Source organism: Bradyrhizobium sp. I1.14.4 (assembly GCF_050435825.1).
GTDB lineage: Bacteria > Pseudomonadota > Alphaproteobacteria > Rhizobiales > Xanthobacteraceae > Bradyrhizobium.
In genome coordinates, this window is sequence record NZ_JBNDLA010000006.1 from 54,971 (window position 1) to 110,396 (window position 55,426).

The 55,426-nt window shown below is 64.7% G+C and carries 51 protein-coding genes (2 of these 51 cut by a window edge); 22 read left to right on the forward strand and 29 right to left on the reverse strand.

Annotation, left to right across the window (positions count from 1 at the left end):
- A protein-coding gene (locus tag ABIB78_RS14555) for a LysR family transcriptional regulator (protein ID WP_429025482.1) crosses the window boundary here: on the reverse strand, positions 1-334 show its 5' portion. Its footprint begins 617 nt before the window's first position; the window shows 334 of its 951 coding nt (coding positions 1-334); the start codon lies at positions 332-334; its stop codon lies beyond the left edge, outside the window.
- 157 nt (positions 335-491) lie between these two features.
- On the opposite strand from ABIB78_RS14555, the gene ABIB78_RS14560 reads away from it, so the two are divergent.
- A complete protein-coding gene (locus ABIB78_RS14560) occupies positions 492-1,556 on the forward strand; it encodes a carbon-nitrogen hydrolase family protein (RefSeq protein ID WP_429026144.1) in 1,065 nt (354 codons plus the stop codon).
- Between the two features lie 172 nt (positions 1,557-1,728).
- Positions 1,729-2,523, forward strand: coding sequence for an adenylate/guanylate cyclase domain-containing protein (locus tag ABIB78_RS14565; RefSeq protein ID WP_429025485.1), 795 nt, complete (start codon positions 1,729-1,731; stop codon positions 2,521-2,523).
- Positions 2,524-2,550: 27 nt separating this feature from the next.
- Here the strand turns inward: ABIB78_RS14565 and ABIB78_RS14570 are convergent, their stop codons facing one another.
- A complete protein-coding gene (locus tag ABIB78_RS14570; RefSeq protein ID WP_429025487.1) occupies positions 2,551-2,805 on the reverse strand; it encodes a hypothetical protein in 255 nt (84 codons plus the stop codon).
- Between the two features lie 171 nt (positions 2,806-2,976).
- On the opposite strand from ABIB78_RS14570, the gene ABIB78_RS14575 reads away from it, so the two are divergent.
- The 3 genes from ABIB78_RS14575 (at position 2,977) to ABIB78_RS14585 (ending at position 7,267) form a co-directional block, all read left to right on the forward strand.
- A complete protein-coding gene (locus ABIB78_RS14575) occupies positions 2,977-4,038 on the forward strand; it encodes an MBL fold metallo-hydrolase (RefSeq protein ID WP_429025490.1) in 1,062 nt (353 codons plus the stop codon).
- 512 nt (positions 4,039-4,550) lie between these two features.
- The gene (glmS, locus tag ABIB78_RS14580; RefSeq protein WP_429025492.1) at positions 4,551-6,377 is read left to right on the forward strand and encodes a glutamine--fructose-6-phosphate transaminase (isomerizing); all 1,827 of its coding nucleotides are present in this window, start codon (positions 4,551-4,553) and stop codon (positions 6,375-6,377) included.
- Positions 6,378-6,484: 107 nt separating this feature from the next.
- The gene (locus tag ABIB78_RS14585) at positions 6,485-7,267 is read left to right on the forward strand and encodes a DUF502 domain-containing protein (RefSeq protein ID WP_429025494.1); all 783 of its coding nucleotides are present in this window, start codon (positions 6,485-6,487) and stop codon (positions 7,265-7,267) included.
- 6 nt (positions 7,268-7,273) lie between these two features.
- Here ABIB78_RS14585 and recG read toward each other — a convergent pair whose 3' ends face one another.
- Together recG and ABIB78_RS14595 are read right to left on the reverse strand one after the other, a co-directional pair.
- Positions 7,274-9,382 carry an ATP-dependent DNA helicase RecG gene (recG, locus tag ABIB78_RS14590; RefSeq protein WP_429025497.1) on the reverse strand — a complete coding sequence of 703 codons (2,109 nt, stop codon included), beginning with the start codon at positions 9,380-9,382 and terminating at the stop codon, positions 7,274-7,276.
- 21 nt (positions 9,383-9,403) lie between these two features.
- On the reverse strand, positions 9,404-9,550 hold the full coding sequence (locus ABIB78_RS14595) for a hypothetical protein (protein ID WP_429025500.1): 147 nt from the start codon (positions 9,548-9,550) through the stop codon (positions 9,404-9,406).
- A 72-nt stretch (positions 9,551-9,622) separates the two neighbouring features.
- Here ABIB78_RS14595 and ABIB78_RS14600 point away from each other — a divergent pair, with 72 nt between their 5' ends.
- A complete protein-coding gene (locus tag ABIB78_RS14600; protein WP_429025503.1) occupies positions 9,623-9,913 on the forward strand; it encodes a succinate dehydrogenase assembly factor 2 in 291 nt (96 codons plus the stop codon).
- On the forward strand, positions 9,910-13,428 hold the full coding sequence (mfd, locus tag ABIB78_RS14605; RefSeq protein WP_429025505.1) for a transcription-repair coupling factor: 3,519 nt from the start codon (positions 9,910-9,912) through the stop codon (positions 13,426-13,428). The genes ABIB78_RS14600 and mfd overlap by 4 nt, the downstream gene beginning before the upstream one ends.
- Before the next feature lie 117 nt (positions 13,429-13,545).
- Here the strand turns inward: mfd and ABIB78_RS14610 are convergent, their stop codons facing one another.
- The 3 genes from ABIB78_RS14610 to ABIB78_RS14620 form a co-directional block, all read right to left on the reverse strand.
- On the reverse strand, positions 13,546-14,772 hold the full coding sequence (locus ABIB78_RS14610; protein WP_429025508.1) for a GGDEF domain-containing protein: 1,227 nt from the start codon (positions 14,770-14,772) through the stop codon (positions 13,546-13,548).
- A 105-nt stretch (positions 14,773-14,877) separates the two neighbouring features.
- Positions 14,878-16,389 (reverse strand): AMP-binding protein, encoded by a 1,512-nt coding sequence (locus ABIB78_RS14615; RefSeq protein WP_429025510.1) that lies wholly within the window; start codon positions 16,387-16,389, stop codon positions 14,878-14,880.
- 94 nt (positions 16,390-16,483) lie between these two features.
- Entirely contained in the window at positions 16,484-18,220 is a 1,737-nt protein-coding gene (locus tag ABIB78_RS14620; RefSeq protein WP_429026146.1) for an extracellular solute-binding protein, read from the reverse strand.
- 373 nt (positions 18,221-18,593) lie between these two features.
- On the opposite strand from ABIB78_RS14620, the gene ABIB78_RS14625 reads away from it, so the two are divergent.
- Together ABIB78_RS14625 and ABIB78_RS14630 are read left to right on the forward strand one after the other, a co-directional pair.
- On the forward strand, positions 18,594-19,427 hold the full coding sequence (locus tag ABIB78_RS14625) for an invasion associated locus B family protein (RefSeq protein WP_429025513.1): 834 nt from the start codon (positions 18,594-18,596) through the stop codon (positions 19,425-19,427).
- 373 nt (positions 19,428-19,800) lie between these two features.
- A complete protein-coding gene (locus ABIB78_RS14630) occupies positions 19,801-21,075 on the forward strand; it encodes an MFS transporter (RefSeq protein WP_429025515.1) in 1,275 nt (424 codons plus the stop codon).
- Positions 21,076-21,146: 71 nt separating this feature from the next.
- On the opposite strand, the gene hspQ is transcribed toward ABIB78_RS14630, so the two are convergent.
- Positions 21,147-21,479 carry a heat shock protein HspQ gene (gene hspQ / locus ABIB78_RS14635; protein WP_429025517.1) on the reverse strand — a complete coding sequence of 111 codons (333 nt, stop codon included), beginning with the start codon at positions 21,477-21,479 and terminating at the stop codon, positions 21,147-21,149.
- 119 nt (positions 21,480-21,598) lie between these two features.
- Here hspQ and ABIB78_RS14640 point away from each other — a divergent pair, with 119 nt between their 5' ends.
- Positions 21,599-22,552 (forward strand): AEC family transporter, encoded by a 954-nt coding sequence (locus ABIB78_RS14640; protein WP_429025519.1) that lies wholly within the window; start codon positions 21,599-21,601, stop codon positions 22,550-22,552.
- A 12-nt stretch (positions 22,553-22,564) separates the two neighbouring features.
- On the opposite strand, the gene ABIB78_RS14645 is transcribed toward ABIB78_RS14640, so the two are convergent.
- Positions 22,565-23,749: a UbiH/UbiF family hydroxylase gene (locus ABIB78_RS14645; protein ID WP_429025522.1), complete on the reverse strand. Its 1,185-nt coding sequence runs from the start codon at positions 23,747-23,749 to the stop codon at positions 22,565-22,567.
- Positions 23,750-23,882: 133 nt separating this feature from the next.
- Between ABIB78_RS14645 and pcsA the strand changes: the two genes are divergently transcribed.
- From pcsA to ABIB78_RS14660, 3 genes are all read left to right on the forward strand, one after another.
- Positions 23,883-24,611: a phosphatidylcholine synthase gene (pcsA, locus tag ABIB78_RS14650; protein ID WP_429025524.1), complete on the forward strand. Its 729-nt coding sequence runs from the start codon at positions 23,883-23,885 to the stop codon at positions 24,609-24,611.
- Positions 24,608-25,333 carry a TerC family protein gene (locus ABIB78_RS14655; RefSeq protein ID WP_429025527.1) on the forward strand — a complete coding sequence of 242 codons (726 nt, stop codon included), beginning with the start codon at positions 24,608-24,610 and terminating at the stop codon, positions 25,331-25,333. The genes pcsA and ABIB78_RS14655 overlap by 4 nt, the downstream gene beginning before the upstream one ends.
- 83 nt (positions 25,334-25,416) lie before the next feature.
- Positions 25,417-26,391, forward strand: coding sequence for a quinone oxidoreductase family protein (locus tag ABIB78_RS14660; RefSeq protein ID WP_429025529.1), 975 nt, complete (start codon positions 25,417-25,419; stop codon positions 26,389-26,391).
- A 140-nt stretch (positions 26,392-26,531) separates the two neighbouring features.
- On the opposite strand, the gene ABIB78_RS14665 is transcribed toward ABIB78_RS14660, so the two are convergent.
- From ABIB78_RS14665 to rimO, 3 genes are all read right to left on the reverse strand, one after another.
- Entirely contained in the window at positions 26,532-27,728 is a 1,197-nt protein-coding gene (locus ABIB78_RS14665; RefSeq protein ID WP_429025531.1) for an acetylornithine transaminase, read from the reverse strand.
- A gap of 248 nt (positions 27,729-27,976) precedes the next feature.
- Positions 27,977-29,167, reverse strand: a complete 1,191-nt coding sequence (locus tag ABIB78_RS14670) for a tetratricopeptide repeat protein (protein WP_429025533.1) — start codon at positions 29,165-29,167, stop codon at positions 27,977-27,979.
- A gap of 201 nt (positions 29,168-29,368) precedes the next feature.
- On the reverse strand, positions 29,369-30,694 hold the full coding sequence (rimO, locus tag ABIB78_RS14675; protein WP_429025535.1) for a 30S ribosomal protein S12 methylthiotransferase RimO: 1,326 nt from the start codon (positions 30,692-30,694) through the stop codon (positions 29,369-29,371).
- Between the two features lie 120 nt (positions 30,695-30,814).
- Here rimO and ABIB78_RS14680 point away from each other — a divergent pair, with 120 nt between their 5' ends.
- The 3 genes from ABIB78_RS14680 (at position 30,815) to ABIB78_RS14690 (ending at position 33,053) form a co-directional block, all read left to right on the forward strand.
- Positions 30,815-31,405 carry an ANTAR domain-containing response regulator gene (locus tag ABIB78_RS14680; protein WP_029081869.1) on the forward strand — a complete coding sequence of 197 codons (591 nt, stop codon included), beginning with the start codon at positions 30,815-30,817 and terminating at the stop codon, positions 31,403-31,405.
- Positions 31,402-32,559, forward strand: a complete 1,158-nt coding sequence (locus ABIB78_RS14685) for a CmpA/NrtA family ABC transporter substrate-binding protein (RefSeq protein WP_429025537.1) — start codon at positions 31,402-31,404, stop codon at positions 32,557-32,559. The genes ABIB78_RS14680 and ABIB78_RS14685 overlap by 4 nt, the downstream gene beginning before the upstream one ends.
- A 341-nt stretch (positions 32,560-32,900) precedes the next feature.
- Positions 32,901-33,053, forward strand: a complete 153-nt coding sequence (locus tag ABIB78_RS14690) for a hypothetical protein (RefSeq protein ID WP_429025540.1) — start codon at positions 32,901-32,903, stop codon at positions 33,051-33,053.
- Positions 33,054-33,127: 74 nt separating this feature from the next.
- Here the strand turns inward: ABIB78_RS14690 and ABIB78_RS14695 are convergent, their stop codons facing one another.
- From ABIB78_RS14695 to pxpB, 4 genes are all read right to left on the reverse strand, one after another.
- The gene (locus ABIB78_RS14695; protein WP_429025542.1) at positions 33,128-33,550 is read right to left on the reverse strand and encodes a hypothetical protein; all 423 of its coding nucleotides are present in this window, start codon (positions 33,548-33,550) and stop codon (positions 33,128-33,130) included.
- Between the two features lie 150 nt (positions 33,551-33,700).
- Positions 33,701-34,474, reverse strand: a complete 774-nt coding sequence (locus tag ABIB78_RS14700; RefSeq protein ID WP_429025543.1) for a LamB/YcsF family protein — start codon at positions 34,472-34,474, stop codon at positions 33,701-33,703.
- A gap of 30 nt (positions 34,475-34,504) precedes the next feature.
- Positions 34,505-35,548: a biotin-dependent carboxyltransferase family protein gene (locus ABIB78_RS14705; RefSeq protein WP_429025545.1), complete on the reverse strand. Its 1,044-nt coding sequence runs from the start codon at positions 35,546-35,548 to the stop codon at positions 34,505-34,507.
- Complete coding sequence (gene pxpB / locus ABIB78_RS14710) at positions 35,545-36,276, reverse strand: 5-oxoprolinase subunit PxpB (RefSeq protein ID WP_429025546.1); 732 nt, start codon at positions 36,274-36,276, stop codon at positions 35,545-35,547. Before pxpB ends, ABIB78_RS14705 begins: the two co-directional genes overlap by 4 nt.
- 212 nt (positions 36,277-36,488) lie before the next feature.
- Here pxpB and ABIB78_RS14715 point away from each other — a divergent pair, with 212 nt between their 5' ends.
- Together ABIB78_RS14715 and ABIB78_RS14720 are read left to right on the forward strand one after the other, a co-directional pair.
- A complete protein-coding gene (locus ABIB78_RS14715; RefSeq protein WP_429025548.1) occupies positions 36,489-37,187 on the forward strand; it encodes a ribonuclease activity regulator RraA in 699 nt (232 codons plus the stop codon).
- A 23-nt stretch (positions 37,188-37,210) separates the two neighbouring features.
- Positions 37,211-37,615 carry a (R)-mandelonitrile lyase gene (locus tag ABIB78_RS14720; protein WP_429025550.1) on the forward strand — a complete coding sequence of 135 codons (405 nt, stop codon included), beginning with the start codon at positions 37,211-37,213 and terminating at the stop codon, positions 37,613-37,615.
- A 70-nt stretch (positions 37,616-37,685) separates the two neighbouring features.
- On the opposite strand, the gene ABIB78_RS14725 is transcribed toward ABIB78_RS14720, so the two are convergent.
- Together ABIB78_RS14725 and ABIB78_RS14730 are read right to left on the reverse strand one after the other, a co-directional pair.
- A complete protein-coding gene (locus ABIB78_RS14725) occupies positions 37,686-38,489 on the reverse strand; it encodes a DUF2147 domain-containing protein (protein WP_429025551.1) in 804 nt (267 codons plus the stop codon).
- A 179-nt stretch (positions 38,490-38,668) separates the two neighbouring features.
- Positions 38,669-39,442 (reverse strand): transporter substrate-binding domain-containing protein, encoded by a 774-nt coding sequence (locus tag ABIB78_RS14730; protein ID WP_429025553.1) that lies wholly within the window; start codon positions 39,440-39,442, stop codon positions 38,669-38,671.
- Positions 39,443-39,528: 86 nt separating this feature from the next.
- Here ABIB78_RS14730 and ABIB78_RS14735 point away from each other — a divergent pair, with 86 nt between their 5' ends.
- Positions 39,529-40,053 carry a DUF1993 domain-containing protein gene (locus tag ABIB78_RS14735; protein ID WP_429025554.1) on the forward strand — a complete coding sequence of 175 codons (525 nt, stop codon included), beginning with the start codon at positions 39,529-39,531 and terminating at the stop codon, positions 40,051-40,053.
- On the opposite strand, the gene ABIB78_RS14740 is transcribed toward ABIB78_RS14735, so the two are convergent.
- The 7 genes from ABIB78_RS14740 to ABIB78_RS14770 form a co-directional block, all read right to left on the reverse strand.
- Positions 40,050-40,667, reverse strand: a complete 618-nt coding sequence (locus ABIB78_RS14740; RefSeq protein ID WP_429025556.1) for a hypothetical protein — start codon at positions 40,665-40,667, stop codon at positions 40,050-40,052. The genes ABIB78_RS14735 and ABIB78_RS14740 overlap by 4 nt on opposite strands.
- 177 nt (positions 40,668-40,844) lie before the next feature.
- Positions 40,845-42,269 carry an amidase gene (locus tag ABIB78_RS14745; RefSeq protein WP_429025559.1) on the reverse strand — a complete coding sequence of 475 codons (1,425 nt, stop codon included), beginning with the start codon at positions 42,267-42,269 and terminating at the stop codon, positions 40,845-40,847.
- Between the two features lie 69 nt (positions 42,270-42,338).
- Positions 42,339-43,328, reverse strand: coding sequence for a hydroxyacid dehydrogenase (locus ABIB78_RS14750; protein WP_429025561.1), 990 nt, complete (start codon positions 43,326-43,328; stop codon positions 42,339-42,341).
- A 29-nt stretch (positions 43,329-43,357) separates the two neighbouring features.
- Positions 43,358-44,458 (reverse strand): ABC transporter ATP-binding protein, encoded by a 1,101-nt coding sequence (locus tag ABIB78_RS14755; protein WP_429025562.1) that lies wholly within the window; start codon positions 44,456-44,458, stop codon positions 43,358-43,360.
- Between the two features lie 20 nt (positions 44,459-44,478).
- Positions 44,479-45,390, reverse strand: a complete 912-nt coding sequence (locus ABIB78_RS14760; protein ID WP_429025564.1) for a carbohydrate ABC transporter permease — start codon at positions 45,388-45,390, stop codon at positions 44,479-44,481.
- Positions 45,390-46,328: a carbohydrate ABC transporter permease gene (locus ABIB78_RS14765; protein ID WP_429025565.1), complete on the reverse strand. Its 939-nt coding sequence runs from the start codon at positions 46,326-46,328 to the stop codon at positions 45,390-45,392. The genes ABIB78_RS14760 and ABIB78_RS14765 overlap by 1 nt, the downstream gene beginning before the upstream one ends.
- Positions 46,329-46,472: 144 nt before the next feature.
- Complete coding sequence (locus ABIB78_RS14770; RefSeq protein WP_429025568.1) at positions 46,473-47,813, reverse strand: ABC transporter substrate-binding protein; 1,341 nt, start codon at positions 47,811-47,813, stop codon at positions 46,473-46,475.
- Positions 47,814-48,263: 450 nt separating this feature from the next.
- Here ABIB78_RS14770 and ABIB78_RS14775 point away from each other — a divergent pair, with 450 nt between their 5' ends.
- On the forward strand, positions 48,264-49,022 hold the full coding sequence (locus tag ABIB78_RS14775; protein WP_429025570.1) for a Spy/CpxP family protein refolding chaperone: 759 nt from the start codon (positions 48,264-48,266) through the stop codon (positions 49,020-49,022).
- Between the two features lie 224 nt (positions 49,023-49,246).
- On the opposite strand, the gene ABIB78_RS14780 is transcribed toward ABIB78_RS14775, so the two are convergent.
- From ABIB78_RS14780 to ABIB78_RS14790, 3 genes are read right to left on the reverse strand one after another with little or no spacing between them, the layout of a single operon-like run.
- Positions 49,247-49,648: a VOC family protein gene (locus tag ABIB78_RS14780; protein ID WP_429025572.1), complete on the reverse strand. Its 402-nt coding sequence runs from the start codon at positions 49,646-49,648 to the stop codon at positions 49,247-49,249.
- A gap of 24 nt (positions 49,649-49,672) precedes the next feature.
- A complete protein-coding gene (locus ABIB78_RS14785) occupies positions 49,673-50,860 on the reverse strand; it encodes an acyl-CoA dehydrogenase family protein (protein WP_429025573.1) in 1,188 nt (395 codons plus the stop codon).
- A gap of 10 nt (positions 50,861-50,870) precedes the next feature.
- Positions 50,871-52,277 (reverse strand): MFS transporter, encoded by a 1,407-nt coding sequence (locus tag ABIB78_RS14790; protein WP_429025576.1) that lies wholly within the window; start codon positions 52,275-52,277, stop codon positions 50,871-50,873.
- A gap of 268 nt (positions 52,278-52,545) precedes the next feature.
- Here ABIB78_RS14790 and ABIB78_RS14795 point away from each other — a divergent pair, with 268 nt between their 5' ends.
- Positions 52,546-52,797 carry a PilZ domain-containing protein gene (locus ABIB78_RS14795; RefSeq protein WP_429025577.1) on the forward strand — a complete coding sequence of 84 codons (252 nt, stop codon included), beginning with the start codon at positions 52,546-52,548 and terminating at the stop codon, positions 52,795-52,797.
- Positions 52,798-53,063: 266 nt separating this feature from the next.
- Here ABIB78_RS14795 and ABIB78_RS14800 read toward each other — a convergent pair whose 3' ends face one another.
- Entirely contained in the window at positions 53,064-55,133 is a 2,070-nt protein-coding gene (locus ABIB78_RS14800) for an ATP-dependent helicase (protein WP_429025579.1), read from the reverse strand.
- A 111-nt stretch (positions 55,134-55,244) separates the two neighbouring features.
- On the opposite strand from ABIB78_RS14800, the gene ABIB78_RS14805 reads away from it, so the two are divergent.
- Positions 55,245-55,426: the 5' portion of a hypothetical protein gene (locus ABIB78_RS14805; RefSeq protein ID WP_429025581.1), read on the forward strand. 76 nt of this gene lie beyond the right edge of the window; only the first 182 of its 258 coding nucleotides appear in the window; the start codon lies at positions 55,245-55,247; its stop codon lies beyond the right edge, outside the window.

Consider the following 55,426-nt stretch of genomic DNA (forward strand, 5'->3'; position numbering starts at 1 on the left):
CCAAATAGAGCGAGGCGATCCCCTCCATGGTGGCGAGCCGTACGGTCCCGACGAGCTCCTGGGTGTCGCTGGCGCTGGCCTCCTCACGGATCGCGATCACCGCGCTCTCGACCCGCTCGGCATGACGCAACAAGCGCTCGCCGACCTCGTTGAGCTTGAGCCCAGTGCGGTGGCGTTCGAACACCGCAATCCCGAGGGAAGCCTCCATCTGGGCGATACGCCGGCTCACGGTGGAATGGTCCAGCCGCAGCCGTTTTGCTGTCTGGCTCAAATTTCCGGCGCGAGCGGCGCAGAGAAAGACCCGCAAATCGTCCCAGTTGATCGTATCGAACATGACCTGCCTCCGGATTGCGACCCTTGTCGGCAAAGCAATTCCCGTTCCAACGCGGCGGCTCCGATCCTCCGCAACCGACCTTGCGACAATTCCCATGCATGCCGGGAAAGTTGGGATGATACCGCTTCGTTCCCCCATCTTAGCCGGGATTTTCGTCATGCTCCCTCGTTTCAAGGCTGCTGCCGTCCACGCCGCGCCCGTCTTCCTCGACAGTCGGGCGACCACCGAAAAGGCGATCGCCATCATGCGCGAGGCGGCCAGGGCCGGCGCCGAGCTGATCGCGTTTCCTGAAACCTATATTCCCGCCTTTCCGGTCTGGGCCGCGCTGTGGCCTCCGATCGACAATCACGACTTGTTCGTACGCATGGCGGAGCAGTCCGTGCTGGTGGACGGACCAGAAGTGGCGCGGCTTTGCGCCGAGGCGCGCGGCCTCGGCGTCACCGTCTCGATCGGCATCAGCGAGCGCTCAGCCGTCAGCGTTGGGGGGCTGTGGAACTCGAACCTGTTGATCGGCGAGACCGGCGAAATTCTGGCTCATCACCGCAAGCTGGTTCCGACCTTCTACGAGAAGCTGGTGTGGTCGTCGGGGGACGGCGCGGGCCTTAAGGTCGCGGAGACACGGCAGGGCCGGATCGGTGCGTTGATTTGTGGCGAGAATACCAATCCATTGGCCCGCTTCGCGCTGATGGCGCAGGGCGAGCAGGTGCACATCTCGAGCTGGCCGCCGATGTGGCCAACGCGCCGCCCGGCAGGCGGCGGCAATTTCGACAACGTCGCCGCCAACCGCATCCGGGCCAGCGCCCATTGCTTCGAAGCCAAGGTGTTCGGAATTGTCACCGCCGGCTACATGGACCAGCCGATGCGGACCTTCCTCATTGAACGCGACAGGACCATCGCCGACGTGATCGACCAGACGCCACGTGCGGCGAGCTTCTTCGTCGATCCGACGGGTAGCGTCTTCGGCGATGAGTTGCAGGACCACGAAGGGATCGCCTACGCGGAGATCGATCTCAATCGCTGCGTCGAGCCGAAACAGTTTCACGACGTGGTCGGCTACTACAACCGCTTCGACATCTTTGGCATGACGGTCGACCGCAGCCGGCTGACCCCGGCACGATTTCGCGATGAAGAACAGCCAATAGCGAAAGCGCAGGACGAGGCCATTCTGTCCATCGATGCTGGCGCTGTATCGAATGGGCAAAGGCGCGACTGCCGGAGCTGACCAGAAGCCGGGTCTTGTTCGATCAGTCCTTCGCCTGCGGCGCTGATGCCGACATCGCTGGGCCCGGCGGTTTCGATCGGTGCGGAAACGAGCACCGTTGCCAATGCGGAAATGTATGGCTACGCTTTGGCCCAGGTAAGCCCCAACCGCTCGTTCGATCGGCCGGACGCTCATGCCCAAATTCCTTCGCATCGGAGTGCATCAATCGAACGTGTCCGGATACACGTCGAAGGCATGGTGCATTCGACGGGCCGGCTCGACGGTTTTCCTGAAGTGGGGCGCCGTGGAGGTTCAGGGCGCTGGCGACCGGCGAAAGGTATATTGGACGTTTCCACCGCAGGAAAAAACCATCCGATGCCGCACCGTGCAGCGTGCCCAGGACTACACCAAGGCCGCGGTCGCGCGGCGGCGCAGCCATCGCTATGAACCGCTGACCGGAAATATTGCGAACCGGCGTCGAACTGCCGATCGAGGCTCGGAGCTCAAACAGGCGCTCGCCACGATCCTCTATGTCGATATCGTCCGATCCACCGAAAAGGCCGCCCGGCTCGGCGACGCGCGTTGGGCAACGGTGATGAATCATTATTACGCCGCCGTCCGCAGAGAGTTGAAGGCTTTGCGCGGCAAGGAAGTCGTGACGACAGGGGACGGCGTGCTGGCGACGTTCGGCGTGCCGGTTGCCGGGGTCCGTTGCGCGACCGCGATCGTCAAGGCCGTGCGCACGCTCGGGCTGGAAATCAGGGTGGGACTGCACGCCGGCGAATACAAGGTGAGCGGGGCGGAGGTCATCGGTCTTGCGTTTCATATCGGCGCCCGCGTCGCCGCAAGAGCGCGTGCCGGCGAGGTCCTGGTCTCGAGCGCGGTCAGGAATCTGATGCTGGAGTCGGAAATCCGCTTCAAGGATCGCGGCGCGCACCAGCTCAAGGGCGTGCCGGAGCGATGGCGGCTCTACCGGGTGGAACAGTAAGGCGTCCTGCAAGAATGGGCGCGGGTGCTACCGCGCGCCGAGGATGCGCTGCCACAGCGTGCCGCCGAGCACCTTCCAGCCGAGATAGAAATACGCAACGATCAGCGCGAACAGCAGCAGCGCGGGAGCGCCGGTCAGGTTGAAGCCGTCCTTCGTGGTCTGGCCCGTGGCGGCGCCGATGGCGTAGCCGCCGCCGAAGAATACGGTGATGAAATCGAGGAAGCCGGCAAGGCCGCGGCGCCAGAACGGCTTGATGAGCTTCGGGACGGGATCGGCTGACATCACATCGGCTCTTTCACTGACTTCAGGATACTGCACGGGGCCTGTGAGGCAATCTCGACCCAGCTGCCGGCTCTCGCTGTGTTGACGTAGGCTTCGGGACCACCGTCTTGCCATTGACCGCAAATCTCGACAGGCTCGGAGCGGAAGGGCTGCAAGCTAGGGAACTCGACCATGAAGGCGCCTTTGTTCGCGACGGGGTTGTTCATCGCCGGCTCGATCTTGACGGGCACATCAGGCGTCAGTGCAGCGCCATGCCTGATCGTAACCTTGACGGGCACTCAGGGCGGGCCACAGTCGTTCAACGGTCTCGCCGGCGCCGGGACCCTGGTGCGCTATGGCGATGATGCCGATGGATGCGCGGCCGAGCTGCTGCAATTCGACGCCGGCCGTGGAACCACGATGCGGCTGTCGCAACTTGGTATCACGCCAGGGCAGCTCAATGCAGTGTTCTTCACGCACATGCACAACGACCACACGGAGGGATTTGTCGATCTCGTCCAGCTCCGCTGGTCCTTCAATGCAAGCGGTCCAAAACTTGACGTCGTTTGCAGCACCGATGCGACTTCGCCGCAGGGCGCCACGATCAGCTGCGGCAAGTTCACGGCTCATGTCGCCGATGCGTTCATCCAATCGGGCGAAATCGCACAACGCCATTCTGAGGTGGGCGAACGAACGACGGGAGGCCCAGCCAACATTATCAATACAATCACGTTCGAGCCTGGAGAAGAACCGCAGCGCGTTTGGTCCCTGGGCGATCTCAAGGTAAGCGCAGTTCGCTCGAGTCACATTGCGGGTCACGTATCCTACCGCGTGGATACGCCCGCCGGCAGTGTCGTGATCGGTGGCGATGCGAGCAACGATATCGCCGTGCCGCCGCGCAATTCATCAACGTCGGATCAGGTCGAAAGGCTTGCCCGGGGAGCGGATATCATTGTGCATTCGGCCGTCCACCCCATCATGGCTCCCGGCAGGGGCAGCGGCATGCCCGCCTATGCGTATCTGCGTCAGAGTTCGGTGCCCGATCTTGCCGCGATGGCAAAACGAGCGGGCGCCAGGTACCTGATGCTGACCCATCTGATACCGCCGCTCGGAGCTGATCGACAATATCCGTTCAAGGTTCCCGGCGGCCCGCTCACGGAGACTGATTATAGGAAAGCAGCCGAGGAGGGTGGCTTTCCTGGCGACATCGTGATCGGGACCGACCTTGCGAGCTTGCGTCTGCCGGCGAAGTAAGTTTCGCAGGTGAGGGCGACCTCGATCCGGTTGTCGGCCCTCGCGGTGATCCGGCAGCTCCGCGACAGTTGCGCTGCATGCTCAAGGCGTGCCACGAAGTCTGGCGGCGTGCCAGGGGTGCATCCGTGAGCAATCGCCTGATCCATGTCGTCGCTATGTCACATGACATCGACGGTAGTTGCTGATCGTGTCGACGGTCCAGGAGCCCGCATCATGTCGTGGAGCAAGGTGCGGAACGGTGCCGCGTGGGTCGGGTTGAGGGAGCCCGGTGGCAAGGGCCTTTCGTTTCGGTCCAACCTAGCACGACCCGAAGGGGACGCCGGCGGGCGCTCGCTGGCGCGCCCTTGCCAAAATAGTTAGCCGCGATTAACCAGCCTTTCGCATCAACCTTGCCGTTTAAGACTGTCGCAATCGGCAATAATTATTGAGTATCTTGCGGCCGGCGATTCCCGTTAAGGGACCGTGTCGCCGCTTTGGCAAGTTTTCGGCGATTTTTGGGGACATTGAACCGCATGTGCGGCATCGTCGGCATTCTTGGACGCGCTCCGGTCGCGGAGCAATTGGTCGATTCGCTCAAGCGGCTGGAGTACCGCGGCTACGATTCCGCCGGTGTCGCCACGCTGGAGAACGGCTCCCTGGCGCGGCGCCGCGCCGAGGGCAAGCTGAAGAACCTCGAGGCCCGGCTGGCGGCAAAGCCGCTCGGCGGCCACACCGGCATCGGCCACACCCGCTGGGCCACCCACGGCAGGCCGACCGAAAACAACGCACATCCGCACGCCACCGAACGCGTCGCCGTGGTGCATAACGGCATCATCGAGAACTTTCGCGAGCTGCGCGAGGAACTCGAAGCCAGGGGCGCGGCGCTCTCGACCGAGACCGACACCGAGGTCGTGGTGCATCTGGTCGATAATCTGCTCAAGGGTGGCGTCAAGCCGATCGAGGCGGTGAGGGCGGTGCTGTCGCAACTGCGCGGCGCGTTCGCGCTCGGCTTCATCTTCGCCGGCGAGGACGATCTGATGATCGGCGCCCGCAACGGCCCGCCGCTCGCGATCGGCCATGGCGAGGGCGAGATGTATCTCGGCTCCGACGCGATCGCGCTCGGGCCGTTCACCGATACGATCAGCTATCTCGAGGACGGCGACTGGGTGGTGCTGAACCGCAAGGGCGCCACCATCTTCGACAAGGACAACGCCATCGTCCATCGCGAGGTGATCAAGCACACCACTGCGACTGCTTTGGTCGACAAGGCGAATTATCGCCACTTCATGGCGAAGGAGATCCACGAGCAGCCGGAAGTGGTCGGGCACACGCTCGCCCGTTACGTCGACATGGCGACCGAGCGCGTCATGCTGCCGGTCAAGCTGCCGTTCGACTTCAAGGATATCCAGCGCATCTCGATCACCGCCTGCGGCACCGCGAGCTATGCCGGCTTTGTCGGAAAATACTGGCTGGAGCGGCTGGCACGGCTGCCGGTCGAGCTCGATGTCGCGTCCGAATTCCGCTACCGCGAGGCGCCCTTGCGCAAGGGCGACCTTGCGATCTTCATCTCGCAGTCCGGCGAGACCGCCGACACGCTGGCCGCGCTGCGCTACGCCAAGGCGCAGGGCGCGCACACGCTGTCGGTCGTCAACGTACCGACCTCGACGATTGCGCGCGAGAGCGAGACGGTGCTGCAGACGCTCGCCGGTCCCGAGATCGGCGTCGCCTCGACCAAGGCGTTCACCTGCCAGCTGATGGTGCTGGCCTCGCTCGCGGTTGCCGCCGGCAAGGCGCGCGGCGAGCTGTCCGATGCCGACGAGGCCAAGCTGGTGCATGGCCTGGTCCAGATTCCGCGCCTGATGTCGGAAGCGCTGACCGCCGAGCCGCAGATCGAGAAGCTGGCGCGCGAGATCTCGAAGTCGCGCGACGTGCTCTATCTTGGCCGCGGCACCAGCTATCCGCTGGCGCTGGAAGGCGCGCTGAAGCTGAAGGAAATCTCCTACATCCATGCCGAGGGCTATGCCGCCGGCGAGCTCAAGCACGGGCCGATTGCGCTGATCGACGAGCACATGCCCGTCGTGGTGATCGCGCCCTACGACAAGGTGTTCGAGAAGACCGTCTCCAACATGCAGGAGGTCGCCGCCCGCGGCGGCAAGATCATCCTGATGACCGACGCCAAGGGGGCGGCGGAGGCGACCATCCAGTCGCTGGTGACGATCGTGATGCCGGATATGGGGGCGACCTTCGCGCCGATCGTGTATGCCGTTCCGGTGCAGCTGCTCGCCTACCATACCGCCGTGGTGATGGGCACCGACGTCGATCAGCCCCGGAATCTAGCCAAATCGGTCACGGTCGAATAGTCGCAAGGCGGGCTGTCACGCAGCCCCTTCAAAAATGCGTCAGAATGGCTTAGCTGGGTGGTGGACAACGGCCGCTTCGACGCCGCTTCGACGACCTTGGAACCCCAATGACTTCCAATCAAGTGCCTCCCGCCTCGACGGGTGATCTGCCCCCGGATGCCCCCCGCGGGCTGATGGCGCGTTTTCGCAACTATTTCCTGACCGGCCTCGTGGTCGCCGGGCCGGTTGCGATCACCCTGTATCTGACCTGGTGGTTCGTGAACTGGGTCGACAATCTGGTCCGGCCGTTCGTGCCCACGGCCTATCGGCCGGAAACCTACCTGCCGTTCGGGTTGCCCGGTTCCGGCCTGATCGTCGCCGTCGTTGCGCTGACGCTGCTCGGTTTCCTCACCGCCAATCTGATCGGGCGAACCCTGGTCGATCTGGGCGAGCGGCTGCTCGGGCGGATTCCTGCGGTGCGTGCGATCTATCGCGGCCTGAAGCAGGTGTTCGAGACGCTGTTCTCCGGCAACGGCTCGAGCTTCCGCCGTGTCGGCCTGGTCGAGTTTCCCTCGCCCGGCATGTGGTCGATTGTGCTGATCTCGCAGGCGCCGAGCCCCGAGCTCGCCGCCAGCCTGCCCGGAGAGGAAGAGCATATTTCGGTGTTCTTGCCATGTGCGCCGAACCCGACCACCGGCTTCTTCTTCTACGTGCCGAAGAGCAAGATCATCGAGATCGAGATGAGCACCGAGGATGCCGCGACGCTGATCATGTCGGCCGGCGTGGTGCAGCCCGGCGCCACCGATCAGAAGCGCGCAGCGGCGCTCGCCGGCATGGCCAATGCCGCACGCATCGCCAACCAGGCCTCGTTGCAGCCGGCAGCTCAGCCCGCGCCGGCGAAGGTGGAGTAGCGGGAGTCACCCCGCGCCGATCAACGGTACGGCTTCGTCGCGTTCGTAAAGATAGAGCAGGCAGCGCAGCGCTTCGCCGCGCTCGCCCTTCAGCTTCGGATTGGCCTTCATGATCCGCAGCGCCTCGTCGCGGGCCTGGGTAATCAGCTGGCCGTGCACCTCTGAGCGGGCGATGCGGTACCCGGGCAGGCCGCTCTGCCTGATACCGAGCACGTCGCCTTCGCCGCGCAGCTTCAGGTCTTCCTCCGCGATCCGAAATCCATCCGTGGTCTCGCGGATGACCTTGAGCCGCGCCTTCGACATCTCGCCGAGCGGCTCCTTGTAGAGCAACAGACAGGTCGACGCCTCCGAGCCGCGGCCAATGCGGCCGCGCAGCTGATGCAGTTGCGCAAGTCCAAAACGCTCGGCGTTCTCGATCACCATGATGGTCGCGGCCGGGACGTCGACACCGACCTCAACGACGGTCGTTGCAACCAAGAGCCCGATCTCGTGCGCGGCGAATTGCGCCATTACGCGATCCTTCTCGGCGCCCTTCATCTGGCCGTGCACGAGGCCGACGCGATCGCCGAACCGCTTCTGCAGCGACTCAAAACGTTCGGTCGCGTTGGTGAGATGTTCGGTGCCTTCGGCCTCTGATTCATCGACCAGCGGGCAGATCCAGTAGACCAGCTTGCCCGCAGCCAGCGCGCGGCCGACGCCGTCGATGACGTCCTCGATCCGGCTCATCGGCACCGCGCGGGTGTCGATCGGCTGGCGGCCGGCGGGCTTCTCGCGCAGCTCCGAGACGTCCATGTCGCCGAAATAGGTCAGCACCAGCGTGCGCGGGATCGGGGTGGCGCTCAGCACCAACACGTCGACGGCCTCGCCCTTGGAGGTCAGCGTGAGCCGCTCGCGCACCCCGAAGCGATGCTGCTCGTCGACCACGGCAAGCGCCAGCGCCTTGTAGACCACGTCGTCCTGGATCAGCGCATGGGTGCCGACCAACAGGTCGATCTCGCCGGCCTCCAGCCGCGCCAATAGTTCGCGACGCTCCTTGCCCTTCTCGCGGCCGGTCAGGATGGCGACGCGCATTCCGGCGCTCTCGGCGAGCGGCGCGATGGTCTTGATGTGCTGGCGCGCCAGGATTTCGGTCGGCGCCATCAGTGCGGCTTGCTTGCCGGCCTCTGCGACGGCGGCCGCCGCCAGCAGCGCCACCACGGTCTTGCCGGAACCGACATCGCCCTGCACGAGGCGCAGCATCCGCACCGGCTGGCGCAGATCCTCGATGATTGCCGCGACCGCCTCCTGCTGCGACTTGGTCAGCGCATAGGGCAGGGCATCGATGATCTTGTTGCGCAGATGGCCGTCGCCGGCATTGCGGACGCCGGCGGGGCGGCGCAGCGTCGCGCGGACCAGGGCCAGCGCGAGCTGGCCGGCGAGCAATTCGTCGAACGCCAGCCGCGACCAGAACGGGCCGTCGGGCAGGATATCGGTCAGTTCGACCGGAACATGGACGCGGGTCAGCGCCTCCCTGATCGGCGGGAAGTTGCAGCGGCGCAGCGCCTCGGGGCTGATCCACTCCGGCAGATCCGGCAGCCTGGTCAGCGCCTGCGCAATCGCGCGCCGGAGCGAGCCGATCGCAAGCCCCTCGGTCAGCGGATAGACCGGATCGATGCCGGACAGCTTTGCAAAGCCGGCTTCATCGACGACGCGATCGGGATGCACGATCTGCGGGACGCCGTCATACATCGCAAGCGTGCCGGAGACATAGCGTTTCTCGCCGACCGGCAGCAGCTTCTCGACATAGCCGGGCTGGGCGCGGAAGAAGGTCAGCACGACATCGCCGGTGTCGTCACTGGCATAGACGAGGTAGGGCGCGCGCGAATTGCGCGGCGGCGGCGGCCGATGGCGGTCGACGGTGACCTCCAGCGTGACCATGGTTCCGACCGCGGCGTCGCGGATCTTCGGCCGCGCCCGGCGGTCGATCACGCTCGCCGGCAAATGCAGCAGGAGATCGACCAGCCGCGGCGTCTCGCTGCGATCGAGCAGATAGCGCAGCAGCTTGTCCTGCTTCGGGCCGACACCCGGGAGGGTCGTGACCTGGGCAAACAGCGGATTGAGCAGGGCGGGGCGCATCGGTGTCCTCATACACACGACTCACGTCATGCGCGGGCGCCTGTCCTCGACTCGATCGAGGATGACCCGCGCATCCATCTTCAAAAGAGGATGGATTGCCGGGTCAAGCCCGGCAATGACGACATGCGTCCAGGGCATCCCCAAAAGGCGGCTGATGAGGGCTGACATCGGCCGTCGCCATCGCTATATCAGGGCCCGCCCGGCACGTCCGGGCTTTTGGCGTTTGATGGATTTTGGGACATGACGGGATCGACACGATTGAGCAGCGGGCTCGATGACCGCCGCAAGCGGCTTTTGTTTCGCTGTTGGCATCGCGGCACCCGGGAGATGGACCTGATCCTCGGCCGCTTTGCCGACGCGACCATCGCGGATCTGTCCGATCAGGAGCTCGGCGAGCTCGAGCATCTGATCGAGGTGCCGGATCCCGACCTCTATGCCGCGCTGACCGGCGACAAGGTGCTGCCGGCCGAACATGCGACCGCGCTGTTTGCCCGCATCAAGGCGTTCCGGGTCGCGGATCACGGCGCATGAAACAGCCCATGAAATCGCCGGCCGCGATGCTGGCGCCCGGCCGGGTGCTGACCATCGCCAACGTCGCCGAGGGCGCCGAAGGGCTCGTCATTTCCGATCTGGCGCGCGCCATCGCGGCGCAGCCGAAGCGATCGGCGGTCAGCCTTGCCGTGGTGTGCCGCGACGGCGCGCGGATGCAGCAGATCGCCCGCGCGCTGGAATTCTTTGCCCCCGATATCGCGGTGATGCAGGTTCCGGCCTGGGACTGCCAGCCCTATGACCGCGTCTCGCCGCATTCCGGCATTCTGGCGCAGCGCTTGACCGCGCTGGCAAAACTGTCGCGGCTGGTCGGCAGCGAGAAGCCGTTGATCGTGCTGACCACGGTGAATGCGGCCGTGCAGCGGGTGCCGGCGCGCGATCAGGTCGCGGCCCAAGCGCTGTCGGTTGCACCCGGCAACGTCGTGCCGATGGACTCGGTCGTCGCCTGGCTGGAGCACAACGGCTACACCCGCTCGTCCACGGTGCGCGAGCCCGGCGAATATGCCGTGCGCGGCGGCATCCTCGATCTGTTTCCGGCCGGCCTCGACCAGCCGGTGCGCTTCGATTTCTTCGGCGACAGCCTGGAATCGATCCGCACCTTCGATGCCGAGACCCAGCGCACGCTGCTCGACATGCGCGGGCTCGATCTCGTGCCGGTCTCCGAATTCCAGCTCACGACCGAAACCATCCGTCGCTTTCGCATGGGCTATGTCGCCGCGTTCGGTGCGCCGGAACGCGACGACCAACTGTATGAAGCGGTCTCCGAGGGACGGCGCCATCCCGGCATGGAGCATTGGCTGCCGCTGTTCCAGGAGCGGATGGACACGCTGTTCGACTATCTCGACGGCGCTGCGATCGCTATCGAACCGCAGGGCGAGGATGCCGCGCGCGAACGCTTCTCGCAGATATCGGACTATTACGACGCGCGGCGCGAGGCGCTGGAGCATCCCGGCAGCGGCGCGATCTACAAGCCGCTGCCGCCGGACAAGCTTTATCTGACCGAGGCCGAATGGACAAAACTGCTCGGCGACGCGCCGCTGGCGCGGCTGACGCCGTTCGCGGTGCCCGAAGGCTCAACCGACCTGTTCGACGCCGGCGCGCGGCAGGGCCGCAACTTCGCGCCGGAGCGTGCCGACAGCAATGTCAACGTGTTCGAGGCCGTGGTCGGCCATGTCGGCGCGTTGCAGTCGCAGCGCAAGAAGGTCATCATCGCGCTGTGGAGCGAGGGCTCGCGCGACCGCATGAGCGCGATGCTGCGCGACCACAAGCTGCTCAACACCACCAGCGTCAACACCTGGCGGATCGTGCAGGCGACGCCGCGCAACGAGACCATGCTCGCCGTGCTCGGCATGGAATCCGGCTTCGAGACCAGCGAATTCGCCGTCATCAGCGAGCAGGATATTCTCGGCGACCGCCTAGTGCGGCCGCGCAAGGCGAGCCGCAAGCTCGACAATTTCATCTCGGAGGTGACGAGCCTTGCGACCGGCGATCTCGTCGTCCATGTAGAGCACGGCATCGGCCGCTTCGTCGGCCTGCAGACGCTGGAAGTCTCCGGCGCGCCGCATGATTGTCTCGAGCTGCATTATGCGGCGGATACAAAACTGTTCCTGCCGGTCGAGAACATCGAGCTGCTGTCGCGCTACGGCTCCGACAACGCCAATGTCGAGCTCGACCGTCTGGGTGGCGGCGGTTGGCAGGCGCGCAAGGCCAAGCTGAAGAACCGCATCCGCGAGATCGCGGGCGAATTGATCAAGATCGCCGCCGAGCGGCAGCTGCACGAGGCCCCGAAATTCCCGCTGCAGCCGCACGTCTATGACGAGTTCTGCGCGCGCTTCCCGTATGAAGAAACCGAGGATCAGCTCGGCGCCATCAACTCTACCCTGAAAGACCTCGAAATCGGCCGGCCGATGGACCGCCTGATCTGCGGCGACGTCGGCTTCGGCAAGACCGAGGTGGCGTTGCGCGCGGCCTTCGCCGTGGCGCTCGAGGGCAAGCAGGTCGCGGTCGTAGTCCCGACCACGCTGCTGGCGCGGCAGCATTCGCGGACTTTCACCGAACGCTTCCGCGGCTTCCCGGTCAACATCGCGCAGGCGTCGCGGCTGGTGTCGACCAAGGAGCTGAACCAGGTCAAGAAGGGGCTCACCGACGGCCATGTCGACATCGTGGTCGGCACCCATGCGCTGCTCGGCAAGGCCATCAAGTTCAGGGATCTCGGCCTTCTGATCGTGGACGAGGAGCAGCATTTCGGCGTCAGCCACAAGGAGCGGCTGAAGCAGCTGCGGGCCCAGGTCCATGTGCTGACGTTGTCGGCAACGCCGATCCCGCGCACGCTGCAGCTGGCGCTGACTGGCGTCCGCGAGCTCTCGATCATTGCCTCGCCGCCGGTCGATCGCCTCGCGGTGCGCACCTTCGTCGCGCCGCATGATCCGCTGATGATCCGCGAGGCGCTGCTGCGCGAGCGCTATCGCGGCGGACAAGCTTTCTACGTCGTGCCGCGGATCGAGGACCTCGCCGGCGTCAAGGATTTCCTCGACAAGAACGTGCCGGAGATGAAGGTCGCGGTCGCCCACGGCCAGATGCCGCCCACCGCAATCGAGGACATCATGTCCGCGTTCTACGACGGCAAATACGACGTCCTGCTGTCGACCACGATTGTCGAGTCCGGTCTCGACATCCCGAACGCCAACACGCTGATCGTGCACCGCGCCGACATGTTCGGCCTGGCCCAGCTCTATCAGCTGCGCGGCCGCGTCGGCCGCTCCAAGCTGCGCGCCTATGCGCTGTTCACGCTGCCGGCGCAGCAGAAGATCACGGCGCAGGCGGAGCGCCGGCTCAAGGTGCTGCAATCGCTGGAAACGCTGGGCGCGGGCTTCCAGCTCGCCTCGCACGACCTCGACATCCGCGGCGCCGGCAATTTGTTGGGCGAGGAGCAGTCGGGCCATATCAAGGAAGTCGGCTTCGAACTGTACCAGTCGATGCTGGAGGAGGCGATCGTCAACCTCAAGGCCGGCGTCGCCGAGCCTGCCGCCGACCGCTGGTCGCCGCAGATCACCATCGGCATGCCGGTCCTGATCCCCGAGGACTATGTCAACGATCTCAGCGTGCGGCTGTCGCTCTATCGCCGCCTCGCCGATCTCGAGACCGACGACGAGATCGACAATTTCGCCGCCGAGATGCGCGACCGTTTTGGCGTGCTGCCGGACGAGGTGCGCTATCTGTTCAAGGTCGCCGCGATCAAGGCCTATTGCCGCAGGGCCAATGTCGGGAAGGTCGACGCCGGCCCGAAGGGCGCCGTGATCGCGTTCCGCGACAACAGCTTCGCGCACCCGGAGCGGCTGGTGAGCTTCATCCGCCAGCACGGCCAGGCCGCCAAGGTGCGGCCCGACATGAAGGTGGTGTTCTTCCAGGACTGGGAGACGCCGGAAGAGCGGCTCGCCGGCACCACCGAGATCCTGCGCCAGCTCGCCAACCTCGCCGAGAGCAAGAAAGCGGCGTGAGGCCATCGGCATTGCGAGGAACGAAGCGACGAAGCAATCCATCGTTCCTCGGGCGCGGAGAGATGGATTGCTTCGCTTCGCTCGAAATGACGACGCGGGCAATTCGTGGTCGTAACATTACGACGCCGCGCGCTCCGGCGTTTTGAACAGCCGTCCCAGCAGCGACATTGCGGAATCGCCCGGCAGCAGCGTTGCGACGCTGACGGCCGGCTCGGAGCGGACGTCGCGTCGGCCGTGCTGGGTGTGGCGCATCACGCTCGCCAATCGCCGGGTGATCGCCTGTGCGTTGCGCAGGTCGGTCCCGGCGAACGCCACGACGAGCGAGCGGTCGTCATGCACCGCGCCGAAATCGGCCTGACGCATCAGCCGGCTGATGATCCGCGCGCCGTCGAATTGCGCGCGCGGCTGTGCGTCGTCGAAGGTGAACCGCGCCACCGAGAGCGCGCCGCCGCGCTCGGCCGTCTGGTACACGGCGGTCGCGAAGTCGCGTTCGAACGCGGCCTTGGTGAGCAGGCCGGTGCGGGGATCGATCAGGCCCTTGGCGTCGATCGCCTTGAGCATGCGGCCGAGCCGCGCCTCGAAGGCGTGCTGGCGGATCATCGGCAACGCCATATCGGCGACCCGTGTCGGTCCGGCCGTGACGATCTCGAGATTGGGCAGCTCGTAACGCGGCGTCAGCTCGCCCGAGGCGACGATCACGGGCAATGGACGGAAGCGGACATCCTCGGTCAAGACTGTCAGGAAAGCATCCATCACGCGCGGCGTGAATCCCTCGGCCAGCACGATGCCGTCGATGTCGCGGCTGGAGAGATGCTTGGCAGCGGCCTCGATGCTGAGTGCGCCGACCACGCCGGCGCGTTCGCCGAGCGCAACCGACAACGTCGGATAGGCGCCGCCGCGGCCGATCAGCAGCGCGGTGGCCTCTCCGATCGGATCGATGTCAGTCAACGCGATCGGTATCGGCGGCATCAGGCGGCGCATCACCGTTGCATGCAGCGCGCGAACGCGTAGGGACGCGTTGAGCCGGGCGACTAGGCGATCCGGCAATCCCTGCTTCTGGAAGAATGCGATCACGGTATTGGGCAGGGTGGTCGCGGGATCGACCGCGATCAGCGGCAGATAGGGCGCGCGGGCGGCGGCGCGCTTGGCCAGACCCGAGAGGGTGACGAAATCGACGCCCTCGGCGGCCGCGATGACCGCTGCCGGCTTGACCTGCTCGATGGCCCGTCCGACCTCATTCCAGTCGGTGACCACGACCGGAAACAGCTTCGTCTCATCGAGGACCGCGGCAAACGGCGGCTTTGCCGACGCCGACACGACGAGGACCGGACCTTGTTGAGACATTCGAACGCTCGAAACCAATGCAGGGGTCAGCAACGGCTGCGATGCTAGTTGGCATGGCTTAATGCGGCGTCAACACAATGATAAGACTAACGCAATGATAAGATTCTAACTCATTCCCGTGCCGCTGCGGTCACGAAACGCTTCGACCATCAACGGGTTAAGGCCAAGTTCTGTCAGAGCGTCGCGGGCGCGCGCATTGTCCTGTGCCCGTCCGGCCAGCCGATGGCCGCTAAGGCGGTCCGGCAATGCCGTCAACAGCGCGCCCTGGCCGAGGCGGCGCGACCACTCCTGCAGCTCCTGGGCCAGGAAGCGGTAGCCCCCGACCGTCATGACCCCCGACGGCGGGGCGGTGATGTTGACGGCGCCGGTCGCGCGATCGACCCGCGCGGCATATTCGGTATCGACGAAATCTCGCGGCGGTGGCGCAATCAGGCTGTCGCCCGGGGGCGGCGGAGGCGCATAGGCGGCGACCGGCACCATCGGGCCGCGCAGGCCGAGCGTGCCCTTCGGGGTCAGCAGGATCTCGCCGGCGATCGATGCGCCGGGAGCTTCGCGCGGCGCGCTGTGCGGACCGGGCTTGATCGGGGCCGGTGCTCCGTCCTCGGCGCTGCGGCGGGCGCCGAACAGCCCGGCCTCGCCGAACAGATAGACGTCGGTCAGGGTCACCCGCCGCGAGGTCCAGTGCGCGCTGGAGGCAACCTGCTCCGGCGTACGCCAGAGACCGATCACGTTGCGCAGGCTGGGCAGGCGCTCCGACAGGCCCCGCTGGTCGAGCCGCAGCGCCAGCTGTGCGGGCGCGATCAGCGTGTCGCAGGCATGATCGTTGAACTGGGTTTCGAAGGCTTCCTCGTCGAAGGGGTGATGCATGACGAGCGTTCCCCCCGACAGCAGCCAAGTCACCAGCGACGAGCAGATGCCGGCAAACGACATCGGCGCGAACGCCGACATGATGGTCGCACCTTGCGCCAGGTCACTCTCCAGCGACATCGCGAGCCCGCCGGCGATCAGGCCGAAATGCGCGCGCGGCACCGGACGAAAACCGTCGCTCGTGACATCGAAGGAGATCAGCGCCGGCTTGCGGCCGTCCTGGATCATCGGGCGCGAGGTCCGTGAGTCCTGCTGGATCGCCTGATCGAGCGAGGCCATGCCTTCGGGCAGATCGGTCCCGAAGCCGCAGACATGGCGGATCGAGAACGCTTCCGCCGCGGCATTCATGGCGATGTCGGCATAGGAGACGCCGTCGATCTTGCCGAAGGTGACGATCGCCCGCGCCGCCGTGCGGTTGAGGACGGACGTCAGCTCGGCCTGCCGCCACAGCAGCGGCAACGGCACCACCACCAGCCCGACCCGATACGCGGCCAGCACTGTCAGGGCGAATTCGACCGTGCCGGGCAGCTGAACTGCGATCACCGTATTGGCCGGCAATCCGCTCTCGACGAAGTGGGCGGCGATCGCCGAGATCGCGCGGTCGGCCTGGGTATAGGTCAGGCGCTTGCGGGCCTGTCCGGTGATCCGCTGCTTGTTGAGCGGATCGACCAGCGCCAGTGCCTCGGGGTGCCGCGCCAGAGTGCGCTTGAACAAGGTATCGAGCGTTGGCGAGGTTATCGACTGGTTCACAGGTTCAACGTCGGTTGCATCGCTTCGGTCGGACCAGGTCATGCCGCGTCGGGGCGCATCACTTGGCAGATCACTTGGCAGATCACTTGGCAGATCACTTGGATTGCGCGCCGGGCTTCTGCCACCAGGTCTCCGGCAGGTAGCCCGTCAGCGCCGTGGTCGAAGGCCGTTCTATCCGATTCCAGCGCGCGATCCATTGCTCTCCCAAGTTAAATAGGGGGATAGCGTAGAAGCCCGACATCAAGGCCCGGTCCAGCGCCCGCACGGCCGAGACAAAGGCCGGCCGCTCCCGCGCCGTCAGCAGCGCCGCGATCATGGCGTCGATGGCGGGATCCTTGGCGCCCATGTAATTCCGGGTGCCAGGCACGTCGGCGGCCTGGCTGCCCCAGTAGAACCACTGCTCGTTGCCTGGCGACAGCGACTGGTCCCAGCGGATGGGGATCATGTCGAAGTCATAGGCGACCCTGCGCTGCTCGAACTGCACCGCGTCGACCACCCGCACTGCAGCCTCGATGCCGGCCCGCTTCAGGTCCCGCTGATAGGCGAGTGCGATCCGTTCGTGCTCGCGCGTCGTCACCAGGATCTCGATCCGGAGCGGCGTCCCTGTCGAGTGCTGCTTCAGCACCGTACCGTCGAGCGCGTAGCCGGCGTCCGCCAACAGTTTGAGCGCGCTGCGAAGGACGGTGCGGTCGCGCCCTGAGCCGTCGGCGATGGGGAGGCGGTAGCGGCCCTCGAGGATATCGGGCGAAATATGCGACAGATACGGCTTGAGGAGATCGCGCTCGTAATCATCGGCGGGGCGGCCGTAGGCGGACAATTCCGAGCCCGCGAAATAGCCGCCGGAGCGCGAATAAAGTTCAAAATAGTAGTTGCGGTTGATCCATTCGAAATCGAACAGCATCAGCAACGCCTGGCGCACCCTGACGTCGGCAAATCTCGGCCGCCTGGTGTTGAACACCAGGAATTCGGACGGTTGGGGCGTACCGATCTTGATGGTGTCGCGGACCACGTCGCCGTTCTTCGCCGCGGGGAAGTCATAGCCATCGTGCCAGCGGAGCGGCTCGGGCTCGGTCCTGAAGTCGTAGAGACCGCGCTTGAACGCCTCGAACTGGCCGTTGGCGTCGCGGTAATAGTCGAGCCTGATCTCGTCAAAATTCCAGAGGCCGCGATTCACGGGCAGGTCGCGGCCCCAGTAATCGGGATTGCGGGTGAAGGTCACGCTGGTGCCGGGCTTGACCGTCGTCACGCGGTAGGGGCCGGAGCCGATCGGCGGTGCCAATGTCGTCTCCTCAAACTTGGAGACGTCGGTGGCATGGCGCGGCAGAATCGGCATCAGGCCAAGGATCAGCGGCAATTCGCGGTCCGCGACTCCGCCAAAATCGAACCGCACCGTGAGCGGGTCGAGCACCTCGGCCTTTGCGACTTTCGAATAATACTGATGATGCGCCGGACGGCCGTGATCGCGCAGCAGCGCGAGCGAGAACACCACGTCGTCGGCCGTGACCTCGTGCCCGTCGGAGAAGCGCGCGCGAGGATCGATATGGAATGTCACATAGCTTCTGGCGTCGTCGGTTTCGACGCTGCGGGCGAGCAGGCCGTATAGCGTGAAGGGCTCGTCATTGTTCCGCACCATCAGGCTTTCGTAGACATAGCCGCGCTCATAGGCGTAGCCCCTGAGCTGCTGCACGGCGAGCCCCCTGACAATCAGGGGATTGAGGCTATCGAAGGTGCCGTCCCGGGGGCTCAGGACCAGACGGCCGCCCTTGGGGGCGTCAGGATTGGCATAGGGCAGGTGGGTGAAGTCGGCAGGCAGCCCCGGGGCACCGTGCATCGCGATCGCGTGGTTCTCGGCGGCGGCCGCAGGGGCGAGCGCGCTCGTCAGGAATCCCAGGACAAGCCAGATAGCGGGCAATGCGGCGCGCCAAACGTGCCCGGGAACACGTGTGTGAGGCGCCGGATTTGATTCGCGAAACGTCACGTCCGCAGGTTTATCACAGGCCGCTGAAACCCGCCGTTACATGGGCGCAAATACGCTTGTCGGCATTGATCTTTCCGCGTGCCGCTGTATTGAAGGCGTGCAATTGAATAGGCGGGAACGCCTGTCACGTATCCGCCTCAATTGACTAGGAGACAGCCGCCCAAACGGCTATGTGTCGGCGCCTGCAGCGGTTTCGGGCGCTGCCGTTCAGAAAGGGTTTTCCGCAATGAATTTCCGTATCTTGGCCGCCCCGGTCCGGCCGCATGGGCGAGTTGTCGCCTTGATGGCGGCGACGGCTCTGTCTGCAGCGCTCCTGGTTCCTGCCGCTCAGGCCCAGCAGCCGGCAGCGCCGGCGCCTGCGGCACCGAAGGCAGCGCCCAAGGCGGCACCCAAGGCAGCTCCGAAGGCGCCGGCTCCGGCAGCCCAGCAGGCGCCCCAGGCGCCGGCCGCCGGTCAGCCGCCCGCTGCGGCCGCCCAGCAGCCGCCCCAGGATCAGCAGATCCAACTCATCTACGCGCCCTGGACCAAGTTCTGCCTGAAGGGCCAGGAAGCCAACGCCAAGCAGGTTTGCTTCACCGGCAAGGACGGCCGGATCGAGTCCGGCCAGCCGGTGATTGCCGCCGTGATCATCGAGCCGGAAGGCGAACCGAAGAAGATCCTGCGCGTCACGCTGCCGCTCGGCATGCAACTCGTTCACGGCACCCGTATCATCGTCGACGGCAACCCGCCGCAGCAGGCGCCCTATGTGATCTGCTTCCAGAACGGCTGCATGTCCGACTATGAAGCCACCCCCGAACTGATCGCCAACATGAAGAAGGGCCAGAACCTCGTGGTCCAGGCGATCAATTCGAACGGCGCGCCGCTGACGCTGCCGCTGCCGCTCAACCCCGAATTCGCCAAGGCCTATGACGGCCCGCCGACCGATCCGAAGGTGTTCGAGGAAAACTCGAAGAAGCTGCAGGAAGAGTTGCAGAAGCGCGCCGAAGAGCAGCGCAAGAAGCTGGAAGGCGCGGGCGGTGGCGCGGCGCCGGCGGCTCCAGCCAACCCGGCAGCCAAATAAACGTTCAAGTCAACGCGAGATCATCGCAAGCAAAAGGCGCCCGGAAGGGCGCCTTTTTTGTCATGCGATACCGACTGGCTGATGGCCGCCTGCCGCGCTGGTGATCGTGCACATCGTGTGCGATGTTTGCTAGGGCGCTCCGATTGCGTCGAGCACGCATCGTCAGTGCCTTGTCCGGACAAGTCCGGCGTCGAAGCGCAATCATAAATCCGTTACGGGAGGCCAGGCGAAAGCGCGGAAAGCGCGCCTTCGATGCGCAAAAGCGCGCGTGGTTCGCCGCGAACCCTGGCTGCTGTGGGGACCAGTGATGGTGCGATGCGCTCGGATTTTGCCCGGAAACGTGTCCGTCGTTCGCAGCCGTGGAATTCGCCCAATGTCCCAGCGTCTCAACAAGCAGCGGCAGGAAACGCTGTCCTGGCCATCGGAGCCTGCGATCGGCGGTCTTGCGGTCGATGCCGGCGGTCGCGTCAACCAGGACAACGTCCCCGGTATCTTTCATCCGGGCATCGTCCATCTCGCGCTGGCGATGGGCGGGTTCGCGATCGGTATCGCCGAATTTGCGACCATGAGCCTGCTGCCGTTCTTTGCCCACGATCTGCATGTCAGCGAGCCCCAGGCCGGCCACGCGATCAGCGCCTACGCGCTCGGCGTCGTGGTGGGCGCGCCTGTGATCGCCGTGCTGTCGGCGCGGATGGCGCGGCGGACGCTGTTGATCGCGCTGATGGGCTTCTTCGCGCTGATGAACGGCCTCTCGGGGCTCGCCCCCGATTATCACACGATGCTGGTGCTGCGCTTCCTCGCCGGGCTACCGCACGGCGCCTATTTCGGCATCGCCATGCTGGTCGCGGCATCGCTGGTCCCGATGGACAAGCGCACTGCGGCCGTCGGCCGCGTGCTGCTGGGCCTCACCGTCGCGACGACGATCGGCGTGCCGCTTGCCAACGGCGTCGGGCAGGCGATCGGCTGGCGCTGGGCCTTCGCGATCGTTGCCGGCCTGGCGCTGCTGACTGCCATCCTGGTGCTGATCTTTGCGCCGCGTGACGTCGCCAATACCAATGCGAGCCCGTTGCGCGAACTGTCGGCGCTTGGGCGCAAGCATGTCTGGCTGACGCTCGCGATCGGCGCCGTCGGTTTCGGCGGGCTATTCTCGGTCTACACCTATCTCGCGTCGACGATGCTGGCGGTCACGCACACATCGCCTGCGCTGGTGCCGGTCACGCTGTGCGTGTTCGGGGCCGGCCTCACCGCCGGCAACATCATCGTGCCGCGCTTCGCCGACCGCGCGCTGATGGCGACCGCAGGCGGCCTGCTGCTGTGGTCGGCCGTGACGCTGGCGCTGTATCCGCTGGCGGCCACGAGTTTCTGGACGCTGAGCGCCGACGTGTTCCTGATCGGGCTGGGCGGCGCGCTCGCCACCGTGTTGCAGACCCGGCTGATGGATGTCGCCGGCGAGGCGCAGAGCCTCGCTGCGGCGCTCAACCATTCCGCCTTCAACGTCGCCAATGCGCTGGGGCCGTGGCTCGGCGGAATGGCTGTCGCTGCCGGCTATGGTTGGACGTCAACCGGCCTCGTCGGCACCGGACTGGCGCTGGCGGGCTTTGTCGTCTGGACGATCGCCGTGGCGCTGGCCAAACGTGAGGGGGTATGAGGCGGCGCGACGTGGTGGCGCGAATGCGGCAGCGTTCGCCGGACCGGCGCTGCGTGTCAGTTCAGCGCGTGTCAGTTCAGCGACGGATTGCGCGGGCGGTAGCCGCCCGACTTGTCCTTCACGAAGATCTCCGCCACCTGCGAATGCCGGATCGGCTCGCCGGATTCGTCGGGCAGGAGGTTCTGCTCCGAGACATAGGCGACGTACTCGGTCTCCGAGTTTTCCGCGAGCAGGTGATAGAACGGCTGGTCCTTGTGCGGCCGCATGTCCTCGGGGATCGACAGCCACCATTCCTCGGTGTTGTTGAACTCCGGGTCGATATCAAAAATCACGCCCCGGAAGGAGAACACCCGGTGACGGACGATCTGCCCGATCTGAAATTTGGCGGTACGCGCTTTGATCATGGTTCGTCGATAGACCAACATTGTGGCCGATGCTAGGGGCAAGGCGGTCAATTAACCCCGGTTTACCGATTCCAGCCTGATACAACGACCCGAAATCCGGCCGAGAAACTACTTTCAGAATGATCGATATCCTCAATCTGGCGTTGCCGTATTTCGGCTTGATTTTCATCGGTTACGCGTGCGGAAAGGCCAAGGGTTTGCCCGAGACCGGGCTCGCCTGGATGAATTTCTTCCTGCTTTACGTTTCGTTGCCGGCGCTGCTGTTCGGGATCATGTCCAAGACGCCGTTCGCCGAGCTGAACAACCCGCCATTCCTGATCGCCACCACGCTCGGAACCGTGATCGCGTTCTTCCTGGCGATGGTCGCAGGCAAGCTGATGGGACGTCTGACACTGCGCGAGGCGACGCTCGCCGGCCTGTCGGGCGCCTACGGCAATATCGGCTATATGGGCCCTGGCCTCGCACTCGCCGTGCTCGGCACCAAGGCGGCGGCGCCGACCGCGCTGATCTTCTGCTGCGACAGCATCTTCCTGTTCTCGATCGTGCCGCTCTTGATCGAGCTCACCGACCGCGACCATCCCTCGCTGCTGCATGCGTTCGGCGTGGTGCTGCGGCAGATCGTGCAGAACCCGCTGATCATGTCGGCCGTGTTCGGGGCGCTGGTCGCCGCGTTTCACATTCCGCTGCCGGTCGCGCTCGACCACACCATCCAGTTCCTGCAGAACGCCGCGGCACCGATGGCGCTGTTCGTGCTCGGTGTCACCGTGGCGCTGCGGCCGTTCGAGCGGGTGCCGTGGGAGGTGCCGGGCGTGGTTGCGATCAAACTTCTGATCCATCCGCTGCTGGCATTCGGACTGATGCTGCTGTTCGGTCCGTTCGCGCAGCCCTGGGCGGCGACCGCGGTGCTGATGGCCTCGCTGCCGCCAGCGCTCAACGTGTTCGTGATCGCGCGGCAGAACGACACCTGGATCGAGCCGGCGTCGGTCGCGGTGCTGATCGGCACCTTCGCCTCGGTGATCACGCTGACCAGCGTGATGTGGTTCATCCAGAGCGGACGGCTGGTGTTTCCGTAGCGGCCCTGAGCTTCACCGCCGCCATGACGGCGCGAGGCCTTCGCGCATCGCGAGCCGCCGCAGCGGACCGAATGCGCCGATCAGGTGCAGGCCGGCGGCACGCGCCGTCTGCACGCCGAGGAAATCGCTGAGCAGCGACCGGTTGGCGATGTCGATTGCCCAGGTCCGGCTGGCAACATCGGGCCGCCGCGCCGCCTGGTAGCGCGACAGCACATTCGGCGCACCGGGATCCTCGCCGCGGCCGATCGCTTGCCCCACGATCTCGGCGATATCGGCGGCATCGCGCAGCCCCATATTGAGGCCCTGCGCGCCGATCGGCGGCAGCACGTGCGCGGATTCCCCGACCAGCGCGATACGGTCCTTGGCGAACTGCCGGGGCCGCTCGATGGCGAGCGGAAACACGTGACGGCCGCCCTGGACCTCGACGCGGCCGAGGATGGAATGCGACTGGCGCTCGGCCGCATCAGACAATTCGTCGTCACTGAGCGCCATCAGCCGCTCCGCCTCCTTGGGCGCCGAGACCCAGACCACGCTGCTCCGGTTGCCGCTGAGCGGCACGAACACGCATGGGCCGTGCTCGGTGTGAAACTCGGTCGAGATGTTGTTGTGTGGGCGGGTATGGGTGATGTTGAAGGTGAGGGCGGATTGCCCGAGTTCGCGGCTGACCACCTCGATGCCGGCGGCCTCGCGGGACGATGAATTGCGCCCGTCGGCGCCGACCACGAGCCGGGCCCGGAGTGACTGGCCCTGCCGCGTCGCGGCCGTGACCGCGGCATCATCCGGCTGCACTGAGGCGGCTTCGTCGTCGAACCGGGTCAGCGCGGCCATTTCACCGGCACGGTCCTCGAGCGCCGCGACCAGCGCGCGATTGTCGATGTTGAAGCCGAACTGCTCGCGGCCGATCTCGTCGGAATTGAACCGCACTTCCGGCGCGCGGATCAGGCGGCCGGTATCGTCGACAAGGCGCATGGTCTTGAGCGCGGCAGCCTTGTCGCTGCAGCGCCGCCAGACGTCCAGCCGCTCCAGGATCCCGGTCGAGGCGCCGAGCAGCGCGGTGGTGCGGTTGTCGGCGTAGGGCGCGCGGCGCGCCAGCAGCGCGGTCCGTGCACCGGCATCGGCGAGGGCGATCGCGGCCGTCAATCCGGCCGGACCGCCGCCTATTACGATAACGTCATAATCCTGCGGGCTGTCGGTCATATCAGGACATTTGACATGCTTGGCCCGATTTTCAAGCCGTCGGTAAGCACCAGGAGTTTCCAGCTGTTTGCGCGGCGGAACGCCGCAAGACCGCATATGCAAAGTGGACCGATTCCTGATAGCACTTCGGCCGATGGACCCCAGCAGCCAGCCGGATGCGTTGCAAGAACGGATGCGGACCGCCGCATTCTCCGTTCATATTTTGACGGCGCTCGGCGCCGGGGTCGCGCTGTTGGCGATGCTGGAGGCCGTGCGCGAGCACTGGGCCAACATGTTCGGCTGGCTCGGGGTCGCGCTGATCATCGACGGGATCGACGGCCCGCTGGCGCGCCGGCTCGACGTGGTGCGGCTGCAGCCGAACTGGTCGGGCGAGGTGCTCGACCTGGTGGTTGATTTCGTCACCTATGTGTTCGTGCCGGCCTACGCGATCACCGCGAGCGGCATGCTGCTGCCGCTGGCCGCGCCGATTCTCGGCATCGGCATCGTGGTCTCCAGCGCGCTTTATTTCGCCGACCGCCGCATGAAGTCCGACGACAACCATTTCCGCGGCTTCCCGGCGCTATGGAATGCGGCGGCATTCTACCTTTTCTTGCTGCATCTGCCGCCGGTGATGTCGACGATCGTGGTCGCGCTCCTGATCGTGCTGACCTTTGCGCCGTTCCACGTGCTGCACCCGCTGCGCGTGGTGCGGCTGCGCTGGCTGACGCTGTGGCTGCTTGCCGCCTGGGCGCTGCTCGGCATGTACACGCTTGCCAACGATTTCATGGTCGGAGCCCCGATCACCTTCGGTCTCTGTGCCATCGCCGTCTACATCGTCGGCAGCGATACCCTGATCCGCCGGATGAAAGCCTTCAGAGCATGATGCAATTGATCAGCAGCCCGGAAGCCTGGGCGGCGCTGTTGACCTTGACTGCGCTCGAGATCGTGCTCGGCATCGACAACGTCATCTTCCTGTCGGTGATCGTGTCGCGGATCCCGCCCGCGCAGGCCAAGCGCGCCCGCCAGATCGGCCTGCTCCTCGCGCTGGTGTTCCGCATCGTCTTGCTCAGCATCCTGGTCTGGCTGATCGGGCTGACGCAGCCGGTGATCACCGTCAAGGACGTCGCGCTGTCCTGGCGCGACATCATCCTGATCGGCGGCGGCCTGTTCCTGATCGCCAAGGCGACCCACGAGATCCACGGCGAGGTCGAGGCGCGCGAGGCGGAGGCCGACGATCAACCGAGTGCCAGCGCGTTCTTCTGGGTGATCGTGCAGATCATCATCATCGATCTCGTATTTTCGCTGGATTCGATCATCACCGCGATCGGCATGGCGCAGGACATCGAGATCATGATCGCGGCGGTCGTGATCGCCTGCGCCATCATGTACATCTCGTCGGGGCCGGTGGCGCGGTTTGTCGCGGAGCATCCGACCACCAAGATGCTGGCATTGGCGTTCCTGGTGCTGATCGGTGTGGCGCTGGTGGCCGACGGGTTCAAATTCCACATTCCGCGCGGCTACATCTATTTCGCGATCGTATTCTCGGTTGCGGTCGAGATGTTCAACGTGCTGGCCAAGCGCAACCGCAAGAAGGCGGCGCGATAGTCCCGGTTCCAGGCCGCTTGGTTGACAAGCCGGCGCCGATGGCATTCGCTCGCTTGACGCTGATATCTGAGGGGAGCGACGACATGACCAAGGCTGTGCGCGTGCACAAGGTGGGGGGCCCGGAAGTCCTGACCTATGAGGATGTCGAGGTGGGCCCTCCCGGGAACGGTGAGGTCCGCATCCGCCAGCACGCGGTCGGGCTGAACTTCATCGACGTCTATTTCCGCACCGGCCTCTACAAGGCGCCTGGCCTGCCGTTCATCGCCGGCAACGAGGCCGCGGGCGAGGTCCTGGCCGTCGGTCCGGGGGTGACCAACTTCCATCCGGGCGATCGCGTCGCCTATTACTACAACCTCGGCGGCTACGCCTCCGAGCGCGTCATCCCGGCCGACAAGCTCGTCAAACTGCCCGACCACATCACCTACGAGCAGGGCGCCGTGCTGATGCTCAAGGGGCTCACGGTCTGGTATCTGCTGCACAAGACCTTCAAGGTCGAGCAGGGCCATCGGGTGCTGATCCACGCCGCGGCCGGCGGCATCGGCCTGCTGGCCTGCCAGTGGGCGCACGCGCTCGGCGCCAATGTTATCGGTACCGTCGGCTCCAAGGCGAAGGCGGACATCGCGCTCGCCAATGGCTGCGACCACGTCATCCTCTACAACGAGGAGAATTTCGTCGAACGCGTCAAGCAGATCAGCCGCGGCGAGCTCTGCGACGTCGTCTATGACGGCGTCGGCAAGACCACCTTCCCGGGATCGCTGTCCTGCCTCAGGCCGCGCGGCCTGTTCGTCTCGTTCGGCAACGCTTCGGGGCCGGTGCCGCCGTTCCCGCTCGCCGAGCTCAACAATCACGGCTCGCTGTTCGCGACGCGGCCCAAGCTCAACGACTATGTCGGCACCCGCAAGGAATTGCTCGAAGGCGCCGACACGCTGTTCGCCGCCGTGATCAACGGCAAGCTGCACGTGCCGATCAACCACGCCTATGCGCTCAAGGACGTCGCCAAGGCGCATATCGACCTGGAGAGCCGGGCGACCACCGGCGCGGCGATCCTGCGGCCGTAGTTTCAACCGTCATTGCGAGGAGCAAAGCGACAAAATTGCGAAGCAATTTTGCGCTGAAGCGACGAAGCAATCCGTTCTTATCCCCGAGTGGAGAGGTGGATTGCTTCGCTTCGCTCGCAATGACGATCGGGAGATGATGCTTACGCCACCCGCCGCGCGGCGCCGACTTTCGTCAGCACGGTATCGAGACAGTCGATCACAGCGGAAATCTCCTCCCGCGTCACGTTGAGCGCCGGCATGAAGCGCAGCGTGTCTGGCTGCGGCGAGTTGATCAGCACGCCCGCCGCGAATGCCTCGGCGACCACGGCCGCGCCGATCGGCATCTTGAGATCGAGCGCGAGCAAGAGGCCGCGGCCTCTGATCTCGCCGAGCCCGTGCCGCGCCGACAGCCGCTGCAGTTCGCGCTCGAGCAGGAGACCGGCATCGGCAACCGATTTCAGGAAATCGGACCGGCCGACCTGATCGAGCACGACAAGCCCCGCGGCGCACATCAGCGGGTTGCCGTTGAAGGTGCCGCCCTGATCGCCATGATCGAAGCACGAGGCATGTTCGGTCGCAAGCAGCGCTGCGAGCGGCACGCCGCCACCAATGCCCTTGCCGAGCGTCATGATGTCGGGTTCGATTCCGGCGTGCTCATAGCCGAACAGCTTTCCGGTCCGGCCCATGCCGGTCTGGATCTCGTCGACAATGAGCAGCAGACCGCGCTGCTGGGTCAGCGCCCGCAGCTCTTGCAGGAACGCGTCGGTCGCCGGCCACACGCCGGCTTCGCCCTGGATCGGTTCGAGCATGACAGCGACCGTCGACGACGTGATCAGCTGCCGTACCGACTCGATGTCGTTCAGCCGCGCTTTCCGGAAACCGGAGACTTTCGGCTCGAACAGCGGCTCGAATGCCTTCTTGCCCGAGGCCGACATGGTCGCGAGCGTGCGGCCGTGGAAGCCGCCCTCGAAGGTGATGATCTCATGGGCGCCGTTCTTGTACTTCGTGCCGTATTTGCGCGCGAGCTTGATCGCGCCTTCATTGGCTTCCGCGCCGGAATTGGCGAAGAACACCTGGTCGAAGCAGCTGTTGTCGACCAGCATCTTTGCCAGCTTCAGGCTCTGCTCGTTGTAGAATGCCGGGCTCGGCGTCAGTAGCCGCCTGGCCTGCGCGGCCAGCGCATCGGCAACGATGACCGGCGAGTGGCCGAGCGGATTCACCGCCCAGCCCTGCACGAAATCGAGATAGCGGTTGCGGTTGGAGTCCCACAAATACGAGCCTGCGCCGCGCACGAAGACGACCTCGGGGCGAGCGGTGATGTCCATCAGCGCATCGAACGGATGGGTAGCGTTGGTCATGTCGATCTCCTCTGGGGTCGCTGTGGGAAAGGGCAGGCCGAAAAAGCGAGAAGGCCGCGCTTTGGGGGCGCGGCCTTCTCGAAAACCTTGGCTGATTTTAGCTAATCAGCGATGGCGTCGGACACGGCGCAGCCCAGCATCGTCGCGGGTGCGACGACGGCAGATGGCGCGGCGGTGGGTCCGGTTCAGTTTCATGGCGCATGGGCCATACAGCGGGAGGGCAGGCGGTGTCAAGCGTCGACAAGCCGTCATTCGACGCCATAGCGTGCAAATTCCGCGGCGATGTCGGACTGAATCGCCTGGGCGGCAGCGCTGTCAGCTTGCGCCGCGTCGGCGTCGCCTGTCTCGCGCCGCGCTACGCCGCGGCCATAGAGAGAACTTGCCAGCTGGGCGTTGATCTTCAGCGCCGCATCGAAATCCGCGATTGCGGCGCCGGGTTCGCCGAGCTTCAGGCGACAGATTCCGCGGCTGTCGAGCGTGTAGGGATCGCCCGGATTCCATTGCAGCGACTGCTCGCAATCCGCGAGCGCTTGCTGTGCTCGGCCCAGTATCACGAGCGTCAGGCAACGTGCATTGAGCGCCGCGGCGTATTTCGGATTGAACTTGATGGCGTCACTGAAATCGTCGAATGCCCGCGGGTAGTCCTGCCGTCCAAGATAGAGGTTGCCTCGCGCGTAGTAGTCGCGGTAGCCGGCCGGATCGAGCCGTAGCGATTGATCGAGATCGGCCAGGGCCCGATCGATATCGCCACGATCGCGAAACAGCCGGGCGCGGTTGCCGTAGGCTGGCGCATAGTGAGGATCAAACCGGAGCGACGTGTTGTAGTCAGCCAGCGCGTGCTCGAAATCATCGCGGCCACGGTAGGCGTTGCCGCGATTGTAATAGGCGAGCGCGAATTTCGGATCGAGGCGGATGGCGCGATCATAGTCGGCCATCGCGCGATCCGGCTGTTTGGCGTCGATGTAGGAGTTGGCGCGATTGTTGTAGTACCAGGCATCCTTCGGGCTGAGGCGGATGGCTTCGTCGTAATCGGCGATGGCGAGAACAGGTTCGCCACGTTCGCTATGGGCGATGCCGCGGTTGTAGCGCGCGATCTCATCCCTGGGATCGAGCGCGATGGCCTGATCGAGATCGGCAATGGCCGCATCGACATCGCCCTTGCGGCGATAAGCCTCGCCGCGGTTGGCCAGCCCCAGCGAGCGCATTGGTTCGTACTTGATCACCTCCGTGAAGTCGGCGATCGCACGATCGAGATCGTTGCTTTCGAGATAGGCACCGCCACGGTTGAGGAAGGCGCCGGCGCGCTGCTTCTCCCTCAACTTTCGCAGGGCAAGGAGAAAGCTGCAGCCGCCGACGCGCTGCGCGGTGTCTTTCTTGCTGGAGCACCAGGCCTGCGCGGTGGTTTCGGTGGACGGCTGAGGCTCCGCGAGGGCCGCCATGGCCACAAGCACCGGAGCGAGCCGGATGAGGACCGCCGCCACCAACCGGCCGCGCACGAACATTCGCTTCCATAATCGCCGCAAGACCAGGCTCCGTGCGACCGAGTGGTCGCCACTGGTTTGTGAGCCCAGACTGCGGCCAGGTTCACCGGAGCGGAGGATGCCTGGCAGCCGTGGGGGTTTTGAAGGATCGGACTGGAGCTAGAATCCGGCGACGCTGCCATGCAGGTCGTATTCGTCGGCGCGCTCGATCTTCGCGGTAACGATCTCACCGACCTTCAGCGGGCGGCGGCTGGTGAGGTAGACCGCGCCGTCGATGTCAGGCGCGTCGGCCTTTGACCGGCCCTTGGCGACGGTCGGACCGACCTCGTCGATGATGACCTGCTGGCGGGTGCCGACCTTGCGTTTCAGGCGCCGGGTCGAAATCTTCTGCTGCCGCGCCATCAGCGCATTCCAGCGCTCCTGCTTGACCTCGTCGGGCACGGCATTGCCGATCGCATTCGATGCGGCGCCGGCGACCGGCTCGTATTTGAAGCAGCCGAGGCGGTCGATTCCGGCTTCATCGAGCCAGTCGAGCAGATAGGCGAAATCGGAATCGGTCTCGCCGGGGAAGCCGACGATGAAGGTCGAGCGCAGCGTCAGCTCCGGGCATTGCTCGCGCCACTTCTGGATCCGCGCCAGCGTCTTCTCCTGGGCGGCCGGACGCTTCATGGCGCGGAGCACGTCCGGGCTCGCATGCTGGAAGGGGATGTCGAGATAGGGCAGCACCTTGCCTTCGGTCATGAGGCCGATGACCTCGTCGACATGCGGGTAGGGGTAGACATATTGCAGCCGCACCCAGGCGCCGAGCTCGCCGAGCTCCTTGGCGAGATCGAAGAATTTCGCGCGCACGTTGCGATCCTGCCACGAGCTCTCGGCGTATTTCAGATCGACGCCATAGGCCGAGGTGTCTTGCGAGATGACGAGCAATTCCTTGACGCCGGCCTTCACCAGCTTCTCGGCCTCGCGCAGCACGTCGTTGGCCGGCCGCGACACCAGGTCGCCGCGCAGTTTCGGGATGATGCAGAAGCTGCAGCGGTTGTTGCAGCCTTCGGAGATCTTCAAATAGGCGTAGTGGCGCGGCGTCAGCTTGACGCCCTGCGGCGGCACCAGGTCGAGATGCGGGTTGTGCGCCGGCGGCAGCGCGCGGTGCACGGCGTCCAGCACGCTCTCATATTGCTGAGGCCCCGTGATCGAGAGCACGCCGGGGTAGGCGCTCTCGATCTGCTCCGGCTCGGCGCCCATGCAGCCGGTGACGATGACCTTGCCGTTCTCGGCCATGGCCTCGCCGATCGCCGCGAGCGATTCCTGCTTGGCGCTGTCGAGGAAGCCGCAAGTGTTGACGATGACGATGTCAGCGCCGTCATGCTTGCGCGCGAGCTCATAGCCTTCAGCACGCAGCCGGGTGATGATACGCTCGGAATCGACCAGCGCCTTGGGACACCCCAAGGACACAAAGCTCACTTTCGGCGCGGCCGCCTCTTGCATATCTACCCAAATCTGCCTGATTGATGGGCAGGAGCTAGTCCCAATTGCCGAGAATTACAACCCTTTCCGGGGGCTTCCGGCATGATATGGATGGCTTTGCCGGGTCCTTAAGAGTCGTCGATGAGCGCTGAGTCGTCTCCCAAGATCGTCATAGTCGACGAGAGCCCGATCCGTGCCGCCATCCTCGAGGAGGGGCTGCGGGAGGCCGGCTATACCGACGTCGTCCATATCAGCGAGATGCAGAGCCTGCTCTCGCGGATCTACGCGCTCGACCCCGATATCATCGTCATCGACCTCGAGAACCCCAGCCGCGACGTGCTGGAACAAATGTTCCAGGTCAGCCGTGCGGTCCGCCGGCCGATCGCGATGTTCGTCGACCAGAGCGACGCCGCCTCGATCCAGGCGTCGGTGGAGGCGGGTGTCTCGGCCTACATCGTCGACGGCCTCAAAAAAGAGCGCATGAAGCCGATCCTCGATCTCTGCGTGTCCCGCTTCAATGCTTTCTCCAAGTTGCAGGACGAACTCGACCGCACCAAGCATGCGCTGGAGGAGCGCAAGGTGATCGACCGCGCCAAGGGCATCCTGATGAAGGTGAAGGGGCTGACCGAGGAGGAGGCCTATGTGCTGATGCGCTCGACCGCGATGCGCGAGAAAAAGAAGATCGGCGAGATCGCGCAATCGATTCTGACGGCGTCGGAGCTCTTGAAATGACCACACACTTGCGCATCGGGTTCATTCCGCTGGTGGACGCTGCCGCCCTGATCGTCGCTGTCGACAAGGGATTTGCCGCGGCCGAAGGCCTCGACGTCACGCTGGTCCGCGAAGTGTCGTGGTCGAATGTCCGCGACAAGCTCAATATCGGCCTGTTCGACGCCGCCCATCTGCTGGCGCCGGTGGCAATCGCCTCCAGCCTTGGGCTCGGCCACGTCAAGGTGCCGATCGCGGCGCCGTTCAATCTCGGGCTCAATGGCAACGCCATCACGGTATCGCCGGCACTGCACGCGGCGCTGATGGAAGAGATCGAGGGCGACCGCTTCGACCCGATGGCGACCTCGCAGGCGCTTGCCCGTGTCGTGGCGAAGCGGCGGAAGAGCGGGGCAGAGCCGTTGACCTTCGGCATGACCTTCCCATTCTCGACCCACAATTATCAGCTGCGGTTCTGGATGGCGGCCGGCGGCGTCGATCCGGACGAGGACGTCCAGCTCGTGGTGCTGCCGCCGCCTTACATGGTGGACAGTCTCGCCAACGGCCATGTCGACGCGTTCTGCGTCGGCGCGCCCTGGAATTCGGTTGCGGTCGATCTCGGCATCGGCCATATCCTGCACTTCGTCTCCGACATTCTGCTCAGTGCGGTCGAGAAGGTGCTGGCGGTGCGCCAGACCTGGTCGGAGACGCATCCCGACGCCGTGGCGTCGCTGGTGCGTGCGCATCTGCGCGCCGCGGAATTCATTGAGCAGCCCGAGAACCGGCCCGAGGTGGCGCGCATCCTGGCGCAGCCCGAGCGGCTCGGCGTCGACGCCGGCGTCATCCAGCGCACGCTCGACGGCCGGCTGAAGATCTCACCCGACGGCACGCTGCGCGAAAGCAATCGCTACCTGTTGGTCGGGCGCGAGGCGGCCACGCGGCCTGACCCGGGGCAGGCGGCCTGGCTCTACGCGCAGATGGTTCGCTGGGGCCAGACGCCGTATCGGCCGGAGGCGCTGAAGGCCGCCATGGCCGCATTCAGGCCGGACCTCTACGACGCCGCGTCGGGGCGCCCGGCTGGGACCCCCAACGCCATCGGTGCGTTCGCCGGTCCGCCGTTCGACCCCGGCGACATTCCGGGTCATCTGGCGGCGTTCAAGATCGGGCGCTGGAAGCCCTGAGCGCGGTGCAGCGGCCGCTTCCACCGGGACGTGCAGAGCTGGTGCGTTTTGTTGCCGGGACAAGGATGAGCAACAGACACGGCAGCGGCCGCGCCTAAGCCATCCACCTCCGGCTCCTTTGCATGGGGTTGTTTTCGAGATTTTCGGTTATTGCGGGACTGGCGCGGGTTCCCGACGCCTCGAATTGCAACGAATAAGATTCTCGGCCGAGTGCACGGCAAAGAATTTTTCTCTCGGAACCGTGTTCCCGAAGGCGGCGGCATCGCTATTTTTGTCGCCCGCTTGAATCAGCGTGCGAACGATATTCCATATGTTCAAGAATGGGGCGTTGGAGATCGACCATGCGCGAGCTATCGGCGGAAGCCCGCCTGCACTTTTACGCGCGACATATTTCAAGGAAGTCCGGAAGCGGAATTCACACGGCGGCGCTCTACAGCGCCTTTGCAGTGATCGCGGCGATCGTGTTCGGCACGCTGTCCGTCCACCCGTTCTGAGCCACGCAGAGAATTGAGAAGCCGCTGTCTGATGACGTCAGGCGGCGGCTTTGTGTTGGCTGCACGCTGACGGCTCAGTAGCCGTAGCCGCGACCATATCCGTAGCCGTAGCCATATCCGCCGCCGCAGGTGTTGCAGGTCGGCTGGACCGGCGCGTAATAGGAATAGCCCGGCGAGACCATCTGGGTGCGTTCCTGGGTGGCGTATTGCGGCGCGATGCGCTCGTAGGCGACGCCTTCGGGCGCGACCATCACGGTCTGCGGCACCATCACGGTACGATACTGCGCCGGCGTGCGATGCGCGATGACGCGGCCCGGCGCCACCATCACGGTTTCCTGCACGGTGCGATACTGCGGCGGCACGCTCTGCACCCGATAGCAAGTCGTGCAGGGCTGGGGCGGCGGCGTATAGCAGCCGTAGCAGCCGGCGGAGGCCGCGCTGGTGAAGGCGGCCATGGCAACCGCAGCAATTGCGAGGGAGAGGCTGGTGCGGAACATGCTTTCGTACCCAATTTCCTGAGAGGACAATCAAAGGCTCGGAAGCTGCACCTAACAATCAAACAGCAAGTTTGGGTTTAAGAAGACTCTTAACGGAATCTAAAGGGGCCGGCGTGGCGGCCGGCCCTCTTCAGCCCATGCGTGTGCAGCTCAGTGCGCGGTCTTGAACGGCGCAACTGTGATCCCGTTTTTCTTCAGCGCCTCGCGCAGGCCGCGCGCGATCTCGACCGCACCATGCGTGTCGCCATGGATGCACACGGTATCGGTCTGCATCTTGATCACCTTGCCGGTGACCGAGACGACCGCGCCATCCTGCACCATCCGCACCACACGCTCGGCGATCGCCTTGGGATCGTGCAGCACCGCGCCGGGCTTCTTGCGTGAGACCAGATTGCCGTCGTCCTCGTAAGCGCGGTCGGCAAACACTTCATGTGCCATCCGCAGATTGGCGGCTTCACCCGCGCGCACGAGCTTCGAGTTGGCGAGCACCACGAACACGAGGCCGGGATCGACCGCCTTGATCGCGCTGGCGATCGATCGCGCGGTCATGTCATCCTCGCAGGCAACGTTGGACAGCGCGCCATGCGCCTTGACATGGGTGACCTTGTGGCCGGCCGCGGTCGCGATCGCCTGCAGCGCGCCGATCTGATAGGCGACCAGGTTCTCGATCTCCGACGAGGTCAACCCGGGCACCGGGCGGCGGCCGAACCCGTGCAGGTCGCGATAGCCGGGATGGGCGCCAACGCTGACACCGCGCGCCTTCGCGAGCTCGACCGTCTTGCGCATGATGTCGGCGTCGCCGGCATGGAAGCCGCAGGCGACGTTGACCGAGGTCGCTAGCTCGATCATCGCGGCGTCATTGCCCATTTCCCAGGGGCCGAAACTTTCGCCGAGATCGCAGTTGAGGTCGATGGTTGAGGTCATGACGATCGATCCGTTGCTATTGGTGTTGATCTAGTTGGGCACCGCTGCAGCGACTTGCCACGTCACAGCGTCGACCGCGCTGACTGCCTGGCCTGCGACGTTGGCATCCCTGAGCGCCTCGATATTGAGGCCGGAACCCTCGATGCCGCGCAGCCAGTCTGGCAGGGAGCGCAGCAGTTCCTGGAATCTCTTCGCCTCGGCCTGCGCTTCCGCCATCGTCACCGCCCTGAAACGAAACGAGCGCCCAGCGGGGATTTGCGCGAAGCGGCCGAAATCGGCCGTGATCACGGTCGCGATCTTCGGATAGCCGCCAGTGGTGGGGCGATCCGGCATCAGCACAAGCGGCTGGCCGTTGCCGGGCACCTGGATGCTGCCGTTCACCATGCCGTCCGACACGATGTTGTGTCCGTGCAGGTGCTTGATGACGGGGCCTTCGAGCCGGTAGCCCATGCGGTCGCTGGTCGCGGAAATTGTCCATTCGCTGTCGAGGAACAGGTTCTTGCTGTCCTCGGCGAATTCGTCGTCCTGCGGTCCGAACACGACGCGGATCGGCGCATCGGAGGCGGCCGGCAATTCGATGCGGCGCTCGGGCGCGCCGCTGGCGGCCTGCGTCTTCAATTCGTCGCCGCTTTGCAGCGGCCGCGGGTAGGGGCTGCCGAGCCCGGCGCGGGCATTGACGGCGAGGCTGCCGAACATCGGTTCGCCCTCGATGCCGCCTTCGATCGCGAGATAACTGAACGAGCTGCCGCGGGCGAAGCCGAGGTTGAGCGTCTCGCCTTCGGCGAGCGTCGCCGAACTGTCGAATGCGATCGGCTGGCCACCGATATCAGCATTGCGTGACGCGCCGGCGAGGCCGACACGCACGGCGCCACCGCGCGCGGTGAAGGTGGCGCCGAACGGGCCGATCTCGACTGCGGCGGCGAACAGGTCGTTGCCGACCAACGTGTTGGCGGCAGCCAGCGAAAGCCGGTCCATCGCGCCGCTCGGCGTCAGGCCGTAGCGCTGCGAGCCCGGACGTCCGCCGTCCTGCACCGAACTCGCAGGACCGATCGAGGTGACGACGAGTTTGGTCATGGCGTCACCAGCTCCGCGACGATCTCGCCGGCCTCGGCGGCGCGGTCCTGTTCCGCAAAGGTCTTGGCGTCGACCGAAGTGAAGGTGATGGCGTCACCCGGTCTGAGCAGGAAGATCGGATCGCGATGGAACTGGTAGGTCCTGACGGCGGTACGGCCGAGCAGATGCCAGCCGCTCGGGCCGGCAAGGCACTGCACGCCGGTTTGCACGCCGCCGATCGAGATGGTGCCGGCCGGCGTCAGCAGACGCGGGTCCTTCCTGCGTGGCATGTGCAGTAATTTGTCGAGCCCGCTGAGATAGGACCAGCCGGGCGTGAAGCCGATCATCGCGACGCGGTAATCGCTGGCGACATGGCGCGCAACGATGTCGTCCGGCGTGGTAGCGAGGGCTTTGGCCATAGCCTCGAGATCAATGCCGTGCTCGCCGCCATAGGCGACGGGGATGCGCCAGCGCCGGGCACTGATCGCGGTCGGGCGCGCCTTCGCGGCACGCGCGAGCAGTTGCTCGCCGAGTGCGTCGAACCCGATCTGCACGGGATCGTAATGCACCAGCAGCGACCGGTAGGTCGGCACGGTCTCGGTGATGCCGGCGATCGGCTCGGTGGCGATCACGCGGTCGAGCGCGAGCACTCGCCGGTTGGCGGCGTCGTCGATGGTGCGGCTGAATTCCACCGTGATGGCGCTGTCGCCACTCGGCAAAAGGCGGGGAGGACTTAAGGGTTCGGCCATTGGATCAAGCGGTGTCGTCAGCCATCAAGCTAGCGTGTTTCGATTCAAAACGGAATTCGCTTCGTGCAAAATGATGCAGCAACTTCAATAAATTAATCGGCATGCCGGCGATAAATTTGGATGATCGCAGGATTTTCGCGCAGCCCTTGACGCAAAGCCTTTGCCCGGCAACATGCGGCGGTCTTTTCCTCCCATCGGAGCAAGCTTTCCAGATGTCACTGTCCGCCGAAGCGATCGCGACGCTGTCGCACGTGTCCACCGCCACCATCACCACCGTCCTGCTCAAGAAGGGCCTGCGCAACATCTGGATGCGCGGCACCAAGCCGCTGAAGCCCGGGCAGAAGCGGCTGGTCGGACCCGCCTTCACGCTGCGCTTCGTGCCGGCTCGCGAGGATCTGGCGACCCCGGAATCCTGGTCGTCGCCGATCTCGACCCGCACCGCGATCGAGGCGATGCCGGCAGGCTGCATTGCCGTGATCGATGCCATGGGCATCACCGACGCCGGCGTTTTCGGTGACATCCTCTGCGCGCGCATGGTCAAGCGCGGGGTGACGGCGCTGATCACCGATGGCGTGGTGCGCGACGTTGAAGGCGTGCTCGGCACCGGTCTGCCCGTCTGGTGCGACGGCTACGCCGCTCCGCCGTCGGTCGCAGGCCTGACCTTCGTCGGCTGGGGCGAACCGGTCGGCTGCGGTGGCGTTGCCGTGTTTCCGAACGACGTGGTGGTTGCCGACCAGGACGGCGCGGTGCTGATTCCGCAGGCATTCCTCGACCTTGTGCTGGCCGAAGGGCCCGAGCAGGAACGGATGGAAGCCTGGATCGTCAACGAGGTGAACAATGGCGGCCAGTTGCCCGGCCTGTATCCGATGAACGCCGAGACCAAGGCGCGCTACGCCGCAACCAAGAAATAACGTCAAGAGAGGGAGGTAACCCCATGGATATCCACGTTTCTGGCTCGCGGCCAACCCGCCGCGCGCCGAAGGAGCATTTCACCGGCAGCGTGCTGCAGGACCCGATCAATATGGCACCCGCGCCGGCACGGCTGAACGCCTCGCGGGTGTCATTCGAGCCCGGTGCGCGCACCGCCTGGCACACCCATCCGCTCGGGCAGACACTGTATGTGATCTCCGGTATCGGCCGGGTGCAGGCCAAGGGCGGGCCGATCAGGGAGATCCGGCCCGGCGACGTCGTCTGGATTCCGCCGAACGAGAAGCACTGGCACGGCGCCTCGCCGGACAACAGCATGACCCATGTCGCCATGCAGGAAGCGCTCGACGGCGTGTTTTCGACCTGGATGGAGCACGTCACCGACGAGGAATACAACGGCAAGATCGGCTGACACGCTGCAGCGAACCAAGAAGTAAAGCCCCGCTCTTGAGCGGGACTTTTCTTTCGCGATGTCGCGTGGATCAATTCGTCCGCGTCCAGGTCTGGCCGCCGCAGAACATGCCGCCGAACGCGCAGCCCTGGACGCGCAGCGTATCGGGGCTCTTCATCGCGATTGTGGAATCATAGGTGCTGCCGCTGTTCGGATCGAAGATGCGGCCGCTCCATCTGTCCTTGCCCGGTTTCATGTTGATCAGAACCTGTTCGCCGTTGGCGTTCGATTTCTTGTCGACCGAGTAGCCGCAGAGATTGGCGCCGCATTGCTCGATGCGAACTTTGCCTTCCTTCTCCTCGGTCAGCCAGACGCCGAGCGGCGAATTGGCGGATTGCACGGAGTTCGTTGCCGACTTGGCCACGGGAGCGCCCGGCGGCGGGACGGCGCCGACCGTCAGCGCCGGCGCGGTCTTTGCCGCCGGCGCTGCGTCTTGCTGGACGGCAGGCGGCGCGGGCGGTGATGGCGATGTGGTCGCTGCCGTGGCGGACGATGCGCTCGTGCCGGCCGGCTCAGCTGTTGCTGGCGCTGCCGGGGCAGCGGCACGATCAACAGCAGCCGGAGAGGGTGATGCAGCCGTCGCGGGTGGCGTAACAGGCATAGCAGGAGAATCCGTCTTGGCGTTCTTCGGAGCCGTCTCGCGCTTCTGCTCGGCGTCCTTGCTCTTGGCGCGCTTGGTGTGGCGGCCCGTATTGTCGTAGACGCCGGGGATCGAAACCGTTCCGCGATCGGGATCGATGCGAATGGTGCGGCCGCCGTAATCGAACGTGTACTGCGCCTGCGCTGCGGCCGTGCTCGCCAGCACAAGCGTGGCGACCGCCAGAAGCTTTTTCATCTTGACCTCCAGTGCAGGGAACCCGGTCGCAAGGCTATGTGGTGACCGCTCCGTTGAACGTGACCCAAATCACGGTCAGAACATGAGTCGTGTCCTCGCGGCTTAGGTTCAAATCAGTGGATCGCGGTCTGGTTTCAGGCCGTGCGCATCAATTTATGAGCGTGCGCGTTCGATGCGGGCTATTCGAACCACGCAGCGTAGATCTTCGCGTAGCTGCCGTCTTCGTGCGCGATGTGAAGCCACTGGTCGACGAACGCCTTCAATGCGACGTCGCGCTGCATCCAGTAGGCCTTTTCCGCGAAGTCGAACGGCTTGTCGGGATGCACAGCGCAGAGCACGCCGGGGTGCAGCTTCTGCTGATAGCGCGTCTCGGACGCGTCGGTCATCATCAGGTCGGCGTCGCCCTTCGCGATCTCGTCGAAGATCTTGGTGTTGTCGTTGAAGACACGGATGTCGGCGGCCTTCACATTGGCGCGCGCGAAGCGTTCATTGGTGCCGCCGGGATTGACGATGACGCGGGTGCCGGGCTTGTCGAGCTCGGCGATCGTCTCAAACTTGCCGTTATCGGCGCAGCGTGCGATCGGCGTCTTGCCTTCGCGCATGATCGGGGTCGAGAACAGGCCTTTCTTCTGCCGCTCGTAGGTGATGGAGATGCCGCCCATCGCGACGTCGAAATCGTCGGCCTCGAAATCCTTCATCATCTGCGGCCACGATGTCGGCACGAACTCAACCTTGACGCCGAGCGCCTTGCCGAGCGATTGCGCCATGTCGACGTCGAAGCCGCGGAACGTCTTCGTCTCCTTGTCGAATGCAGTGAAGGGCAGGTAGTCGCCGGTCATGCCGACGCGCAGCGTGCCGCGCTTGACGATCTCGTCGAGCCGGGACGGTGCCTGCTGCGCATGCGCGGCGGTCAGGAGCAAGGCGAGGGCGAGGCCGGCCAGCGCGCGAAACATCAAACTTCTCCGTCAATTCCGATGACATGTCGCTGCGGAGCATTTAGACCAGATGGGATGATCGAGCCAGCATAACGGGCGCACAGGTGACCATCTCGCTCCACGAAACCTCCGTCGGCGTCTATGTGCCGTATCTGCGCAATCTTTCCGCGTTGCTCGATCACGCGAACGCCTACGCCCAGGCTCGCAAGATCGAACCTGAAGTGCTGCTCGGAATGCGGCTGGCTCCGAACATGTACAGCTTTCGCCAGCAGGTCGGGGAAGCGAACCGGCATGTCGTTCTGAGCTGCGCGTTGCTGGCAGAGTGCGCTCCGTTGGTCTTCGCCGATGCGGCGCCCGGCGTCACCGAGCTGAAAGCGCGGATTGCGGCCACGATTGATTTTGTGCAGAGCCTGCCGCGGGAGGTGATCGACTCCGCCGCCGACAAGGATGTCGTATTCACGTTCCGGAGCGGCGCAACCAGGCCATTCACAGGCAAGTCCCTGATTCTGACCTTCAGCGTCCCGCAGTTTTTCTTCCATGTCGCAACGGCCTACGACATTCTTCGCCATGCCGGCGTCGATCTCGCGAAGAAGGACTTTCTGGGACCGCCAAGGCCCACGCAGGGCTAGCCCTCGCTGCTCTCCCTGGCCTGCATGAGAGTCGCGGTGCGGCTGATCATCTCGTGCTTGAAATGCTCGAAGCGGCGCCGCGCTTCGGCCTCGCGATCATCGACGAATTTGATCGCGGCGTCCTTGTCCATCGGGCCGTTGACAAGCGGGGTCGATCCCTCGCCGACAGTCTCGTCGACATAGTATCGGCCGTCGTCCTCGCGCACCGTCCAGCGGAACCGCAGCGCGGCCATCGGACCTGGGCCGGACTTCGAATAGCCGTTGGCTTCGATCGGTTGGGGCGCCTGGATGGGCTCTGGCTCGCTTGGTGCTGGCTCGCTTGGCTCCGGTTCTTTTGGCTCGGACAGTTCGCCCGGCTCGGGCTGCGCGATCGGCGGCGGCTCGACCGCCGTCGGCTCAGCGGGCTCGACCGCGACGGACACAACTTCGACGGAGGCGGCCTCGACGGACGATGGCAGGGGCGGTGGCATCGCTATGGAGACCGGCAGCTCCTCCACGGGCTCAGCGGCCTCATCCGCCGTCTTGTCGGATGTTTTGGCCGTATCGGGAGGTGTCTTCGTCTGGTCGAGAATGCTCGCGATCGCGGCAAGCGCATTGTCGGTCGGGTCATTCACGGTTCGGTCTCCTGGGCATGTCGCCGGCGGAATCGCGCCGACGCCCGTCCTATCTACCTGATCTGACTACCCTTTGTCAGCCCGGCGCTTCGTGCTCTGACTGAATCAGAGCGGAAGCTCCAAGTTTCTGTCTGACGCGTTTTCGTGACGCAAACCGGGGTCCACTCGAGAACGCTCCTACGCACAGACCGGCGGGCGACGGTCCTTCCAGGGGCGGACCTGTTCGAGCTGGCCGGCCAGGCGGAACAGCAGCCCTTCCTCGCCGAGCTTGGCCGCGAACATCATACCGAGCGGCAAATCGGCCTTGTTCCAGGCCAGCGGAACCGACATCGCCGGCTGCCCGGACATGTTGAACATCGAGGTGCCCGGCATGTAGCGGCGCAAGACCGGCGCGATGTGGGTGAGGTCCTCGGACATCGTGTTCAATTCGCCAAGGCGGAGCGGCGGCGCGCACAGGGTCGGGCTGAGGAAGATGTCGCAGCCCTGGAAGAACGTCGCTAGCCCACGTGAGATCTGGAACGCCGCAAGCTGCGCGGCGACGTAATCTGCCGGCGTCATCTTGACCGAGTTCTGGCCGCTGGCGAGCGTCAGTCGCTCGACATCGTCCGACGTCAGTGCGCGCCCGACACGCTGCTCGAGCAGGCGTATGGTCAGAGCCGTGTTGCCGCCGACGATGGTCGTCATGACCGCAGCGGGATCGGCCGCGAGCGGCGGCGCCCGCTCCTCGACATGGTGGCCGAGGCCCGCCAGCAGCTTGGCAATGTCGCGGACTGCCGCGGCGATCTCCGGATCAATGGCGTCGCCATAGGGCGATTTGTCGGTGAAGCTGATGCGCAAATGGCCGGGATCGCGGCCGACCTCCTGAGAAAACGGCCGCTCCGGCGGCGGCGCAACGTAGAGGCTCGACGGCTCCGGGCCATGGATCGCATCCATCATCACAGCGCTGTCGCGGACGCTGATGCTAAGCACGTGACCGACGGAAAAGCCGCCCCAGCCTTCGCCGCGATCGGGGCCCACCGGGTTGCGGGCGCGCGTCGGCTTCATGCCGAACACGCCGGATGCGGAGGCGGGGATACGGATCGAGCCGCCGCCATCGCTGGCATGCGCGACGGGCAGGATGCGGGCTGCGACCGCAGCTCCCGCGCCGCCGGACGAGCCGCCGGAAGAATGATCAAGATTCCAGGGATTGCGGGTCGGGCCGAACAGGCGGGATTCCGTCGTCGGCATCAGCCCGAATTCCGGGCTCGAGCTCTTGCCGAAGATCGCAAGACCCGCATCAAGGAAGCGCTGGGTCAGCGTGCCGTTGTGGTCGGCGACGAAGTCCTTGAGCAGGCTGGCGCCCGACGTGGTGCGTGTGCCCTCGAGCAGATCGAGGTCCTTCAGCAGGAACGGCACGCCGGTGAAAGGACCGTCAGGCAAACCCTTGGCGATCTGGCGCTCGGCGTGGTCGTAATGCTTGACGACGACCGCGTTGATCTTCGGATCGACCGCGGCCGTGCGCGCGATCGCTTCGTCAAGCAGCTCTTTCGGCGTCACGTCCTTCTTGCGGACGAGCTCGGCGAGACCGACCGCATCGTAGTTGCCGAATTCCTTGAAAGCCATGTGCATGCTCCACATCGCCGGGCCGATCTCGCGGGATCGGCCACGGCGCAAACGAGGAAGGCTGAACGCTCAGCCGAGGACGTCCAGGTTGATCACATTCTGGCGCAGCGGATTGCCGTCCAGCACGCTCAGGATGTTGCGCGCGGTCTGGTCGCTCATGCGATCGACGGCCTCGACGGTCACGCCGGCAACATGCGGTGCCATGATCACGTTCGGCAGGGCGTGCAGCGGCTCGCCGACCGGCGGCGGTTCGACCTCGAACACGTCGAGGCCGGCGCCCGCCAGTTTGCCCGACACCAGAGCGTCGTGCAGCGCCTTCTCATCGACGATGCCGCCGCGCGCGGTGTTGATGAGATAAGCGGTCGGCTTCATCAGCCTGATCCGCGCCGCATTGAACAGGCCGACCGTTTCGGGGTTCTTCGGGCAATGGATCGTGACGAAATCCGCGCGCTGAAGCGCTGCTTCGAGGCTCGGCACGGCCTCGCAGCCGGCCGCCGTGATCTCGCTGGCGGGCTTGAAGGGATCGTAGACCAGCACGTTCATTTCCATGGCAAGGCAGCGCTTGGCGGTGCGGGTGCCGATACGGCCGAAGCCCACGATCAGGACCGTCTTGCCGTAGAGATCGAACGGCAGCACGCCGAGACGGCTCGCCCAGGTGCCATCCCTGACCATCGCGTGCATCTCGTTCGCGCGCTTGGCCAGCGTCAGCATCATGAACAGCGCCTGCTCGGCGACCGACGGCGAGTTCGCGGTGCCGGCGACCATCAGCGGCACCTTGCGGCGCGACAATGCCGGCACATCGACGGCGTCGTAACCGACGCCGATCCGGGTCACCACCAGCATGCCTTTGGCGGCCTCCAGCTCCGCCTCGCCGAAGCGGGTCGCGCCGAGCGCCACACCATGGACCGGCGCATGCTGCTCCAGCATCGCCTGGAAATCCTTGGCCGAGATCAGGTTGGGAAATTCGATGAGTTCTACGTCGTCCCGCTCATTGAGGAGCACCCGTGCCCCCGGCGACAGAGTCTGGGTGATGAAGATCTTCTTCTTGTTGGTGGCCATTTCCTGCCCTTGAGGTTTCTTGTGCGCCGTCAAAGGACGGCGCCGGTCACCTCGTTTAGCAAATGCATATTGTTGAGGTCCACAGCCAATCGGAGCGGGCTGCCATCCTGCGCGCCGGCATTGGGATTGACCCGGCCGCAGAGCTGGGAGCCCTCGAGCGTGAAATAGACCAGGGTCTCCATGCCCATCGGCTCGGTGACGTCGAGCGTCGCGTCGAACGGCTCGATACCGGGCTCGGCATGCGGCCGGGCCTCCATGACATGCTCGGGCCGGAGGCCCAGCAACAGTTTGTCGGTGCGCGAGAGGGCTTGGTAGCGGGCGGCGCGCGCCGGCGGCAGTGGGAAGCTGAGGCGATCGGTCAGCCGCACATTGAGCTTGCCGCCGACGTCCTCGAGCCGGCACGGCACAAAATTCATCGCGGGCGAGCCGATGAAGCTGGCGACGAAGCGGGTCGCCGGTTTGTGGTAGAGCTCGTTGGGTGTACCGATCTGCTCGATCTTGCCGTGGTTCATCACCACCACGCGGTCGGCCAGCGTCATCGCCTCGACCTGGTCGTGGGTGACGTAGACGGTCGTGGTGCGGACCTTCTGATGCACCTTCTTGATCTCGATCCGCATCTGCACGCGCAGCTTGGCGTCGAGATTGGACAGCGGCTCGTCGAACAGGAACACCTTCGGATTGCGCACGATCGCACGTCCCATCGCGACGCGCTGGCGCTGGCCGCCGGAGAGCTGCTTCGGCTTGCGGTCGATCAGGTCGGTGATGTCGAGCATGCGGGCGGCTTCCGTCACCCGGCTCTTGATCTCGGCCTTGGGATAGTGCTTCAGCCGCAGCCCGAACGACATGTTCTCGGCGACCGTCATGTGCGGGTAGAGCGCGTAGTTCTGGAACACCATCGCGATGTCGCGGTCCTTCGGCGGTACGTCGTTGACGACGTCGCCGCCGATCATGATGTCACCATCGGAAATGTCCTCGAGGCCCGCGATCATCCGCAGCGTCGTCGACTTGCCGCAGCCGCTCGGTCCGACCAGCACCACGAACTCATGGTCGGCGATGTCGAGATCGATGCCGCGCACCGCCTCGACCTCGTCGTAACGTTTCACCACCTTGCGCAAACTGACGTCAGCCATGAATTCTACCCTTGTCGCGTTCAACCCTTTGTCGCACCGGCGGTCAGGCCGGCAATGTAGTAGTCCATCAGGAAGGCGTAGATGATCAGCGGCGGCGCGGCGCCGAGCAGGGCGCCGGTCATGATCTGTCCCCAGTTGAAGACGTCACCCTTGATCAGGGTCGTGATGATGCCGACCGGCAGCACGAGCTGGTCGGTCGAGGTCGTGAATACCAGCGGATAGAGGAACTGGGCCCAGGAGACGGTGAAGGCAAAGATCGTCGCCGCGATCAGGCCGGGCAGGGCGACGGGAATGAAGATCCGCGTCAGCGTCTGGAACCAGCTCGCGCCGTCGATGATCGCGGCCTCGTCGAGCTCCTTCGGGATCGAGGCGAAATAGCCGATCATGATCCAGGTGCAGAACGGCACCGTCAGCGTCGGATAGATGAACAGCAGGACATACCAGCGATTGATGAGCTGAATGCCGGTCCAGTCGCCGATCACCGCGAACATCTTGAACACCGGTATGAAGAGCAGGCTGTCCGGAATGAGATAAGTGAGGAATACGCCGGTCGCGAGCGTGGCCGAGCCCCAGAACTTCATCCGTGCCAGCGCAAAGGCTGCCGGCACACTGATCAGCATCGTGATGGTGACCACGATGATCGAGACCCAGGCTGAATTCCAGAAGAAGCGCAGGAACTGGTTCGAGGTCAGGAGCTGGATGTAGTTCTCCAATGTCGGGTGGTACACCCACCACGGGTTGGTCGCCGCCGAGATCTCCGCGCTGCCCTTGAGAGAGGTGATCAGCATGTAGAGCGGCGGCACCAGCGAGAAGATCGCAAACAGTGTCAGAAAGAAATAGGACCAGCGCAGCGCCCAGGTCCGATCGCGGCTCATGCTGCCGTACTTGACCTTACGGGTCGGTCCGGACTTGTCGATCGTTACCGTGCTCATCAGGATTCGTTCCCGCGTTTGGTGATGTCGCGCAGGATGAAGATCGCCGCGACCGCGAGGATCGGCACCATGAACAGCGAGACACTGGCGCCGAGCGGAATGTCACTGCCCTCGATGCCGACGCGGAACGCCCAGGTTGCGAAGATGTGGGTGTGGTCGAGCGGCCCGCCCGCGGTCAGGATTCGCACGATGTCGAAATTCGCGAAGGTCACGATCAGCGAGAACAGCGTCGTGATCGCGATGATGTTGCGCATCATCGGCAAGGTCACATACCAGATGCGCTGCCACCAATTGGCACCGTCGATCGCGGCCGCCTCATAGAGCTGTTCGGGCACCGATTTCAGCGCCGCCAGATACATGATCATGAAGAATGGCGCGCCGTACCAGACGTTGACCAGGATCACCGAGAAGCGCGCCCACATCGCGTCGCCGGTCCACGGGATCGGGCCAATGCCGAAGAAGGAAAGCGTGTAGTTGAAGGCGCTGTAGGAAGGGTCGAACAGCCACAGCCAGGCCAGCGTGCTCATGGCCGGCGGGATCACCCATGGCACCAGCAGCATGCCGCGCCACTTGCGCTGCTTGTTGGCGGGCACGTTGTGCACGAAATGCGCGACGATGAAGCCGATCAGCGCTTTGAACACCACCGCCGAGATCGCGAATATGCAGGATTGCTTGACCACCAGCCAGAAGGTCTCGCGCTTGAACAGGAATTCGAAGTTGCCGAAGCCGACGAACTTGGTCATCGCCTTGTTCAGCGTCGCGAGGTGCAAGGAATAGAGGGCCGGGTAGAGTACGAGAACCGCGATCAAGAGGATCAGCGGCAGCGTCATCAGAAACGCCGCAGTAGACTTGCGCTTGAGCGCTTTGTGCAGACCGGAGCGTTTGCGCCCAGCTTGCGCGGCCGCGGCGCGGTTCGGTTGAAATGCGACATCAACCATGATGCATCTTCCTCGCCCAATTTATTATTGCAACGCAACGGCCCTTTCGGCTCGCCGATCGCCTGCGGCCTTCCGATCGCATCGGCGTGACGGCAAATGTATCACGGCGACCGGCAACAGGCCGCCGCAACAACACCCCTGCTGTTAGCTTCGCATAAAGCCTTCGCACTCGCCTTCCGCCCAGGCCAGCGTGCCTTCCATCTTTTCGCCCTGCGAGTAGCGGAGCGCCATCTTGGTCAGCGTCGCCTGCGTGTAGATCTGTTGCGCGACCTTCGGCGGCGCGGGCGAGGCCGCAATCGACAGCTTCTGATGGTTATGAGGGTTGGGGTAGTGATAGAGCGTGCCCTTCGGCGGCTCTTGCTCCGCCCAGGTCTTCAATGTGGTCAGTTTTTCATACGCTGGCAGGTCATAGCCGCCACTCGCCACAACCAGCTTCTCGATCGATGACGGCTGCGACAGGTGGGCGAGCAAGCTCTTTGCTGCTTGCTTGTTCTTGGAGAAATTCCAGGTGGTCCAGAAGAAGGGCAGGTAGGGCGCGAATCGGCCCTTCGGCCCGGCCGGGAAACCGTGGGTCCAGCATTGCGCGGCAACCTCAGGCGCGTCGCGCTTGGCGACCGCCCAGGCACTCGGTGGATTCATGATCAATGCTCCCTTGCCCGAGATCAGCCACTTGTTGTTCGAGGCATCATCCCACGCGGCTGCGTCCGGCGGCAGGAAGGCAATCAGCTTCTTATAATAATCGAGCGCTTGCCGAACGGCGTCGGTCTTAACGGTGAGGTTGCCCTTGGTGTCGACGAGTTCCGCGCCGAATGATTGAAAGATCGCGCCGGCAGTGTCGACGCTGTCGGAGGTCTCGCCAAGACCGATGCCGAAGGGGAAGCCGCCCTTGGAGCAGGCTTCCGCCGCTTTTAGGAACGTATCAAGGGTCCAGTTGTCTGCTTTCGGCGGACTGCCGGCCGGATACATTTCCTGGACGTCGATGTTGGCCAGTTTCTTCATCAGGTCGATGCGGGAGCATGGCCCCTTGATCTGGCTGCCGATGCAGGCAGGGACGCCGAGCCACGTGCCATTGGCTTGGCCGAGATATTTGACCGTGTCGTTCACTTCGCCGTTCTGCTTGATGATCGGATCCATGACGTCGTTCACAGGCTCAAGCAGCTCCGCATTAGCGTGCGGCAGCCAGGTCGGCATCGCCAGAATGTCGTGGCCGGATTTGGCTTGCGCTTCGGCTGCGCTGGTCAGGAGAAGCTTGTTGCCCTGGCTCGTGATGTAGTCGATCTGAACTTCGACCTTTTCCTTGGCTGCCCATTCATTGACGAGGTCGGTCGAGGTCTTGTTGGCACCGGGCACCCAGTGATCCCAGAAACCCATCGAGAGCTTGCCGGCTGCGTAGGCGCCACGCACGTAGGGGGCTGTAATGAGCGCAGCCGATGACAGCGCTGTCGCTGCAACGAATTCTCGGCGTGAAAGCTTCTTCCGTGACATGGCGATCCCTCCCTGGCAGCCGACGGATAAAGACTTTGCATCCCGTTGTTGTTTTGTGCGTCGCGTTCGCGCGACGTCGCGGGATTTCGTTGGCGCTGATCAGAACAGAATTGCCGGCTGCTGTCGAGAAACGAGATGCCTGTGCCACGTAGTACTAACGTTGTGGTCAAATCGCAGGCAGTGTCATCGGCTTCGCCGCAGTTGCGGGTGGTCTGCGGCGCTTCTCCGATCATGCTGCGACGCACGCGAGGTTTGACGCAGACACGCGCGCAGACGGTGCGCGGTTGAGCCGCAGGTTTCCGGTCAAGTCTCCGGTCACGCTGTGTTCCGTCATGCTGATGCCCAGCGTGACCGATAGACTTGCCGAAGCTGAAAACGATAAGGTCCGGATTCGTCGAACGTACCCCCGCATCAATTCTGCAATCCACCATCGATCACGGAGACCCGATCATGCTCATCCCGGTTGCGAAGCTGCGAGCACAATGGAGATTGTGCGCCGCCGTTGGGGCCGCCACCGTCACACTGCTCGCAGTGCCTCATATGGTCGATGCGCAGATCGTGCAGGGCGTCGAAAAAGGCGCGCGGGAGGGCAACAAGGCTGCTGGACCGGTCGGCGGCGTTTTGGGGGGCGCGATCGGCGGCGTTGTCGGGGTGGTGACTGGCGTGACCGGGGTGCTGACCGGCAACAATGGCAATAATACCAGCCCCAATGCCGGCAACGGCAAGAATGCGCAGGCCCCGGCGTCAGGCGACAAGCAGGGCGCCAAGGCCACCAAATCAGCCAAGGCCGCCGCCAAGGACAAAGGTGCGAAGCAAGCGCCGACCGTGCTGACCCAGGCTGGCGCACCGCAACTCACAGCAGAACAGATCGTCGCCAACAGCGACGCCAACATCGAGCGGATCAAGAAGGAGCTCAACCTGACGCCGGAGCAGGAGAAGAATTGGGCCGGCTTCAACAGTGCGATGCACTATCTCGGCCATAACGGCGCCGACCGTCTCAACCTGCGCATTGCGCGCGCACAGCGCGATCCGCCCGACGACATCATCGAGCAGATGCGCAACGAGGCCCAGTTCCTCAATGACCGCGCGGTCGATCAGCGCGGCGTCGCAGACGCCGCCGAACCGCTCTATGCGAGCCTTGACGACAACCAGAAACAAATCTTCATCAACGAAATGGTCCGCCTCAGCCACGAACGCGGGCTCGACTGAGCGAAGTGGGATGAATAGCCGGGCCACCATGCCCTGGGGTAGGTTAAAGGCGCAGCACCCGGCTATTCTGCCGCAGCGGCGCGGCCCGGCTAATTCGTCATTCAATGTTGAAGAAAAACGGACCGGATCACGCCCGAGTGATGGCCGAGTCAGGGCCTTGTCGGGAACCGATTTCGCGACACGAAAATTGGCCGACGCATGCGGACAATCCGGCGAAGGCCGGTTCAGCTCTTCGGGAAGTTCAACTCCACGCCGACGCCGTCGGGATCGTAGAGGAAAATCTGGGTGTCACCGGTGCGCGGCACGATCTGCTCGCGGAAAGTAACGTTCTTCGCCTGCAGGCGCTTCCGCACGCCTTCGACATCAGTGGCGGCAAAGGCGATATGGTCGAGGCGGCCGGTGTCCTCGTATTTCTTTTCGGTGCCGCGCACGACGATGCCGTCGCGCGGCTTGCGAGTGCCCATCAAATGGACAGTGGCCTGGCCGCCGGAATAGAGCCAGTAGCCAGGGAAATCGAGCGGCGGCCGATCGCCATTCTCGAGCCCGAGCACATCGCAATAGAACTCCCTAGTGCGCTCGAGGTCCTGTGGCTCAATGGTGTAATGCTGTAGTCCGCCCAATGGCATGGTTCTTCTCCTTGAGAAATCGGGTTAGACGAAGCTGAGGTCCGCATCGGCGCCCAGCATCCAGGCACCGACGGTCTCGAAATGGCTGAAGCGGCCCTGCAATTGCTGGGTCACGGTGTGGATGTCGCGGAAGCGCCGCTCCAGCGGATGGCCGTCGAAGATCGCAGTGGCGCCGGCCGTGTTGTAGGCGAAGTCGACGGCTTCCCGCGCTTTGTGGATGGCGTGCGTTGCCGCCATCCGGATCGTGATGCGCTGCGCAACCGTGATGCTGTGGCCGGCGACCAGATCGTGCCAGATATCCGCCATCGACTGCAGCAGGAAAGCGCGGGCCGCGCGCAGATTGACCTCGGCCTGGGCAAGGCCGGACTGCACCACCGCATTGTCGCGCAGCGTCTTCTTCATGCCGCGCGGCACCTTATTGCGGGCGACGTCGACGAAATTGTCCAACGCGCTGCGGGCAATGCCGCAGGCGACCCCGGCGAAGCCCACCTGGTAGCAGGTGTGTGCGCTCATCCGATACAGCGGCCCGTTCTCGCGGCACTCGCGATCGAATTCGCGGGTGATCGAATGGTCCGATCGCACGAAGAAGTCGTTCAGCGCGAACTGGTCGCTGGCGGTGCCGCGCAGCCCGACCGTATTCCAGATGTCGGTCCATGCGACGTCTTCGGTCCGCACCAGCATGGTGCGCTCGATTTGCTCACCATTGGCGTCGCGGCGCGGCGAGCCGTCCGCGGCGTAGACCGGGCAGTGGGCGCCGAGCCAGGTGGCGTGCCGCCCGCCGGAGGCAAACGACCAGACCCCGGTGACGCGGTAGCCGCCCTCGCACTCGATCGCCTTCACTTTCGGGCCGGGGCCCCAGGCGAGCACGGCGCGCGGGTCCGCAAACACCTCCTGCGCGACCGGCAGGTCGAGATAAGCTGCCGACATCGCACAGCCGCCGGCCTGGCTCAGGCACCACGCCGTCGAGGCGTCGGCCTTGGCAATGGCCTCGATCGCATGGAAGAAGGTGACGGGATCGGTCTCGATCCCGTCAGTCGATCGCGGCAACAGCAGGCGAAACAGCCCCGCCTCATGCAGCCGGTCGAGCAGGTCCGGCGGCAGGCGGCGCGTCGTTTCGATATCGTTGGAGGCCGCCGCAACGGCGTCCCTGATCGCCTCGGCGCGGGCGATCACGTCGCGATCGCCCGCAAGATCCGCTGAAGTCACGCTCATATTCGCCTCCTCAAGCGCGCCGGATCGTTGCAGAGGCCGCGACGTCAACCGTCGCGTTGAGCTCCTTGTCGATCTGCTCGATCGACTTACCCCGGGTCTCAAGCCCGAAGAACAAATAGACGGCGCCCGCCATCAGGAACCAGCAACCGAGATAGACGAAGGCGGTCGGGATCTGGGTGAGTGGCACATCCGGCTTGAGATAGTTGTTCGAGCCGACGATCAGGGCAAGGCCGACCGGCCCGATGATCTTGCCGATGCCGCCGAAGCCGTAGGCCGATCCCATACCCGTGGTGCGCAGATGCGACGGCCAGACCTCCGCAGCATAGGGACCGACGATCGCAAAGCCGCCGTCGGCGAAGAAGAAGGCGGCGGCCAGCAGCAGCCAGAACGCCGACATGCCGAACAGCGTCGTGTCGTAGTGATAGCCTGCGATAATTGTGAGCGCGCCAGCGCCGAAGCCGAGCAGGCCACCCGCCACGCGCCGTCCCAGCAGTTCCGAGAAGTAGGAAAACGAGATGCGGCCGAGGAAGCCGGTGATGCTGAGCAGGATCATCATCTTGGCGGCCTCCTGAGGTGTAACCTTCAGAAGCAGCACGAACAGCGCGGGCGCCCAGAGCGTGATGCCATAGACGCCGGTCTGCGCGCCGGCATTGCCGAGCCAGGAGACGATCAGGCTGCGCGGATATTTGAACAGGTCGAACCAGCTGGCCTTGACGACCGGACCGGCGTCGGCCGCGCTCGGCAATGGCAGTTCCGACGGCTGAACCTGCAGGGCCCAGGCGAGCGACTTGCGGGCTTCGTCATAGCGTCCCTGCCGGCACAGCCATCGCGGCGACTCCGGAACCCAGAGCCTGACCAGCAGCACCAGGACCGATGGCAGCACGCCGATCGCAAACAGCAGCCGCCACTGATCGGTGCCCATGATCGCTCCCAGCACCGCGCCGAGGCCGACGCCGAGCGGGATCACGCAGGTGACGAGGCCGCCGACCCAGCCGCGCTTGTGCGAGGGCATGAACTCCTGCACCAGCGGCAGGTCGACGCAATAAAGTCCGCCGACGCCGGTACCGACGAAGAAGCGCAGGATTGCCAGATAAACCCAGCCGTTGTCGGGCGTGAAATAGAGCAGGCCGGTCGCGATCGAGAAGTTCAGAACCGTGCCGATGAAGACGATGCGGCGCCCAACCCGGTCCGCGAGCCAGCCCCAGAGATAGGCGCCGAGGATGGCGCCGATGCCGGAACTCATCAGCACGGTGGCCGACTGGCCAAAGGTGAGTTTCCAAGGCCCGATCAGGAACGCGAGCACAAAGCCGATCAGGAAGTAGTCGAAGAATTCCAGCGCATCGCCGATGATGGCCGCCGCAAGGATCTTGATCTGGTTGCCGGTCAGAGTCGTCCGGCGATCGAGAATCTCGAACATGGCGCGTCTCCCCATGGCGCCTGTTCATTTTTGTTCGGAACGTGCGTCGCGCCAGCGCATCGCCCACAGAGTGAGGCTATCCTCGCGTCATCGCGAACGGCAAGCCCGCACCGACGCGGGGCTCATCTGCACGGACGTGATAAGCAATTCGGCTTACTGCCGCGCACAAATCATGGTGCGAAAGCCCGATGTGAGCAGCGGGAGCCGTTGACTCCTGCAATGCCGATCGCCCACGTTTGCGCGAAGAAGCGCCCAGGGGGCAGGCCGGATGGACGAAAAGCGCAGGCATCCGCGAACCGAGGTCAATGAACCCGGCTATGTCTCGTCGGCCGGTTCGGTCATGCATTGCACGATCGTGAACATATCGCCGGAGGGGGCAGCCATCGAGGTCGAGAATCCGGCCTTCGTCCCGCATCGCTTCCGCCTGGTGATGGCCCGCGACGCCTCGGTTGTCTATGAGTGCCAGGTGGTCTGGAGCAAGAAGACGCGGGTTGGATTGAGTTTCGTGACGACCGCCTGAGCGCGGCAGAACCTGCACATGCCGATCCCGGTACGTGATCGAACCCGCGACATGATCACGGTGGCCGGTTCCGGTTATACCCTAAAGGGCTTCGAGCAGCCGGTTACACTGCTTTCTGCCTGAATTGACGCGGCACAAAAAAGACGGCTCCAGCGTGCAACTGCGCGCCGAAGCCGTCGGGGATGGTCGTTTGCCGATTACGAACGTCGCCTCAACGCCGTGCCGGCGACTTCGTTCCCGCCCGCTCGAAATCCTCTTGAACCGTGTCAGCGCCACATGCCACGCATCCGGGCACCGATGTCTATCGGCGGCGCACGGTTGGCGGAGGAGGCTTGCGCGGCGGCGGCGCGCGGCCATGTGGTCCGCTCGAACATCGACAGCAGCCGTTCCGGGATAAAGCGGGTGCGCGAGGCGTACATGTGGCGATCGCCCTTGGCGGCCTGGCCGTGGACAAAAAAGCGCTGCGGCACCAACAGATGCAGATCGTCCTTGGCGCGGGTCATGGCGACATAGAGCAGGCGGCGCTCCTCCTCGAGTTCCGCCGACGTGCCGGCGCCGAGGTCGGAGGGCATGCAGCCGTCGACGACATTCAGCACATAGACGGATTTCCATTCCTGCCCCTTGGCGGAGTGGATGGTCGACAGGATCAGATAATCCTCGTCGAGCAGCGGCACACCGGCCTGGTCGCTGGTCGCATCGGGCGGATCGAGCGTGAGCTCAGTGAGGAAGCGTTCGCGTGACGGATAGCCGGCAGCGATCTGCTCGAGCTGAATGAGGTCGGCGCGGCGGACCTCGCTGTCCTCGTGGATGCGGTCGAGATGCGGCTCGTACCAGAGCCGCGCGCGTTCGATGTCGACCGGCCATTCCGAGTAGCGGAGGTTCTCGATGGCTTCCACGAACAGCCGCCAGTCGGCGCCTGAACGGGGCGGGGCGGGCAGCGCGACGAGCGCGGCAATTGGATCGGCGGCCTCGGCTATGCGGTCGAGCACGCGCTGCGCTGAGGCCGGCCCGACGCCCGGCAACAGATGCAGGATACGAAAGCCGGCGACCCGATCGCGCGGATTGGCGGTGAAGCGCAGCAGCGCCAGCATGTCCTTGACATGCGCGGCGTCGAGGAATTTGAGGCCGCCGAATTTGACGAAGGGAATGTTGCGGCGGGTCAGCTCGACTTCCAGCGGTCCGCTGTGCGAGGAGGTGCGGAACAGCACCGCCTGGTGCTTCAACAGCGCGCTTTCCTCGCGGTTGGCCAGCACTTGCTCGACGATGTAGCGGGCCTGATCGGCCTCGTCGCGGATTGCGACGAGCAGCGGCTTTCGGGTCGAGGTCCGGTCGGTCCACAGGTTCTTGGTGAAGCGTTCGTTGGCAAGCGAGATCACGCCATTGGCGGCCGACAGGATCGGCTGCGTCGAGCGATAGTTGCGGTCGAGCGTGACGATCTCGGCGGCTGGGCTGAACTGGCCCGGGAAGTCGAGGATGTTGCGCACGGTCGCGGCACGGAACGAGTAGATCGACTGCGCGTCGTCGCCGACCACGGTGAGGCCGCGCCCGGCCGGCTTGAGTGCGAGCAGGATGGAGGATTGCAGGCGGTTGGTGTCCTGATATTCGTCGACCATCACATGGTCGAAGCGGCCGCCGATCTCCTCAGCCAGGGCAGTGTCCGTCACCATCTGGGCCCAGTAGAGCAGGAGGTCGTCGTAATCGAGCACATTCTGGCGCTGCTTGGCTTCGACATAGGCCGCGAACAACTGCTTCAGTTCGCTGGCCCAGCCTGAGCACCACGGAAAGAATTGACCCAGCACCGCCTCGATCGGCATCTCCGCGTTCACGCAGCGCGAATAGATCGCAAGGCAGGTGCCTTTGGTCGGGAACCGGCTTTCGGTCCGGGAGAAACCAAGATCGTGACGGACCAGGTTCATCAGATCGGCCGAGTCCTCGCGATCATGGATCGTGAAAGCCGGGTCGATGGCGATGCGCTCGGCGAATTCGCGCAACAACCGTGCGCCGATGCCATGGAAGGTTCCGGCCCAGTTCAGCGCGTCGGTCACGACCGAGGCGCGCTCACCGAGCACGCGTCGTGCGATGCGCTCGACGCGGCCGGCCATTTCGGCGGCGGCGCGCCGCGAAAAGGTCATCAACAGGATGCGGCGTGGATCGGCGCCTGCGACAATCAGATGCGCGACGCGATGGGCGAGCGTGTTGGTCTTGCCGGAGCCCGCGCCCGCGATCACCAGCAGCGGGGCGCCGACGATGCAATCCTTGCCGACCCCGTGCTCGACCGCGCGGCGCTGCTCGGAATTGAGCGCATCGAGATAGGCTGTGTTGGCAAGATCAGGCACGAATCACCCCCACGAAACGCTAACAGACATTGCGATTCAGTAGGGCCGCGCACTTGCGTCGGAGCAGAGAAATTAGATTGACATTAACGCGTCGCGGAGCACAACCGCGCCATGGGTGACGTATCCAAATCCGACACGCCGCTGAAGGCGACGTTCAAGGTGCGGCTGAACGGCGAGACGGTGACGCTCGCGACCGTCGGCCAGGCCTACCGCTTCATCAGCAATCTCAGCGCCGTCGAATGGATGGAGTTCCGCTCACTGCACGACGATGCCGTGGTGGCGCTGGAGCGTGC

Excerpts from the sequence above, each read along its gene's own strand:
- ABIB78_RS14560 (WP_429026144.1), top strand. The coding sequence starts at position 492 with ATGCTCCCTCGTTTCAAGGCTGCTGCCGTCCACGCCGCGCCCGTCTTC.
- ABIB78_RS14565 (WP_429025485.1), top strand. The coding sequence starts at position 1,729 with ATGCCCAAATTCCTTCGCATCGGAGTGCATCAATCGAACGTGTCCGGA.
- ABIB78_RS14570 (WP_429025487.1), bottom strand. The coding sequence starts at position 2,805 with ATGTCAGCCGATCCCGTCCCGAAGCTCATCAAGCCGTTCTGGCGCCGC.
- ABIB78_RS14575 (WP_429025490.1), top strand. The coding sequence starts at position 2,977 with ATGAAGGCGCCTTTGTTCGCGACGGGGTTGTTCATCGCCGGCTCGATC.
- glmS (WP_429025492.1), top strand. The coding sequence starts at position 4,551 with ATGTGCGGCATCGTCGGCATTCTTGGACGCGCTCCGGTCGCGGAGCAA.
- ABIB78_RS14585 (WP_429025494.1), top strand. The coding sequence starts at position 6,485 with ATGACTTCCAATCAAGTGCCTCCCGCCTCGACGGGTGATCTGCCCCCG.
- recG (WP_429025497.1), bottom strand. The coding sequence starts at position 9,382 with ATGCGCCCCGCCCTGCTCAATCCGCTGTTTGCCCAGGTCACGACCCTC.
- ABIB78_RS14595 (WP_429025500.1), bottom strand. The coding sequence starts at position 9,550 with ATGTCAGCCCTCATCAGCCGCCTTTTGGGGATGCCCTGGACGCATGTC.
- ABIB78_RS14600 (WP_429025503.1), top strand. The coding sequence starts at position 9,623 with ATGACGGGATCGACACGATTGAGCAGCGGGCTCGATGACCGCCGCAAG.
- mfd (WP_429025505.1), top strand. The coding sequence starts at position 9,910 with ATGAAACAGCCCATGAAATCGCCGGCCGCGATGCTGGCGCCCGGCCGG.
- ABIB78_RS14610 (WP_429025508.1), bottom strand. The coding sequence starts at position 14,772 with ATGTCTCAACAAGGTCCGGTCCTCGTCGTGTCGGCGTCGGCAAAGCCG.
- ABIB78_RS14620 (WP_429026146.1), bottom strand. The coding sequence starts at position 18,220 with ATGCACGGTGCCCCGGGGCTGCCTGCCGACTTCACCCACCTGCCCTAT.
- ABIB78_RS14625 (WP_429025513.1), top strand. The coding sequence starts at position 18,594 with ATGAATTTCCGTATCTTGGCCGCCCCGGTCCGGCCGCATGGGCGAGTT.
- ABIB78_RS14630 (WP_429025515.1), top strand. The coding sequence starts at position 19,801 with ATGTCCCAGCGTCTCAACAAGCAGCGGCAGGAAACGCTGTCCTGGCCA.
- hspQ (WP_429025517.1), bottom strand. The coding sequence starts at position 21,479 with ATGATCAAAGCGCGTACCGCCAAATTTCAGATCGGGCAGATCGTCCGT.
- ABIB78_RS14640 (WP_429025519.1), top strand. The coding sequence starts at position 21,599 with ATGATCGATATCCTCAATCTGGCGTTGCCGTATTTCGGCTTGATTTTC.
- ABIB78_RS14645 (WP_429025522.1), bottom strand. The coding sequence starts at position 23,749 with ATGACCGACAGCCCGCAGGATTATGACGTTATCGTAATAGGCGGCGGT.
- pcsA (WP_429025524.1), top strand. The coding sequence starts at position 23,883 with ATGGACCCCAGCAGCCAGCCGGATGCGTTGCAAGAACGGATGCGGACC.
- ABIB78_RS14655 (WP_429025527.1), top strand. The coding sequence starts at position 24,608 with ATGATGCAATTGATCAGCAGCCCGGAAGCCTGGGCGGCGCTGTTGACC.
- ABIB78_RS14660 (WP_429025529.1), top strand. The coding sequence starts at position 25,417 with ATGACCAAGGCTGTGCGCGTGCACAAGGTGGGGGGCCCGGAAGTCCTG.
- ABIB78_RS14665 (WP_429025531.1), bottom strand. The coding sequence starts at position 27,728 with ATGACCAACGCTACCCATCCGTTCGATGCGCTGATGGACATCACCGCT.
- ABIB78_RS14670 (WP_429025533.1), bottom strand. The coding sequence starts at position 29,167 with ATGGCGGCCCTCGCGGAGCCTCAGCCGTCCACCGAAACCACCGCGCAG.
- rimO (WP_429025535.1), bottom strand. The coding sequence starts at position 30,694 with ATGCAAGAGGCGGCCGCGCCGAAAGTGAGCTTTGTGTCCTTGGGGTGT.
- ABIB78_RS14680 (WP_029081869.1), top strand. The coding sequence starts at position 30,815 with ATGAGCGCTGAGTCGTCTCCCAAGATCGTCATAGTCGACGAGAGCCCG.
- ABIB78_RS14685 (WP_429025537.1), top strand. The coding sequence starts at position 31,402 with ATGACCACACACTTGCGCATCGGGTTCATTCCGCTGGTGGACGCTGCC.
- ABIB78_RS14690 (WP_429025540.1), top strand. The coding sequence starts at position 32,901 with ATGCGCGAGCTATCGGCGGAAGCCCGCCTGCACTTTTACGCGCGACAT.
- ABIB78_RS14695 (WP_429025542.1), bottom strand. The coding sequence starts at position 33,550 with ATGTTCCGCACCAGCCTCTCCCTCGCAATTGCTGCGGTTGCCATGGCC.
- ABIB78_RS14700 (WP_429025543.1), bottom strand. The coding sequence starts at position 34,474 with ATGACCTCAACCATCGACCTCAACTGCGATCTCGGCGAAAGTTTCGGC.
- ABIB78_RS14705 (WP_429025545.1), bottom strand. The coding sequence starts at position 35,548 with ATGACCAAACTCGTCGTCACCTCGATCGGTCCTGCGAGTTCGGTGCAG.
- pxpB (WP_429025546.1), bottom strand. The coding sequence starts at position 36,276 with ATGGCCGAACCCTTAAGTCCTCCCCGCCTTTTGCCGAGTGGCGACAGC.
- ABIB78_RS14715 (WP_429025548.1), top strand. The coding sequence starts at position 36,489 with ATGTCACTGTCCGCCGAAGCGATCGCGACGCTGTCGCACGTGTCCACC.
- ABIB78_RS14720 (WP_429025550.1), top strand. The coding sequence starts at position 37,211 with ATGGATATCCACGTTTCTGGCTCGCGGCCAACCCGCCGCGCGCCGAAG.
- ABIB78_RS14725 (WP_429025551.1), bottom strand. The coding sequence starts at position 38,489 with ATGAAAAAGCTTCTGGCGGTCGCCACGCTTGTGCTGGCGAGCACGGCC.
- ABIB78_RS14730 (WP_429025553.1), bottom strand. The coding sequence starts at position 39,442 with ATGTTTCGCGCGCTGGCCGGCCTCGCCCTCGCCTTGCTCCTGACCGCC.
- ABIB78_RS14745 (WP_429025559.1), bottom strand. The coding sequence starts at position 42,269 with ATGGCTTTCAAGGAATTCGGCAACTACGATGCGGTCGGTCTCGCCGAG.
- ABIB78_RS14750 (WP_429025561.1), bottom strand. The coding sequence starts at position 43,328 with ATGGCCACCAACAAGAAGAAGATCTTCATCACCCAGACTCTGTCGCCG.
- ABIB78_RS14755 (WP_429025562.1), bottom strand. The coding sequence starts at position 44,458 with ATGGCTGACGTCAGTTTGCGCAAGGTGGTGAAACGTTACGACGAGGTC.
- ABIB78_RS14760 (WP_429025564.1), bottom strand. The coding sequence starts at position 45,390 with ATGAGCACGGTAACGATCGACAAGTCCGGACCGACCCGTAAGGTCAAG.
- ABIB78_RS14765 (WP_429025565.1), bottom strand. The coding sequence starts at position 46,328 with ATGGTTGATGTCGCATTTCAACCGAACCGCGCCGCGGCCGCGCAAGCT.
- ABIB78_RS14770 (WP_429025568.1), bottom strand. The coding sequence starts at position 47,813 with ATGTCACGGAAGAAGCTTTCACGCCGAGAATTCGTTGCAGCGACAGCG.
- ABIB78_RS14775 (WP_429025570.1), top strand. The coding sequence starts at position 48,264 with ATGCTCATCCCGGTTGCGAAGCTGCGAGCACAATGGAGATTGTGCGCC.
- ABIB78_RS14780 (WP_429025572.1), bottom strand. The coding sequence starts at position 49,648 with ATGCCATTGGGCGGACTACAGCATTACACCATTGAGCCACAGGACCTC.
- ABIB78_RS14785 (WP_429025573.1), bottom strand. The coding sequence starts at position 50,860 with ATGAGCGTGACTTCAGCGGATCTTGCGGGCGATCGCGACGTGATCGCC.
- ABIB78_RS14790 (WP_429025576.1), bottom strand. The coding sequence starts at position 52,277 with ATGTTCGAGATTCTCGATCGCCGGACGACTCTGACCGGCAACCAGATC.
- ABIB78_RS14795 (WP_429025577.1), top strand. The coding sequence starts at position 52,546 with ATGGACGAAAAGCGCAGGCATCCGCGAACCGAGGTCAATGAACCCGGC.